Source organism: Streptomyces sp. NPDC029138, assembly GCF_055564375.1.
In genome coordinates this window covers 1-57671 of the sequence record NZ_JBVHWM010000018.1, presented here as the reverse complement: position 1 = coordinate 57671, position 57671 = coordinate 1, and the positions used below count along the sequence as shown (strand labels likewise).

48 protein-coding genes and 1 pseudogene are annotated in these 57671 nt (G+C 71.0%); 32 read left to right on the top strand and 17 right to left on the bottom strand.

The genetic code is table 11. From position 1 onward, the window contains the following. Positions 1-124: 124 nt before the first annotated feature. The 3 genes from ACZ4WH_RS17390 (at position 125) to ACZ4WH_RS17380 (ending at position 3304) form a co-directional block, all read left to right on the top strand. The gene (locus ACZ4WH_RS17390) at positions 125-973 is read left to right on the top strand and encodes a GNAT family N-acetyltransferase (RefSeq protein WP_468181205.1); all 849 of its coding nucleotides are present in this window, start codon (positions 125-127) and stop codon (positions 971-973) included. A 20-nt stretch (positions 974-993) separates the two neighbouring features. Beyond that, positions 994-1524, top strand: coding sequence for a GNAT family N-acetyltransferase (locus ACZ4WH_RS17385; RefSeq protein WP_468181203.1), 531 nt, complete (start codon positions 994-996; stop codon positions 1522-1524). Positions 1525-1597: 73 nt separating this feature from the next. Further along, a complete protein-coding gene (locus tag ACZ4WH_RS17380) occupies positions 1598-3304 on the top strand; it encodes a proline--tRNA ligase (RefSeq protein ID WP_468181201.1) in 1707 nt (568 codons plus the stop codon). 154 nt (positions 3305-3458) lie between these two features. Here ACZ4WH_RS17380 and ACZ4WH_RS17375 read toward each other — a convergent pair whose 3' ends face one another. The 3 genes from ACZ4WH_RS17375 to ACZ4WH_RS17365 form a co-directional block, all read right to left on the bottom strand. Next, positions 3459-4364 carry an aminoglycoside phosphotransferase family protein gene (locus ACZ4WH_RS17375; protein ID WP_468181199.1) on the bottom strand — a complete coding sequence of 302 codons (906 nt, stop codon included), beginning with the start codon at positions 4362-4364 and terminating at the stop codon, positions 3459-3461. 161 nt (positions 4365-4525) lie between these two features. After that, entirely contained in the window at positions 4526-5026 is a 501-nt protein-coding gene (locus ACZ4WH_RS17370) for a ferritin-like domain-containing protein (protein ID WP_468181197.1), read from the bottom strand. After that, positions 5023-5523 carry a hypothetical protein gene (locus ACZ4WH_RS17365; protein ID WP_468181195.1) on the bottom strand — a complete coding sequence of 167 codons (501 nt, stop codon included), beginning with the start codon at positions 5521-5523 and terminating at the stop codon, positions 5023-5025. Before ACZ4WH_RS17365 ends, ACZ4WH_RS17370 begins: the two co-directional genes overlap by 4 nt. Positions 5524-5760: 237 nt before the next feature. Here ACZ4WH_RS17365 and rimP point away from each other — a divergent pair, with 237 nt between their 5' ends. The 9 genes from rimP (at position 5761) to ACZ4WH_RS17320 (ending at position 18703) form a co-directional block, all read left to right on the top strand. After that, complete coding sequence (gene rimP / locus ACZ4WH_RS17360) at positions 5761-6288, top strand: ribosome maturation factor RimP (protein ID WP_103811099.1); 528 nt, start codon at positions 5761-5763, stop codon at positions 6286-6288. Positions 6289-6290: 2 nt separating this feature from the next. Continuing rightward, complete coding sequence (nusA, locus tag ACZ4WH_RS17355; protein WP_468181193.1) at positions 6291-7277, top strand: transcription termination factor NusA; 987 nt, start codon at positions 6291-6293, stop codon at positions 7275-7277. Positions 7278-7387: 110 nt separating this feature from the next. Next, the gene (locus tag ACZ4WH_RS17350) at positions 7388-7684 is read left to right on the top strand and encodes a YlxR family protein (protein WP_468181191.1); all 297 of its coding nucleotides are present in this window, start codon (positions 7388-7390) and stop codon (positions 7682-7684) included. Between the two features lie 145 nt (positions 7685-7829). Next, entirely contained in the window at positions 7830-10913 is a 3084-nt protein-coding gene (gene infB / locus ACZ4WH_RS17345) for a translation initiation factor IF-2 (protein WP_468181189.1), read from the top strand. Between the two features lie 250 nt (positions 10914-11163). Next, on the top strand, positions 11164-11457 hold the full coding sequence (locus tag ACZ4WH_RS17340) for a DUF503 domain-containing protein (RefSeq protein ID WP_030656066.1): 294 nt from the start codon (positions 11164-11166) through the stop codon (positions 11455-11457). A gap of 40 nt (positions 11458-11497) precedes the next feature. Beyond that, complete coding sequence (gene rbfA, locus ACZ4WH_RS17335) at positions 11498-11956, top strand: 30S ribosome-binding factor RbfA (RefSeq protein WP_468181187.1); 459 nt, start codon at positions 11498-11500, stop codon at positions 11954-11956. Continuing rightward, positions 11953-12858, top strand: a complete 906-nt coding sequence (truB, locus tag ACZ4WH_RS17330) for a tRNA pseudouridine(55) synthase TruB (protein ID WP_468181185.1) — start codon at positions 11953-11955, stop codon at positions 12856-12858. The genes rbfA and truB overlap by 4 nt, the downstream gene beginning before the upstream one ends. Before the next feature lie 315 nt (positions 12859-13173). Next, positions 13174-17625: a trypsin-like peptidase domain-containing protein gene (locus ACZ4WH_RS17325; protein WP_468181183.1), complete on the top strand. Its 4452-nt coding sequence runs from the start codon at positions 13174-13176 to the stop codon at positions 17623-17625. 130 nt (positions 17626-17755) lie between these two features. After that, positions 17756-18703, top strand: a complete 948-nt coding sequence (locus ACZ4WH_RS17320) for a bifunctional riboflavin kinase/FAD synthetase (protein WP_468181181.1) — start codon at positions 17756-17758, stop codon at positions 18701-18703. Between the two features lie 78 nt (positions 18704-18781). Here ACZ4WH_RS17320 and ACZ4WH_RS17315 read toward each other — a convergent pair whose 3' ends face one another. The 3 genes from ACZ4WH_RS17315 to eccE all read right to left on the bottom strand — a co-directional run bounded on the left by ACZ4WH_RS17315 (position 18782) and on the right by eccE (position 25036). Further along, positions 18782-22603: an SCO5717 family growth-regulating ATPase gene (locus ACZ4WH_RS17315; RefSeq protein ID WP_468181309.1), complete on the bottom strand. Its 3822-nt coding sequence runs from the start codon at positions 22601-22603 to the stop codon at positions 18782-18784. A gap of 322 nt (positions 22604-22925) precedes the next feature. After that, positions 22926-23675, bottom strand: a complete 750-nt coding sequence (locus tag ACZ4WH_RS17310) for a hypothetical protein (RefSeq protein WP_468181179.1) — start codon at positions 23673-23675, stop codon at positions 22926-22928. Further along, positions 23675-25036, bottom strand: a complete 1362-nt coding sequence (eccE, locus tag ACZ4WH_RS17305) for a type VII secretion protein EccE (RefSeq protein WP_468181177.1) — start codon at positions 25034-25036, stop codon at positions 23675-23677. Before eccE ends, ACZ4WH_RS17310 begins: the two co-directional genes overlap by 1 nt. A 206-nt stretch (positions 25037-25242) precedes the next feature. On the opposite strand from eccE, the gene eccB reads away from it, so the two are divergent. Beyond that, positions 25243-26766, top strand: a complete 1524-nt coding sequence (eccB, locus tag ACZ4WH_RS17300) for a type VII secretion protein EccB (protein ID WP_468181175.1) — start codon at positions 25243-25245, stop codon at positions 26764-26766. A 24-nt stretch (positions 26767-26790) separates the two neighbouring features. Further along, positions 26791-28053: a type VII secretion-associated serine protease mycosin gene (mycP, locus tag ACZ4WH_RS17295; RefSeq protein ID WP_468181172.1), complete on the top strand. Its 1263-nt coding sequence runs from the start codon at positions 26791-26793 to the stop codon at positions 28051-28053. Positions 28054-28158: 105 nt separating this feature from the next. On the opposite strand, the gene ACZ4WH_RS17290 is transcribed toward mycP, so the two are convergent. Next, positions 28159-28512, bottom strand: coding sequence for a DUF4333 domain-containing protein (locus tag ACZ4WH_RS17290; protein WP_468181170.1), 354 nt, complete (start codon positions 28510-28512; stop codon positions 28159-28161). Between the two features lie 120 nt (positions 28513-28632). After that, a complete protein-coding gene (locus ACZ4WH_RS17285; protein WP_468181168.1) occupies positions 28633-29253 on the bottom strand; it encodes a hypothetical protein in 621 nt (206 codons plus the stop codon). Between the two features lie 113 nt (positions 29254-29366). Between ACZ4WH_RS17285 and ACZ4WH_RS17280 the strand changes: the two genes are divergently transcribed. The 3 genes from ACZ4WH_RS17280 to ACZ4WH_RS17270 are packed head-to-tail and all read left to right on the top strand — an operon-like array spanning position 29367 to position 31482. Further along, the gene (locus ACZ4WH_RS17280; protein WP_468181166.1) at positions 29367-29678 is read left to right on the top strand and encodes a hypothetical protein; all 312 of its coding nucleotides are present in this window, start codon (positions 29367-29369) and stop codon (positions 29676-29678) included. A 19-nt stretch (positions 29679-29697) separates the two neighbouring features. Then, complete coding sequence (locus ACZ4WH_RS17275) at positions 29698-30939, top strand: putative T7SS-secreted protein (RefSeq protein ID WP_468181164.1); 1242 nt, start codon at positions 29698-29700, stop codon at positions 30937-30939. Positions 30940-30975: 36 nt separating this feature from the next. Beyond that, positions 30976-31482 (top strand): hypothetical protein, encoded by a 507-nt coding sequence (locus ACZ4WH_RS17270; protein WP_468181162.1) that lies wholly within the window; start codon positions 30976-30978, stop codon positions 31480-31482. Positions 31483-31499: 17 nt separating this feature from the next. Here ACZ4WH_RS17270 and ACZ4WH_RS17265 read toward each other — a convergent pair whose 3' ends face one another. Continuing rightward, positions 31500-32204, bottom strand: coding sequence for a hypothetical protein (locus ACZ4WH_RS17265; RefSeq protein WP_468181160.1), 705 nt, complete (start codon positions 32202-32204; stop codon positions 31500-31502). A 349-nt stretch (positions 32205-32553) separates the two neighbouring features. On the opposite strand from ACZ4WH_RS17265, the gene ACZ4WH_RS17260 reads away from it, so the two are divergent. The 6 genes from ACZ4WH_RS17260 (at position 32554) to ACZ4WH_RS17235 (ending at position 38370) form a co-directional block, all read left to right on the top strand. After that, positions 32554-32973, top strand: coding sequence for a hypothetical protein (locus ACZ4WH_RS17260; protein ID WP_468181158.1), 420 nt, complete (start codon positions 32554-32556; stop codon positions 32971-32973). Positions 32974-32975: 2 nt separating this feature from the next. Next, positions 32976-34733 (top strand): DUF5585 domain-containing protein, encoded by a 1758-nt coding sequence (locus tag ACZ4WH_RS17255; protein ID WP_468181156.1) that lies wholly within the window; start codon positions 32976-32978, stop codon positions 34731-34733. Between the two features lie 90 nt (positions 34734-34823). Next, positions 34824-36074 (top strand): S8 family serine peptidase, encoded by a 1251-nt coding sequence (locus tag ACZ4WH_RS17250; RefSeq protein WP_468181154.1) that lies wholly within the window; start codon positions 34824-34826, stop codon positions 36072-36074. A gap of 126 nt (positions 36075-36200) precedes the next feature. Further along, positions 36201-36545: a WXG100 family type VII secretion target gene (locus ACZ4WH_RS17245; RefSeq protein ID WP_030657588.1), complete on the top strand. Its 345-nt coding sequence runs from the start codon at positions 36201-36203 to the stop codon at positions 36543-36545. A 77-nt stretch (positions 36546-36622) separates the two neighbouring features. Further along, on the top strand, positions 36623-36922 hold the full coding sequence (locus ACZ4WH_RS17240) for a WXG100 family type VII secretion target (RefSeq protein WP_468181151.1): 300 nt from the start codon (positions 36623-36625) through the stop codon (positions 36920-36922). A gap of 1127 nt (positions 36923-38049) precedes the next feature. Beyond that, a complete protein-coding gene (locus tag ACZ4WH_RS17235) occupies positions 38050-38370 on the top strand; it encodes a hypothetical protein (protein ID WP_468181149.1) in 321 nt (106 codons plus the stop codon). A gap of 51 nt (positions 38371-38421) precedes the next feature. Here the strand turns inward: ACZ4WH_RS17235 and ACZ4WH_RS17230 are convergent, their stop codons facing one another. The 5 genes and pseudogenes from ACZ4WH_RS17230 to eccCa form a co-directional block, all read right to left on the bottom strand. Beyond that, a complete protein-coding gene (locus ACZ4WH_RS17230) occupies positions 38422-38943 on the bottom strand; it encodes a hypothetical protein (protein ID WP_468181147.1) in 522 nt (173 codons plus the stop codon). 41 nt (positions 38944-38984) lie between these two features. Further along, positions 38985-39635: a hypothetical protein gene (locus tag ACZ4WH_RS17225; RefSeq protein WP_468181145.1), complete on the bottom strand. Its 651-nt coding sequence runs from the start codon at positions 39633-39635 to the stop codon at positions 38985-38987. A 44-nt stretch (positions 39636-39679) separates the two neighbouring features. Then, a pseudogene (locus ACZ4WH_RS17220) lies at positions 39680-39985 on the bottom strand (hypothetical protein); the annotation flags it as partial. A 28-nt stretch (positions 39986-40013) separates the two neighbouring features. After that, entirely contained in the window at positions 40014-40535 is a 522-nt protein-coding gene (locus ACZ4WH_RS17215) for a hypothetical protein (RefSeq protein ID WP_468181143.1), read from the bottom strand. Between the two features lie 154 nt (positions 40536-40689). Further along, positions 40690-44667: a type VII secretion protein EccCa gene (gene eccCa, locus ACZ4WH_RS17210; protein ID WP_468181141.1), complete on the bottom strand. Its 3978-nt coding sequence runs from the start codon at positions 44665-44667 to the stop codon at positions 40690-40692. Between the two features lie 336 nt (positions 44668-45003). Between eccCa and eccD the strand changes: the two genes are divergently transcribed. Next, a complete protein-coding gene (gene eccD / locus ACZ4WH_RS17205) occupies positions 45004-46512 on the top strand; it encodes a type VII secretion integral membrane protein EccD (protein ID WP_468181307.1) in 1509 nt (502 codons plus the stop codon). 101 nt (positions 46513-46613) lie between these two features. Here eccD and ACZ4WH_RS17200 read toward each other — a convergent pair whose 3' ends face one another. Further along, positions 46614-46904 carry a DUF397 domain-containing protein gene (locus tag ACZ4WH_RS17200; RefSeq protein WP_468181139.1) on the bottom strand — a complete coding sequence of 97 codons (291 nt, stop codon included), beginning with the start codon at positions 46902-46904 and terminating at the stop codon, positions 46614-46616. A 273-nt stretch (positions 46905-47177) separates the two neighbouring features. Between ACZ4WH_RS17200 and rpsO the strand changes: the two genes are divergently transcribed. From rpsO to ACZ4WH_RS17175, 5 genes are all read left to right on the top strand, one after another. After that, positions 47178-47465: a 30S ribosomal protein S15 gene (gene rpsO / locus ACZ4WH_RS17195; RefSeq protein ID WP_468181137.1), complete on the top strand. Its 288-nt coding sequence runs from the start codon at positions 47178-47180 to the stop codon at positions 47463-47465. Positions 47466-47865: 400 nt separating this feature from the next. Then, positions 47866-50085 carry a polyribonucleotide nucleotidyltransferase gene (locus tag ACZ4WH_RS17190; protein WP_365710880.1) on the top strand — a complete coding sequence of 740 codons (2220 nt, stop codon included), beginning with the start codon at positions 47866-47868 and terminating at the stop codon, positions 50083-50085. Beyond that, a complete protein-coding gene (locus tag ACZ4WH_RS17185; protein ID WP_468181134.1) occupies positions 50082-51461 on the top strand; it encodes a M16 family metallopeptidase in 1380 nt (459 codons plus the stop codon). The genes ACZ4WH_RS17190 and ACZ4WH_RS17185 overlap by 4 nt, the downstream gene beginning before the upstream one ends. Positions 51462-51487: 26 nt before the next feature. Beyond that, complete coding sequence (dapB, locus tag ACZ4WH_RS17180; protein ID WP_053210870.1) at positions 51488-52240, top strand: 4-hydroxy-tetrahydrodipicolinate reductase; 753 nt, start codon at positions 51488-51490, stop codon at positions 52238-52240. A gap of 28 nt (positions 52241-52268) precedes the next feature. Continuing rightward, positions 52269-52721 (top strand): hypothetical protein, encoded by a 453-nt coding sequence (locus ACZ4WH_RS17175; RefSeq protein WP_468181132.1) that lies wholly within the window; start codon positions 52269-52271, stop codon positions 52719-52721. Between the two features lie 40 nt (positions 52722-52761). Here the strand turns inward: ACZ4WH_RS17175 and ACZ4WH_RS17170 are convergent, their stop codons facing one another. Together ACZ4WH_RS17170 and ACZ4WH_RS17165 are read right to left on the bottom strand one after the other, a co-directional pair. Beyond that, the gene (locus tag ACZ4WH_RS17170) at positions 52762-53316 is read right to left on the bottom strand and encodes a hypothetical protein (RefSeq protein WP_468181131.1); all 555 of its coding nucleotides are present in this window, start codon (positions 53314-53316) and stop codon (positions 52762-52764) included. Positions 53317-53418: 102 nt separating this feature from the next. Continuing rightward, entirely contained in the window at positions 53419-53679 is a 261-nt protein-coding gene (locus ACZ4WH_RS17165) for a hypothetical protein (RefSeq protein WP_468181129.1), read from the bottom strand. 176 nt (positions 53680-53855) lie between these two features. On the opposite strand from ACZ4WH_RS17165, the gene thyX reads away from it, so the two are divergent. From thyX to ACZ4WH_RS17150, 3 genes are all read left to right on the top strand, one after another. Further along, the gene (gene thyX / locus ACZ4WH_RS17160) at positions 53856-54605 is read left to right on the top strand and encodes an FAD-dependent thymidylate synthase (protein ID WP_468181127.1); all 750 of its coding nucleotides are present in this window, start codon (positions 53856-53858) and stop codon (positions 54603-54605) included. Between the two features lie 211 nt (positions 54606-54816). After that, positions 54817-55716 carry a 4-hydroxy-tetrahydrodipicolinate synthase gene (dapA, locus tag ACZ4WH_RS17155; protein WP_468181125.1) on the top strand — a complete coding sequence of 300 codons (900 nt, stop codon included), beginning with the start codon at positions 54817-54819 and terminating at the stop codon, positions 55714-55716. Between the two features lie 155 nt (positions 55717-55871). Further along, positions 55872-57557, top strand: coding sequence for a ribonuclease J (locus ACZ4WH_RS17150; protein WP_468181123.1), 1686 nt, complete (start codon positions 55872-55874; stop codon positions 57555-57557). The last annotated feature ends 114 nt before the right edge of the window (positions 57558-57671 follow it).

Below are 57671 nucleotides of genomic sequence, written 5' to 3'. Positions count from 1 at the left end.
GCGAAAGGCCCCTGACCGGGCCGCACTCGCCAACGCCCCGAAGCCCCCCGGGCTGGCAGGCGCACGGCGAAGCAGCGCAGCTATAGTGCGGAGATCAGCAGACCCCCAGGGTGAGGCCCCGCACGTGTTGACCCAGACCACCTCACGAGTGCTCGAACCGAGCGACCTGGACGCCGCGCTCGCCGTCCTGGACCGCGAGCCGGTCGCGAACGCCTTCGTGACCTCGCGGGTCCAGGTCGCGGGCCTCGACCCCTGGCGGCTCGGCGGCGAGATGTGGGGCTGGTACGAGGACGGCATGCTCACGTCCCTGTGCTACGCGGGCGCCAACCTCGTCCCGATCTGCGCCACCCCGCGCGCCGTCCGCGCCTTCGCCGACCGCGCCCGGCGGGCCGGCCGCCGCTGCTCCTCCATCGTCGGCCCCGCCGAAGCCACCGCCGCGCTGTGGCGGCTGCTGGAGCCGCACTGGGGCCCGGCCCGCGAGGTCCGCGCCCACCAGCCGCTGATGGTCACCGACCGCATGCCGGCCGGCATCGCCCCGGACCCGTACGTCCGCCGCGTCCGCAAGGACGAGATGGAGACGATCATGCCGGCGTGCGTGGCGATGTTCACCGAGGAGGTCGGCGTCTCCCCGCTGGCCGGCGACGGCGGCCTGCTCTACCAGGCCCGGGTCGCCGAACTCGTCGGGTCCGGCCGCTCCTTCGCCCGCGTCGACGACCAGGGCCGGGTCGTGTTCAAGGCGGAGATCGGCGCGGCGACCCCCCATGCCTGCCAGATCCAGGGCGTGTGGGTGGCCCCCGAGTACCGGGGCAGGGGACTGGCGGCCCCCGGCATGGCGGCCGTACTGCGCTATGCCCTGGCCGACGTGGCCCCCGTGGTCAGCCTGTACGTGAACGACTTCAACACCGCTGCCCGCAGGACGTACCGCAGAGTGGGCTTCCACGAGGTGGGAGCCTTCATGAGCGTGCTCTTCTGACCGCCCTGTACGCTCCCGGCATGGACCTCGTGATCGGCCCCCTGGACCTCGCTGCCCACGTGGACGAGGCCCTGGCCGTCCAAGCCGTCGCCTTCGGGCTCGGCCCGGACGAAGTCGCCGTACGCCGCCAGATCGTCCAGCGGCACATGCAGTACCAGGGCGCGCGGGCCTTCGGTGCCACCGTCCGCGGCCGGCTCGTCGGGTTCGTCTACGGCATGCCCAACAGCCGTACCCACTGGTGGTCCACCGTCGTCGAGCCCTACCTGCGCGCGGGCGGCAACGACTTCTGGCTGGACGACTCCTTCGTCATCACCGAACTGCACGTCCACCCCGACCACCAGAACCGTGGCATCGGCCGGCGCCTGATCACCACCATCACCGACACCGCCGACGAACCCCGCTCGATCCTCTCCGCGATCGACACCGACAGCCCCGCCCGCGGCCTCTACCACTCCCTCGGCTATGTCGACCTCGCCCGCCGGGTCCACTTCCCGAGCGCACCACGGCCGTACGCCGTGATGGGCGCCCCCCTGCCGCTTGCTCGGCGATAACCGATTTCCACCAGCACAGGCGGCCCGGCTAACCTCCTTGCCATCAACCTTTTCCGGCAGGAGTACGAGAACCATGGCCAACGCACCGGTCCAGCGCATGTCCCAGTTGATGGCGAAGACGCTGCGCGACGACCCGGCGGACGCGGAGGTCCTCAGCCACAAGCTCCTCGTCCGCGCCGGTTACGTCCGCCGCACGGCCGCCGGCATCTGGAGCTGGCTGCCCCTGGGCAAGAAGGTCCTCGCCAACGTCGAGCGCGTCGTCCGCGAGGAGATGGACGCCATCGGCGCCCAGGAGGTCACGCTGCCCGCCCTGCTGCCGCGCGAGCCCTACGAGGCCACCGGCCGCTGGGACGAGTACGGCCAGGAGCTGTTCCGGCTCAAGGACCGCAAGGGCGGCGACTACCTCCTCGGCCCCACCCACGAGGAGATCTTCACCCTCCTGGTCAAGGACCAGTGCACGTCCTACAAGGACCTGCCGGTGGTCCTCTACCAGATCCAGACCAAGTTCCGTGACGAGGCACGCCCCCGCGCCGGCATCCTGCGCGGCCGCGAGTTCCTGATGAAGGACTCGTACTCCTTCGACCTGGACGACGAGGGTCTCGGCCGGTCCTACGCCCTGCACCGCGAGGCCTACCAGCGTGTCTTCGCGCGCCTCGGCCTCGACTACCGCATCGTCGCGGCCACCGCCGGCGCCATGGGCGGCTCCAGGTCCGAGGAGTTCCTCGCCCCGGCCGAGGCCGGCGAGGACACCTTCGCCGACTGCCCGAACTGCGACTTCGCCGCCAACACCGAGGCGATCACGTACGAGCTGAAGCCGGTGGACGCCTCCGACGTACCCGCCGCCGAGGACATCCCGACCCCCGACACCCCCACCATCGAGACGCTGGCCGCCTCGCTCGGCGTCCCGGCCTCCGCCACGCTGAAGAACCTGCTGGTCAAGGTGGACGGCGAGATCGTCGCCGTCGGCGTGCCCGGGGACCGCGAGGTGGACCTGGGCAAGGTCGAGGCCCACTTCGCCCCGGCCGCCGTCGAGATGGTCACCGAGGCGGACTTCGCCGAGCGCGCCGACCTGGTCCGTGGCTACGTCGGCCCGCAGGGCCTGGGCGAGAAGGTGAAGTACATCGCCGACCCGCGCGTGGCCCCCGGCACCGCCTGGATCACCGGCGCCAACAAGGAGCACACGCACGCCAAGAACGTCGTCGCCGGCCGGGACTTCGAGGTCGACGAGTACGTGGACGTCGTGGTCGTGCAGGAGGGCGACCCCTGCCCCAAGTGCGGCACCGGCCTGAAGCTGGACCGCGCCATCGAGATCGGCCACATCTTCCAGCTGGGCCGCAAGTACACCGACGCCCTCAAGCTGGACGTCCTCGGCCAGAACGGCAAGCCGGTCCGCGTCACCATGGGCTCCTACGGCATCGGCGTCTCCCGCGCGGTCGCGGCCATCGCCGAGCAGAGCGCCGACGAGCACGGCCTGGTCTGGCCCAAGGAGGTCGCCCCGGCCGACGTGCACGTCGTCGCCGCCGGCAAGGCGCTCCAGACCGAGGTGGCCCTCGACGTCGCCGAGAAGCTCGCCGCCGCGGGCGTCCGCGTCCTGGTCGACGACCGGGCCGGGGTCTCCCCGGGCGTGAAGTTCACCGACGCCGAGCTGATCGGCGTCCCGCAGATCCTGGTCGCCGGCCGCCGCGCCGGCGAGGGCGTCCTGGAGCTGAAGGACCGCAAGACCGGCGAGCGCGAGGAACTGACGGTCGAGGACGCGATCGCCCGCCTGACCGCGCGGTAAGCAGGCGGGACGGGACCTTCCGGGCTCCGCCCGGGGCGTCCGGGAGTCCGGGGGCGGACAGCCGCCCCCGGACGCGGCCGGCCACGGCGATGGTCACCGAGGAGTGCGCTCTGACGGCCACGCCCTACGGCCACTCCGCCGTGACCGCGCTCAGCTAGATCCAGCTCGCGAACTCCAGCAGGAGTTCCGCGTCCTTCTCGCGGCCGACCCGGCGCGCCCGTACGCCGGACTCCACCGCCCGGAACAGGGTCCAGCCCCGCAGCCGTTCCTGGTCGACCTCCAGTGACTCGGCGAGCCGCTTGATCCTGCGCCGGGTGGTGGACGGCCCGGACGGCGCCGCGATCAGGTCCTCCACCCGGTCCCGCACCAGCCGCGCCAGATCGAAGGCGCTCTCGCCGACCACCGGGTCCGGACCCACCGCGAGCCAGGGCATCCGCTCGCCGGAGAGCACCTTGCTCTGCCGGAACGTGCCGTGCAGCAGCAGCTGCTCGGGTGGCGCCGCCAGCAGCTCCTCGCGGGCGGCGAGCGCCGACTCCACCAGCGGGGCGGCCTCCGGATCGGTCCCTGCGCTCGCCCGCATCGCCGTCGCCTGGCGCCCGGTCCGCCCGGCGACGGTCTCGAAGACATGCCCGGCCGGCGGCTCGACCCACAGCCTGCGCAGCGTCCCCGCCGCCTCCAGCAGCGCCTTCGCCTCCGGCAGCGACCGCACCGACACATCCGGGTGCAGCCGCTCCAGCAGCAGCGCCCCGTCCTCCGCCTCTGTCTCGGTCTCCAGCAGCTGTACGGCGCCCAGCCCGCCCCAGTGCGCCAGCGCCGCCCGCTCGCTCTCCGGGCGCGCCCGGGGCGGGGCCAGCTTCAGCACGGCCGGGGTGCCGTCCGCCCGCCGTACCAGCACCACCAGGCTGCTGCGCCCGCCCGGCACCTGCACCCGCTCGACGGTCAACTCGCGCCGGGCGACGGCCCGCTCGGCCGCCCCGGGCAGCCGCGCCAGCCAGTCGTCCCCGGCCGGTGCCGTCTCACCGAGCGCCCGCACCAGGCGCTGCGGCGGTTCGAAAGCCATGCGCGAGTCGTTCCCTTCGTGTCGTGTGCCGCCGGTCCCGTCCAGGTCTCCGCCCGAGTCTCCCGTCCTGATCCCGCCGGGTGCCGTCCTACGGCCGTGTCTTCACGGACCTGTCCTGCCGCCCCGTGGAGCGGCCCGGTCCCGGCCCGCCCCGCCGGCGGTCAACGCGTCGCCGACCCGGACGGCGACGGTGCCGGGCCGGCCGCGCCCGTCCGTTCGGCGGACCGCTCGGCCAGACCAGGGAAGGCTACGCTCTCCCCGCTCCAGCGGACCGCCCGCACCGCGGCCTCCCGCAGCGCCCCGGCCGCGTCGGCCCGCCGCGCGCCGGTCGTGGCCCGCACCAGGTCCGAGTACACCCCGGCCACCCGCTCCTCCAGCCGTGCCGCCAGCCGCAGCGCGCCCGCCCCGTCCTCGACCGGGAACGGCAGCGCGTACGCGGCGCTCGCGGCCACCGGTGCGCCGCCCAGGTCACGCACGGCGCGCACCAGCACGTCCCGGCGCGCGCGGTGGGCGTCGTACGCCGCCCGCGCCTCCGTCCGGCGTCGCTCGCCGATCCGGCCGCCCACGACGCCGTACCCGTACACCGCCGCGTGCTCCGCCGCCAGCGCGGCCTGCAAGGCGGTCAGCTCGGCCTTCGCGGCCCGCTCGGTCCCGTCGCTCACCTGGCTCCCCCCGTCAGCAGGTAGGCGTGCGCGGCTCCGGCCGCAGCGGCCGACGCCAGCAGCCGGGCCAGCTCGCCCGGTACCTCCAGCAGATCCTCGGCGCGCCGGTCGGCGAGGGCGCGCTCGGCGGCGGCCAGCCCGGCGACGGCGTCCTTCCCGGCGGCCGGGACGAGAGCGGCGGAGGCCGTGGCCGTGGCGGAAGCCGTGGCCGCCGCACCGTCCTCGAAGGCCGCCGCGTGGGCGGCGACCTGGGCCCGCAGCGGACTCAGCCGCCCCGCCAGCCCGGGATGCGCGGCGAGCACGGCGTCGTACCGCGCCAGCAGTCCCCGGCTGTCCCGCGCGGCTCGCGCGCGTGCCCGCTCCGTGGCCGACGGACCGTCGTCGCCGGACTCCGGCCCGGGCGAGCAGCCCACCAGCAGGGCGCCGCCGGCGGCCGAGGCGAGCAGGGTTCTTCTGCGCGGCCCCGAAGGCACGCGCGAGGGTGGGGGGTACGGCACGGCTGACGTCCTCGGGGCTCGTACGAACACACGGGCGGGAACGCCGGCCCGCCGTTGATCACGGTACCCGCGCACCAGTGTCACCGGCTCGTGGACCCACCCAAGGGGCGCGAGGCCGCATCGACGGACGGCTGCGCCGCGTGGCCGCGTGCGAACCGGCCCCCGTCGGAGGCAGTACCCTTTGATCAGACACGCGACCCATCCCACAACAGCACACGCGGCCGAGGAGTCACCCGGATGAGCACCACCCAGAGCGAGAGGCTGCGAGAGCTGCTCGAACCGCTCGTCACCTCCCAGGGGCTGGATCTCGAAGAGATCGCCGTGGACTCGGTCGGACGCAAGCGGGTGCTGCGTGTGGTGGTCGACTCCGACACCGGGGCGGATCTGGACGCCATCGCCGATGTGAGCCGTGCGCTCTCGGCGAAGCTGGACGAGACGAACGCGATGGGTGACGCGGCGTACGACCTGGAGGTCGGAACCCCCGGCGCGGAGCGCCTCCTCACCGAGCACCGGCACTTCGTGCGCGCCACCGACCGGCTCGTGAGGTTCCAGCTCACGGAGGGCGGCGAGCTGGTCGCGCGGATTCTGAAGGTCGACGACGAGGGCATCGACGTCGAGGTGCCCGGGGTGAAGGGCCGAAAGGCCACCGCCCGCAGGCTCGGCTTCCCGGAGATCGCCAAGGCGCGCGTGCAGGTCGAGTTCAACCGCAAGGACAGTGCCGGCCCGGCCGGCGAGAAGGACATGAAGGAAGAGGAGGAGGCGTAGCCGTGGACATCGACATGAGCGCCCTGCGGGGCTTGGTTCGGGAGAAGGAGATCTCCTTCGACCTGCTGGTCGAGGCGATCGAGTCGGCCCTCCTCATCGCCTACCACCGCACCGAGGGAAGCCGCCGACACGCGCGCGTGGAGCTCAACCGGGATACCGGGCATGTGACCGTGTGGGCGAAGGAGGACCCCGAGGACCTCGCCGAGGGGCAGGAGCCCCGCGAGTTCGACGACACCCCGTCCGGTTTCGGCCGCATCGCCGCCACCACCGCCAAGCAGGTGATCCTCCAGCGGCTGCGCGACGCCGAGGACGACGCGACGCTCGGCGAGTACGCCGGCCGCGAGGGCGACATCGTCACCGGTGTGGTGCAGCAGGGCCGCGACCCGAAGAACGTGCTCGTGGACATCGGCAGGCTGGAGGCCATCCTGCCGGTGCAGGAGCAGGTGCCCGGCGAGACGTACCCGCACGGCATGCGCCTGAGGTCGTACGTCGTCCGGGTGGCCAAGGGCGTGCGCGGGCCGTCCGTCACCCTCTCCCGTACGCACCCGAACCTGGTGAAGAAACTCTTCGCCCTGGAGGTGCCGGAGATCGCCGACGGTTCGGTGGAGATCGCCGCGATCGCCCGTGAGGCCGGTCACCGCACGAAGATCGCCGTACGGTCCACCCGGTCGGGCCTGAACGCCAAGGGTGCCTGCATCGGCCCCATGGGCGGTCGGGTGCGCAACGTGATGGGCGAGCTGAACGGCGAGAAGATCGACATCGTCGACTGGTCGGACGACCCGGCGGAGATGGTCGCGAACGCGCTGTCACCCGCTCGGGTGAGCAAGGTGGAGGTCGTGGACATGGCCGCGCGCTCCGCCCGGGTGACCGTGCCGGACTACCAGCTGTCGCTGGCGATCGGCAAGGAGGGCCAGAACGCCCGCCTCGCGGCCCGGCTGACCGGCTGGCGGATCGACATCCGGCCCGACACCGAGCAGGCCGGGGAGTAGATCCCGGGGCCGGGGAATAGATCCAAGCCGCCCGGCGCTGAGATCACGACAACAGCCGTTCGATTCTTGCCCCAAAGGGGTGAGGTCGGTACGGGGAGGTAGACTTAGCTGTGTCTGGCCGGACGCACGCCCGAGTATGCCCTGAACGCACCTGTGTGGGGTGCCGGGAGCGGGCGGCCAAGAACGATCTCCTGCGGATCGTGAAGATCGAGGACGCCTGCGTCCCCGATCCTCGCGGTACGCTGCCCGGCCGGGGTGCGTATGTGCACCCCGCCCTGGTCTGTCTCGACCAGGCGGTACGCCGCCGGGCGTTCCCGCGGGCACTGCGCGTCCCGGGACCGCTCGACACAAAGGCGTTGCGTCGATACGTCGAGCAGACAACAGTTGCCGAGCAGGCAACGCCGTAAGACAAGCCGCACGGAACCCCGTGCGGTCTGGTACCTCGCGAGTCGAAAGCAGGTCGAGATTGCGATGAGCACTCGATGAGTACGCGATGAGTACGCCCATGAACTAGCGACGGTCCGGCTTCAACCCGGACCTCAAAGGAGCGAAGTGGCTAAGGTCCGGGTCTACGAACTCGCCAAGGAGTTCGGTGTCGAGAGCAAGGTCGTCATGGCCAAGCTCCAGGAACTCGGTGAATTCGTCCGTTCGGCGTCTTCGACCATCGAAGCGCCGGTTGTACGCAAGCTGACCGACGCCTTCCAGGGCGGTGGCAACGGCAAGTCCGCCGGCAAGTCCGCCCCGCGCAAGGCTTCCCCCAAGCCCGCCGCGCCCTCCCCGGCGCAGGCGGCACGTCCGGCTGCCCCGGCCCCGAGGCCGGCTGCCCCCAAGCCGCCGACGGCGCCCGCTGCCCAGCAGCCGGCCGCCCCGTCGGCTCCCTCGGCGCCCGCACAGGCACCGGCCCCGGGCCCGCGCCCGGTGCCGGGTCCCAAGCCCGCGCCGCGCCCGGCCCCGGCCGCCCCGGAGTTCACCGCTCCGCCGGCCGCCCCGGCCGCGCAGACCCCGCAGGCTCCGGCCGCCCAGGGTCCGCGTCCCGGCGCCCGTCCCGGTGCCCCGAAGCCCGGTGGCGCTCGTCCGGCCTCCGGTCAGGGTCAGTCGGCCCGTCCGGGCCAGGGCGGTTCCCGCGCCGGTGGCCAGGGCGCGCGTCCCGGTTCCCGTCCGGCCGGTCCGCGTCCGGGCAACAACCCCTTCACCTCCGGCGGCAACGCCGGAATGGCCCGTCCGCAGGCCCCGCGCCCGCAGGGCGGTCCGCGTCCCGGCCCCGGCGGTGCCCCCGGCGCCGGTCCCCGTCCGCAGGCGCCCGGCGCCCAGGGCGGCGGTCCGCGTCCGCAGGCTCCCGGCGGTTCCCGGCCGTCGCCGGCCGGCATGCCCCGCCCGCAGGGCGGTCCGCGTCCCGGCCCGGCCGGTCCGCGCCCGAACCCCGGCATGATGCCGCAGCGTCCCGCTGCCGGCCCGCGTCCCGGCGGCGGTGGCCCCGGCGGCCGCGGTCCCGGTGCCGGCGGTCGTCCCGGTGGCGGCGGCGGTCGTCCGGGCGGCGGCGGCTTCGCCGGTCGTCCCGGTGGCGGTGGCGGCGGCGGTGGCTTCGCCGGTCGCCCCGGTGGCGGCGGCGGTGGCGGTGGCTTCGCCGGTCGTCCGGGTGGTCCCGGCGGTGGCGGCGGTGGCCGTCCCGGCTTCGGTGGCCGTCCCGGCGGTCCCGGTGGCCGCGGTGGCACGCAGGGCGCCTTCGGCCGTCCCGGCGGTCCCGCGCGTCGAGGCCGCAAGTCGAAGCGGCAGAGGCGCCAGGAGTACGAGGCCATGCAGGCCCCGAGCGTCGGCGGCGTGATGCTGCCGCGTGGCAACGGCGAGACCATCCGTCTCTCCCGCGGCGCGTCGCTCACCGACTTCGCGGAGAAGATCAACGCCAACCCGGCGTCCCTCGTCGCGGTCATGATGAACCTCGGCGAGATGGTCACGGCGACGCAGTCCGTCTCCGACGAGACCCTCCAGCTCCTCGCCGACGAGATGAACTACACGGTTCAGATCGTCAGCCCGGAGGAGGAGGACCGCGAGCTGCTCGAGTCCTTCGACATCGAGTTCGGCGAGGACGAGGGCGACGAGGAGGACCTGGTGGTCCGCCCGCCGGTCGTCACCGTCATGGGTCACGTCGACCACGGTAAGACCCGACTGCTCGACGCCATCCGCAAGACGAACGTCATCGCGGGCGAGGCCGGTGGCATCACCCAGCACATCGGTGCCTACCAGGTCGCGACCCAGGTCAACGACGAAGAGCGCAAGATCACCTTCATCGACACCCCGGGTCACGAGGCGTTCACCGCCATGCGTGCCCGTGGTGCGAAGTCGACCGACATCGCGATCCTGGTCGTCGCGGCCAACGACGGCGTCATGCCGCAGACGGTCGAGGCGCTCAACCACGCCAAGGCGGCCGACGTGCCGATCGTGGTCGCGGTCAACAAGATCGACGTCGAGGGTGCCGACCCGACCAAGGTGCGCGGTCAGCTGACCGAGTACGGCCTGGTGGCCGAGGAGTACGGCGGCGACACCATGTTCGTCGACATCTCCGCCAAGCAGGGTCTGCACATCGACTCGCTGCTGGAGGCCGTGATCCTCACGGCCGACGCCTCGCTCGACCTGCGGGCCAACCCGAACCAGGACGCGCAGGGCATCTCGATCGAGTCCCGTCTCGACCGCGGCCGTGGTGCCGTGGCGACGGTCCTCGTCCAGCGAGGCACGCTGCGGGTCGGCGACACGATGGTCGTGGGCGACGCCTACGGTCGCGTGCGCGCCATGCTCGACGACAACGGCAACAACGTCGCCGAGGCCGGCCCGTCGACGCCGGTCCAGGTCCTGGGCCTGACCAACGTCCCGGGTGCGGGCGACAACTTCCTGGTGGTCGACGAGGACCGTACGGCCCGTCAGATCGCCGAGAAGCGCGCCGCCCGCGAGCGCAACGCGGCCTTCGCCAAGCGCACGCGTCGCGTGTCCCTGGAGGACCTGGACAAGGTGCTGAAGGCCGGCGAGGTCCAGCAGCTGAACCTGATCATCAAGGGTGACGCTTCTGGTTCGGTCGAGGCCCTGGAGTCCTCGCTGCTCCAGCTGGACGTCGGCGAAGAGGTCGACATCCGCGTCCTGCACCGCGGCGTCGGTGCGGTCACGGAGTCCGACATCGACCTGGCGATGGGCTCCGACGCCATCGTGATCGGCTTCAACGTCCGTGCGGCCGGCCGCGCGGCGCAGATGGCCGAGCGCGAGGGTGTGGACGTCCGGTACTACTCGGTCATCTACCAGGCGATCGAGGAGATCGAGGCAGCCCTCAAGGGCATGCTCAAGCCGGAGTTCGAAGAGGTCGAGCTGGGCACGGCGGAGATCCGCGAGGTCTTCAAGTCGTCCAAGCTGGGCAACATCGCCGGTGTCCTCATCCGCTCCGGCGAGGTGCGCCGCAACACCAAGGCCCGCCTCATCCGAGACGGCAAGGTGGTCGCGGAGAACCTCACCATCGAGGGCCTGCGTCGCTTCAAGGACGACGTCACCGAGATCCGCGAAGGCTACGAGGGCGGTATCAACCTCGGAAACTTCAACGACATCAAGGTCGACGACGTCATCGCGACGTACGAGATGCGGGAGAAGCCGCGGGCGTAACGCCTGTGGTTCGTGCTGGCCGGCGGGACTGCGGTTCCGCCGGCCAGCGCGCCGTTTTTTGCCCACCCACCCGCCCGAATCGGTCGGCTGAATCGCTGGGGTCTGAGGGCGGAACCCCCAGGCGGTCCGCGGCGCACGGCGCCGAAACCCTGTCGAGCCACCGGCAGGCACGCGGTACGGTTCTTGATGTCCCCGGCCACACGGACCCGGGGCCATCGATCCCGTACCGGCGGGTGAACCGGTTGCACACATGTACGTGGGGACTCTGTCCTTCGACCTCCTCCTCGGCGACGTCCACTCGCTGAAGGAGAAGCGCTCCGTCGTCCGCCCGATCGTCGCCGAACTCCAGCGGAAGTACGCCGTGAGCGCGGCCGAGGTGGACCATATGAACCTCCATCGGCGGGCGATCATCGGCCTCGCCGCGGTCTCCGGCGACGCGGCGCACCTCACCGACGTACTGGACCGGTGTGAGCGGCTGGTCGCCGGCCGCCCCGAGGTGGAGCTGCTGTCCGTGCGACGGCGCTTCCACGGCGACGACGACTGACCACGAAACGCAAGCAAGAGAAAGAACGGGAGACGGACCAGTGGCCGACAACGCGCGGGCTAAAAGGCTGGCGGACCTCATCCGGGAGGTGGTGGCCCAGAAGCTACAGCGCGGGATCAAGGACCCGCGGCTCGGCTCACACGTCACCATCACGGACACCCGGGTCACGGGCGACCTCCGGGAGGCGACCGTCTTCTACACGGTCTACGGCGACGAGGAGGAGCGGCAGGCCGCCGCCGCGGGCCTGGAGAGCGCCAAGGGCATCCTGCGCTCCGAGGTGGGCCGCGCCGCCGGGGTGAAGTTCACGCCCACCCTGACCTTCGTGGCGGACGCCCTGCCGGACACCGCCCGGAACATCGAGGACCTCCTCGACAAGGCCCGGCAGTCCGACGAGAAGGTGCGCGAGGCGGCCACGGGCGCCACGTACGCCGGCGGCGCCGACCCGTACCGCAAGCCGGCGGACGAGGACACCGACACGGACGGCGACGCCACCGAATGACCCAGAAGCACACCACGCCCGACGGCCTCGTCATCGTCGACAAGCCGTCGGGCTTCACTTCGCACGACGTGGTCGCCAAGATGCGCGGAATCGCCAGGACCCGCCGCGTCGGCCACGCCGGCACCCTCGACCCGATGGCGACCGGCGTCCTGATCCTCGGGGTCGAGCGCGCCACCAAGCTCCTCGGGCACCTCGCGCTCACCGAGAAGGAGTACCTGGGCACCGTCCGCCTGGGCCAGAGCACCCTCACCGACGACGCCGAGGGCGAGATCACCTCGTCCACCGACGCCTCCAAGGTGACCCGGGACGCCATCGACGCCGGCATCGCCAAGCTGACCGGCGACATCATGCAGGTGCCGTCCAAGGTCAGCGCCATCAAGATCGACGGCGTACGGTCGTACAAGCGGGCCCGCGAGGGCGAGGACTTCGAGATCCCCGCCCGGCCGGTGACCATCTCCTCCTTCGCGGTGTACGACGTCCGGGACGCGGTCGCCGAGGACGGTACGCCCGTGCTCGACCTGGTGGTGTCGGTGGTCTGCTCCTCCGGCACCTACATCCGCGCCCTCGCCCGTGACCTGGGCGCCGACCTCGGAGTCGGCGGCCACCTCACCGCGCTGCGCCGCACGCGCGTCGGGCCGTACAAGCTGGACGCGGCGAAGACGCTGGACCAGCTCCAGCAGGAGCTGACCGTGATGCCGGTCGCCGAGGCCGCCGCCGCGGCGTTCCCGCGCTGGGAGGTCGACGACAAGCGGTCCCGGCTGCTGCTGAACGGCGTCCGGCTGGAGATCCCCGACGTGTACGCGGGCGCCGGTCCTGTGGCCGTCTTCGACCCCGAGGGCCGTTTCCTCGCGCTGGTCGAGGAACACCGGGGCAAGGCGAAGAGCCTGGCGGTCTTCGGCTGAGGCCCTGAGCCCTTCAGGCCTTGAGCCCTGGAGCCATTGAGCCCTTGAGCTGTGACGCCGGGCCCGCACGGATCGGCTGTCTGCCGTGGAGCGGCGGCCGGCCACGGGTCGGCCCTGCCGCCACTCCACGGTCCCCCCTCGGTTCCCCCACCCCTAGGGTTATCCAGCAACCTCCGCCAATTCACCCGTCCGGGCAGGCGCTCGGAGTGAAGCGGGGGAGCGGAAGGGGGCGCGTTCACCACGCGATCTGTCCCGCCGATCATCCCGCGCCTACCGTCGGAACCAGGGCACGGGGACGGGCGGGGAGGTACGACCATGACGGAACGGGGCCCGCGGGACGGAAGCGGGCACCGGGGGTACGGGTGCGGGGAGCGTGGCGAGGGGGATCGCGCGGGCGGGGATCGCGCGTATGAGGAACGGCCGTCCGGAAGGTGCGCGTACGAGGAGCCTGCGGGCGATGGGCCTGGTACGGGCGGGGGAGCGGGTCCGGAGGAGAGGGCCCGTGCCGCCACCCGGTCCGACGAGGCGGGCGTAGGCGCCGACACCGCTCGCTTCGACGCCGCCCTCGTCCGCATCCGGGACCTGGCCGGCCGCCCGCGCGGACTCGGCTTCCTCGCCGATCACGAGGGCACCCTGCTCACCAGCCACGAGGCCGTCGACGGCCTGCCCCGGCTGGTGCTGCACGCCTCCGGCGACCGCACCTGCGTGGTCGACGCCGACGCGGTCACCGCACTGCCCGGCCTGGACCTCGCCCTGGTGCGCACCGAGGGCCTCGGCGCGGAGCCGCTGCCGGTGACCGCGCGGGAGCGGATCGACGCCGGCACCTACGTACGGGTCGCCGCCGGCTGCTGGCGCGAGGCGCGGGTGCTGGCCGCCACGCAGGTGACGTACACCGCCACGGACCGCTTCCACCTCCTGGACGACGTGCTGGAGCTGGCCATCGGCACGGCCGGCCGGGACGCGCTCCGGCTGGGCGGCGGCGCGGCCGGTGGACCGGTGCTCGACGCGCGCACCGGAGCGGTCGTCGGCGTCCTCGGCACCGCCCTGCACAGCGGCGAGCGCGACGCGGGCTTCGCGGTGCCTCTGCGGCCCGCCGACGGCGCCCTCGCCGGCCTGCTTGCCCGCAACGCGGCCACCGTGCCCGCGTACGGCGCCGACCTCAACCTCGCCGGCGTCCTCCAGCTGACCACGACCTCGGTGGGCCAGGACGGCCCCCCGTGCGCCGTCGAACCGGTCGAACGCGCCGACATCGCCCGGGAGTTGGCGGCCTTCACCGTCGGCGACCGGCCCGTGCTCGGCCTCGTCGGCGCGCCGGGCAGCGGTCGTACGACGGAACTCGCGGCGCTCGCCGCCCGCCGCGCCCGGGGTGAGCGGCCGGCCCCGACGCTGTGGCTGCGCGGTGCCGACCTGAAGGCCACCGACGACTCGGTGGCCGACGCGGCCCGCCGCGCCCTGGCGCGTGCCGCCCGGATCATCGCCGCGTCCCGCTCCGCCCGACCCGAAGACCTCGGCGACGTCACACCCGACCACGTGGCCCGCCTCGCCGCGCGGGCCGGCCGTCCGCTGCTGCTCCTCCTGGACGGCCCCGAGGAGATGCCCCCCGCCCTCGCCCACCGCCTGCCCACCTGGACCGAGGGCACGGCCGCCTGGCTGCGCGAAACAGGGGCACGTCTGGTGCTGGCCTGCCGAGAGGAACACTGGGAACACACCGGCAAGGCCTTCCCACAGGCCCTCCTCCACGTGCCGGGCACCCCAGGAAACCCATCATCCATGCCGCCCGGCCTCGAGGTCCCGGCGGAGGGTGGCGAGCCGCTGGGAACTGCTTCCGGGGCTCCGGTGGGCGGTGGCGAGCCGCTGGGAACTGCTTCCGGGGCTCCGGTGGGCGGTGGCGAGTGTCCGCGCGCGCAGGCTGATCCTGGGGCTCCGGTGGGCGGTGGCGGGTTTGTGCGCACGCAGGCCGATGCCGGGGCCTCGCTGGGCGGTGGCGAGTTTCTGTTCACCCAGGCCGATTCCAGGGCCTCGGCGGGTGGTGGCGGGTGTCCGCGCGCGCAGGCCGATCCCGGGACCCCGGCGGGCGGCGGTGAGCCACTGCACAGCACCCCGGCCGACCCTCCGCCTTCGCCCCCAGCGTCAGCCGGGCCGGCCGAGCCGCTGCACGCTGTCGCCGACCGCGCGCCCTCGCCCGGTGCGTCGGCCGACGGCGCCGAACCGCAGGTTCCCCTGCCCAGCCCCGCCTCCCCGGCGGACAGCCCCCAGCGGCACCGCCCTCCGGCCGGCGTTGTCTTCCCGGCGGGCAGCCCTGAGCCGCACCACTCTCCGGCCGGCGTTGTCTTCCCGGCGGGCAGCCCCGAGCCGCACCACTCTCCGGCCGCCGTTGTCTTCCCGGCGGGCAGCCCCGAGCCGCACCACTCTCCGGCCGCCGTTGTCTTCCCGGCGGGCAGCCCCGAGCCGCACCACTCTCCGGCCGGCCTTGCCTCCCCGGCGGACAGCCCTGTACCGGACCGCACCCCCGCCACCGCCGCCACCCCACCCCACGCCTCCTCTGCCCCCGGCGAGTCCCTCTCCGGCGCAGCCCCCCGCACCCCCGCCACCGACCCGCTTCCCCCCTGTCTGCGGATCGGGGAGCTCACGGTCGGTGAGGCGCGGTGGGCTCGGGCGCGGTATGGGATTCCTGAGGGTGTGCTCGGTGAGCGGGACGCGCGGCATCCGCTGGTGCTTCGGCTGCTGTCCAAGGTGTGGGCCGCCGTACCCGACCCGCTGGTCGCCGGGCCCGTCGACCGGCACGACGTGTTCGCCGCCCACCTCGACCTGATGTGCCTGCGCATCGCGGTCCGCCTCGCCGCCGCCGGCGGTCTGCGCGGTACGGCCGTGCGGCGGCTCGCGGCGCGGGTGGCCCGGCAGGTGCACGAGGCCGCCCGGCGCAGCCTCGGGCCGGGGCAGGGAGAGCTGGACCGGGAGTCGTTCGAGGCGGTGTTCCCCTGGGGCCCGGCCCCCGCCCGGCTCGGCGGCGGCACCGGCTGGGCCTCCGCCGTGCTCACCGAGGGCCTCCTCGTGCCGGCCGGCACCGGTTACCGCTTCGCCCACGAGGAGCTGGCCGACTGGATCCAGGGCACCCACCTCGACCTGGACGCGGCGCTGCGGGCCCTGGTGCACCGCGCCGGCGAGCCGAGCACGTCCCGTCCCGTGCCGGTGCCGTACCACCGCGTCGGACCCGTCGTGCAGGCCCTGCTGCTCCTGGGCCGCCAGCAAGGTCCCAGGCAACTCGCTCTCCGTCTGCGAGAGTTGGTCGACGCGCTGGACCGTGACACCGGCTCCTGGTGGGCCGCCCGGCTGCTCGCCCGGACCCTGCTCCAGGTCCCGGACGCGACGCCGTACATCGAGGTGCTGCGCCTGCTCGCCGACCGGGTCGTCGTCTGGCGCGGCGCCCAGCGGCCCGTACCGGCCGACTTCCGCCCCGCCTTCTGGACCGCCCTTCCCGTCCCCGACCCCGAGCGCCTGGACCTGTTGCGCCGCCTCGTCCTGGCGGACCCGGCGCCGCCCGCGGCAGGCGACCGGTACCTGGACGCCGTCGCCGGACTGCTCGCCGCCGCCCCCACCGTCGTACAACCCCTGCTCACCCACTGGTTCGCCGACGAGCAGCCGCTGCCCGCGACCCCGCACGCCACCGTGGCCACCGCCGCGCAGGCGCTGCTGCACACCCACCGGCACGGCGCCCTGGACGATCTCACCGAGGTGCTGGTTGCCTGCGCGCACCGGCGTGCCGACGAACTGCTCGCCGTCCTCGCCGAGGAGGAGCCGTCGGCCCTCTGCCGGGCGGTCGACCGCTGGGCGCACGACGAGCGCCCCGCCCGCAGGATCGCGGCCGTGGCCTTCGCCCTGCGCGCGGCCCCCCACGCCCGCTCCGACGCCGACCGCGAGCTACTGCGCTACGCCGCCCTCACCCTGCTCGCCCGCCCCGCCGACCGCACCCTGCACGGCGCCGCGCTGGCCCTCCTGGTCCGCGACCCGCGCACCCGCGACCGGCACCTGCCCGCGGCCCTCCGCCATTTCGCCGACGGCGACCCGCAGTTCCCGCCCAGCGCCCTCGTCACGGCCCTGACCACGCACCCGGAACCGGTCCTGGAGGCCTTCCGTGCCCGCCTGCGCGCCCCGGGCGCCGGTGGCCCGGACACCGGAGCGGTCCTGCGCGGCCTCACCGAGGTCACCACCCCGGCCCTGGCCCGCCGGGTCGCCGCCCTCGTCCGGGAGTCGGTGCGCCCGCACCCGGAGACCGCCGGACAGGTCGCCGGCCATGTCGACCGCCGCCTCGAACAGGGCCCCACCGCCCGCCCGGTCCTGCTGCCCCTCGTCACCGGCCTGCTCGACGGCGGCCCCGAACCGCTCCGGGCGGCCCTCGCCACCGTCCTCGCCGCCCCCGGCACGCCCGCCTCCCGTCCGCTCCGCCGCGAGCTGCTGGAGTTCCTGCTCGCCCGGGAAGAGGACCCGTCCGTCCTGATCGCCGTCCTGCACGCGGCCGCGGACCACGGCGGCGGCCGGGAGGAGGAGGCCCGCGGCCTGGTGCACCGCACCGGACTGCTCCTGGTCCGCACACCCGAGGGCGCCACCCGGTTCGACCGCGCCCTGGTCGACCTCGGCCGGCACACGCCCGGCTTCGCCGCCCGCATGGCCCGCTGGCTGACCGAGGCCCCGGACGACTGGGCGGCGGTGGTCGGTCCCAGCACCCGCCGCATGATCGAGAACCTGGCGGGCGCCCGCGTACCGGCCTGAGCTGCGGCGGGAACGTGCGCCCCGTCACAGCCCCCATGCCGATGCTGGCGCGAGGCACCCGGCATGGCACCCTTAGACCTGCACGACGAGGTCAAGGTAGACACGGACAAGGGTTCGAGGAGCGGTCACAGTGCAGCGCTGGCGTGGCTTGGAGGACATCCCCCAGGACTGGGGGCGCAGCGTCGTCACCATCGGTTCCTACGACGGCGTCCACCGCGGCCACCAGCTGATCATCAAGCACGCCGTCGACCGGGCCCGCGAGCTGGGCGTCCCGGCCGTCGTGGTCACGTTCGACCCGCACCCCAGCGAGGTCGTCCGCCCGGGCAGCCACCCGCCGCTGCTCGCCCCGCACCACCGCCGTGCCGAACTCATGGCCGAGCTGGGCGTCGACGCGGTCCTCATCCTTCCCTTCACCACCGAGTTCTCGAAGCTCTCGCCCGCCGAGTTCGTGGTGAAGGTCCTGGTGGACAAGCTGCGCGCCAAGGCGGTCGTGGAGGGCCCCAACTTCCGCTTCGGTCACAAGGCGGCCGGGAACGTCGAGTTCCTCACCGAGCAGGGCAAGATCTACGACTTCGAGGTCGAGGTCGTCGACCTGTACGTCACCGGTGAGGCGGGCGGCGGCGAGCCGTTCTCCTCCACGCTGACCCGCCGCCTGGTCGCCGAGGGCGATGTCGCGGGCGCCCGCGAGATCCTGGGCCGCCCGCACCGGGTGGAGGGCGTCGTCGTCCGCGGTGCCCAGCGCGGCCGGGAACTGGGCTTTCCGACGGCCAACGTCGAGACGCTCCCGCACACCGCCATCCCCGCCGACGGCGTGTACGCCGGTTATCTGCACGCCCAGGGCGAGGTCATGCCGGCCGCGATCTCCGTCGGCACGAACCCGCAGTTCGACGGCACCGAGCGCACGGTGGAGGCGTACGCGATCGACCGCGTCGGCCTCGACCTGTACGGCCTGCACGTCGCCGTCGACTTCCTCGCGTACGTGCGCGGGCAGGCGAAGTTCGAGTCACTGGAGGCCCTGCTGGAGCAGATGGCCGCGGATGTGAAGCGGTGCCGGGAGATCGTGGCGGCGGAGGAGTAACCGCTCGGTCCAGCGGGACTCGTTGCAGAGAGAAGGGCGGCCGGTGCGGGGAGCACCGGCCGCCCTTTGTCGTGGCCTCTACTGCTGGGGCGGGGCGGAGGGAGCCTGCGGGGGCTGCTGCGGCTGCTGTCCCGGCTGCGGCTGCGGCTGCGGCTGAGGCTGAGCCTGGGGCTGTGACGTGGGCTGGGGCTGGGGCTGTCCGTGCTGCGGGTAGCCCGGTTGCTGCGGTGCCCCCGGATACGGCTGCTGCTGGCCCTGCTGAGGCGGGTACGGCTGCTGCGCCGGGGCGTACGGCTGACCGGGGACCTGCGGATACGGCTGCTCGGCGCCGTACAGCTGTCCCGGCATGGGCTGCCCGGGCATGGGCTGTCCCGGCATGGGCTGGCCCGGCATCGGCCCTCCCGGCATGGGCGGGGCGGCCACCGGGGGCGGGTTGCCGTCGCTCGTCCACAGCCCGTGCGCCTGCTGGTGACGGGTGAAGTCCTCGGCGACCATCGCGGCGAGGTTGAAGTACGCCTCGCGCGTCTTCGGCCGCATCATGTCGAGGTCGACCTCGGCACCGGCGGCCAGATGCTCGTCGAAGGGCACGACGATGACCCCGCGGGTCCGGGTCTCGAAGTGCGCCACGATGTCCTCGACCTTGATCATCTTGCCGGTCTCGCGGACCCCGGAGATCACGGTGAGGGACCGGGAGACCAGGTCGGCGTACCCGTGCGCGGACAGCCAGTCCAGCGTCGTACTGGCGCTGCTCGCTCCGTCCACGGACGGCGTGGAGATGATGATGAGCTGGTCGGCGAGGTCGAGCACCCCGCGCATGGCGCTGTACAGCAGACCGGTGCCCGAGTCGGTCAGGATGACCGGGTACTGGCGGCCGAGCACGTCGATGGCGCGCCGGTAGTCCTCGTCGTTGAACGTGGTCGAGACGGCCGGGTCCACGTCGTTGGCGATGATCTCCAGACCGGAGGGCGCCTGGGAGGTGAACCGCCGGATGTCCATGTACGAGTTGAGGTACGGGATGGCCTGGACGAGGTCACGGATGGTGGCCCCGGTCTCCCGGCGCACCCGCCGCCCGAGCGTACCGGCGTCCGGGTTGGCGTCGATGGCGAGGATCTTGTCCTGCCGCTCGGTGGCGAGGGTCGAGCCGAGCGCGGTCGTCGTGGTCGTCTTGCCGACGCCGCCCTTGAGGCTGATGACCGCGATCCGGTAGCAGGACAGCACCGGCGTACGGATCAGCTCCAGCTTGCGCTGCCGCTCGGCCTCCTCCTTCTTGCCGCCCAGCTTGAACCGGCCGCCGGCCGCAGCGGGCCGCCCGCTCTTCGCCTTCTGCTTCTTGTTGTTGAGCAGCCGGTCCGAGGACAGCTCCACGGCGGCGGTGTAACCGAGCGGCGCGGCACCGGGGTTGGTCGGCTGTCGCTGATCATGCTGCACGGGCTGCGGCCACGCGGCACCGGAACGGGGGTCGACCGGGGCGTGCGGGGCGCCGGGGGTGCCGTCCGGGTTCTGAGGCGGCTGCGGGAAGCCGTAACCACCCGGCTGGACGGGGGCGTTGGGCTGCCCCGGCTGAGGGAAGCCGTAACCGCCGGGCTGCGCGGAAGGGTTGGGCGCGCCTGACTGCGGGAAGCCGTAACCGCTCGGCGGGGTGGGGCCGTTGGGGTGCGGCTGGGACGCCGGGGGTTGCGGGAAGCCGTAACCGGTGGGCGGGGCCGAGGGGTTGGGGGTGCCGGGTGTCGGGGCGCCGGGCTGGGCTGACGGGTTGGGAGCGTTGGCCACCGGGGCACCGGGCTGGCCTGACGGGTTCGGGGTACCGGGCGTCGGGGCGCCGGGGTGGGGGAAGCCGTAGCCGCTCGGGGTCGGGGGAGTGGGGCCGGGAGCGGGGCCGTTGCGGACCGCCTGCGGGCCGGGTGCCGGTGCGCTGGGCGCACCCGGCTGGCCCGCCTGGTTGGCTTGGTTCGGCTGGTTCCACGCGGCGGGCGCGGGCTGGGGGGCCTGCGGCTGGAACGGCGGCTGCTGACCGGGCGTGCCGGCGGGTCCCTGGCCGCTCGCCGGTTGCGGCTGCTGACCGGGTGCACCGGCAGGACCCTGGTAGCCGGTCGGCTGCGGCTGCTGACCGGGCACCGGCCCGGGCTGCTGTGGGGCGGCCGGCTGCTGCCCGGGCTGTGCGGGCCACTGCCCTGCGGGGGCCGGGGCGGCGGGCTGGTACGAGGGCGGCAGCGGAGGCAGCCCGTGCTGCGGAGCGGGCGGCGGCGTCCAGCCAGGCGGCGCGCCCTGCGGGGCCGGGGGAGCGGACGGTACGGCGGCGTGCGGGGCGCCGGGGGCGGGCTGGGCCGCGTTGGGCTGGGCGCCGGGGTGGGCGGCAGCGGTGGGCTGCGGGAAGCCGTATCCGCCGGGCTGTTCGGGGGTGGGCTGGGGTGCGCCTGGCTGCGCAGCGGCGGCGTCTGGTGTGCCGGGTTGGGGGAAGCCGTATCCGCCGGGCTGTCCGGGGGCGGGCTCGGCGGCGTCGGCCTGCTGGGCGCCGGACTCCGGCGTACCGGGGTGGGCGGCACCGGTCTGCTGGGCCACGTTGTCCGACGGACCGTTGCCCGTGGCACGGTCACCCGATGCGCTGTCTTCCCGTGCACCCGGCTGAGGCGCGCTGCCCTGGGCCGCCGCGCGTGCCGTCTCGGCGTCCGAGGGCTCCGACGCGTCGGCGTGCGCAGAGTCGGAGGGGCCCTCCGAGACGTCGGCGCGCATGGCGTCGGCCGCGCCCTCGTCGGCGCCACTCTTGTCGGCGCCACCCTCGTCGGCGGCGGCCTGCTCCGGGACGCTCTCCTCCGCCGCAGCCTTCTCATCGGCGATCCCGTCGGACGCGGAACCCTCCGAAACGGTGGCCTCCGCCATCGAGCCGTCCTGCGCGACAGCCTCTCCACCGGATTCCTCGGCGCGGTCCTCGCCGCCCTCGGCATCGCCGGATCCTTCGGCACCGGACGCACCTGAGGCACCGGCAGAACCTTCCGAACCGCCGGAGCCTTCCGAACCGCCGGAGCTGTCCGCATCGGCCGTGCCCTCGGCACCGGAGGAGCCCTCCGAACCGGAGGCGACCCCCGTGCCGTCATCCTCCGTCAGAGCCGCGCCCGCGGTAGCCGAGGCCGTCGAAGCAGAACCATCCCCGGGGCCGTCACCCCCGGACTCGGCCGACTCCGCGCCGGCAGCCGCGCGCTCGGCGATCTCCGCCATCTGCCGCTTAAGAGCGACGGCGGAGAACCGCATGGTCGCCCCGCTCTCCAGATCCCCGTTGTCCGTCTCCGGCTGGGCAGGCGGGGCAGGCTGGGAGTGCTGCGGCTCGAAGCCCTCGGGCAGCCGCGGCATCGGGACGGGCTCACCGGTCGGCGGCGCGGGCTGCGCAGGCCCGGCCGGGGGAACGTACGCGGCCCCCTGCGGCGGAGTGAACGACGCGCCCTGCGCCGACTCATACGGAACCCCCTGCGCGGGACCGTACGGAGTCCCCTCCGCCGGACCGTACGAAGCCCCTTGCCCGGCCCCATACGAATCCCCCTGCGCCGGAATGAACGGAGTCCCCTGTGGCGGCGTGCCCACCGGCGGGACGACCGGCGGGACGACCGGCGGGGCGACCGGCGGTGGCGGCGTCGGACCCGGAACCGGCGTGCCCGTGGGGAACGGCAGCCCGGGAGTCGCCGGACCGCCCGAGTCACCGGCAGCCGCGGACCCGCCGGCCCCGGCGAAACCGCCGGCACCACCAGTACCGCCTGTACCGCCGGCGCCACCGGCACCCGTACCGCCGGCTCCCGACGCGTTCTGCGTGTACCAGGCGGGGGGAGCGTAGTCGATGGTGAACTCGCCGGTGGTCTCGACGGCCTCCGCGTCGGGCTGGTCATCGCCGGGTGTGTCCCAGCCCCCGCGCATCCCGTCCCGATCGCTGCTCACAGTTCCTCCTGGTGTGGTCGAGCACCCTCATGCCGTGCCGGGGCGACCATGTCGTGTCGTACCGAGTCGTCCGTAGTCGTTCGGGGCAGTCCGATGCACCGGCTCTCCCCCCGGGACACCGACGCCGGTTCACGGGTCCTGCCATCGCGCCCGCTCCCAGCCTAATCACCAGGAGCCACACCTCGGCAGGCCCGCCCACCTCTCCGCGCCCGCACACGAGGCCACGGCACGGGCGCAGACACCTGTCCGCCCCGCGCGGCCGCGTACGACACCCTGAACAAAAGGGACGGGTAAGGGCAGTTCAGTCCATGCGTCGCGGTGTGCCCAACAATCCGATCTCGGCGTCGGTGGGTTGCGTCAGCACGTACTGCCGGTCACGGTCGGTACACCAGAGGGTGACGCCGTCGGGCAGCCCCGGCAGCGACTCCACCTCGGTCCGGGACAGCCCCATCGTGCGCCCCAGTTCGGCCGCCTCGTCCGGCGAGACCCGCTGGATACCGGCGAGCCGCGCCTGCCGCAGCAGCCGGGGCGCGACGGGGCTGAGATACGGCAGCAGGGTCAGCACCGACTGCCAGGGCCCGGACACCACCCGGCCGCGCGGGGGCCGCATACCGCAGTCCCGCACCACCAGCACGGGCGTACCGGCGGAGGCGCCCTGCGGCGGCACCCGCCCGACGTCGTACACGGACAACCCGTTCTGCCCGCCGCCCATGGCGTGCACCATCTGCATCCAGGCCTGCGGCCGCCCGGTCTCCACAGCGACCCGCGCGCCGGTGGCGGCGGAGCGCAGCGCCATGACCTGCGCGGTCCACAGGCCGCCGATGAGCACGATGTCGTACGGCGTGGGACGGTTCACCCCGAGGATGGCAGGCTGCCCCTCGTTGTTGACGCCGACCACCACGCCGTCGTCGCCGATGGGCAGGGTCAGCGCGTCCAGCTGCTCCGCGGGCAGAGTGTGCCGCGGGTGACGGGGGCCCAGCAGGCCGAAGCCGGTGCGCAGCCGCTCACCGAGGCCCGGACCGGACGGGGCGGGTGAGGTCGTCATGGTCATCAGCGGGCACCTCCGAGCGGCAGGGTGGCCAGAACGCCGGGGAGTTGTTCACGGTCCAGGCGCGCGAGCCCGGTGCGTGCCTGCTGCGCCGCACGCTCCAGATCGCGCCGCGCGTCGGTCAGTTCCTGCTTGCTGCGGCCGGTGATCCGCACATGGCCGGTGACGGTCACGTCCTGTTGCGCGCCCTTGGCCAGCGTCAGGCTGAAGGTCGTCGCGAGCGCGGGCACCGCGGTCAGCTGTGCCACCAGCTGGGCCAGCGAGCCGCCGGAGCCGCCGAGTTGGGGCCAGCGCCGCACCCAGTAGGTGGTGTGCCGGCGGTTGTCGCAGCGCCAGCTGCGGCTGGACTCCTCGGTCCGCCGCTGCGGCGCCTCCCCCCGCCCGGCCTGGGCCGTCACCATCGGGTTGGCGCACGCGGAGGTGGCGATGGCGGCCGTCAGCTCCTCCTCGGTGAGCACGTTCGCCCGGAACCCGGCACCGGTCAGCCGGCTCGACAGGTGTTCGGCCGAGCGCGCCAGGCACTTCTGCGCCCCCAGCAGCCCACCGCCGCGCGCGGCCACCGCCTCGGGGCACAGCTCGGGGTCGAGTTTCAGCGCGATCCAGGTGATGCGGACCGCAGGGGAGCCGGTCTGGGCCTGCAACGGCGCGTAGTTGCTGACGACGACCGACTGCTGGGGCAGGTGCAGCGCGGGCGCGGGCTGGGTGTGCACCACGATCTGCGCCGACTCCAGCCGGATGCCGTCGACTTCCAGGACGTCCCGGACGAGGGCTATAGGCAGCGGTCGCCTCCCGCGCTCCGCACGCAGCGCGTCGACGTCCGACTCCACCTGGAGCACCGCGGTCAGGAAGCCGCCGTCGCCGACCATGCCGATCGGCCGCTGGTCGCGGTCGTCACCGCGGTTGAAGCTGAACGTGCGCAGGGTCGGGTCGCACTCCACGGCGGGCGCGAGACCGGAGTCGGTCCCCGGCGGCACCGGTGTGCTCGCGGCCCGCCGTATGCGGGCCCGCATGGCCAGCAGGGTGCCGAGCCATTCCGGCAGGGAGCGCCCCCGGCGCCGTACGACGGCGAGCACCACGAGCACCAGGGAGACGGGGGCGGCGGCGATCAGCGCGACCGTGCCGATGAGCCAGCCGCACAGCGCGAGCGCGCCCGCGATCTCCAGCAGCACCAGCCGCTGCACCGCGAACGAACCGCCGCGACCCGAGCGGGACTCCAGACGCGGCGCGAAAGCGCCCTGGTAGGGCGTGGGCGCCTGCTGGGCGCCGCTCCGCCCGGAGGAAGAGCCGCGGGCACCCGACCGGCGCGCGCCACCCCATCGTGACCCCGATTGCGATCGCGACCGGGCCCGCGTTGCGGAAGCCATCACTTCAAAACCCCCGAACTCTCCCGAAACCCTTGCGCTCCGGTCCCTTCAAGCCCTGAGCACCCTACCCGTGCCACCAGCACGTCCACGCAACAGGCATAGTAGGGGCCGGGTCTGACAGTCGAGGCACCAGAGGCAAACCGAGGACGGGGGACGGATCTTCACAGGTCCCCCACGGCTCCGCAACGGGGAGAGAGCGGACACAGATGGCATCACGGCGGGACGAACTCAACGCCTACACCTTCGCGAAGCGCCGCACGCTCGCGTCCTTCCTACAGCCTTCCCCCTCCGGCTCGGAGGAGGGCGCTCCCAAGCCGCTGGGCGCACTGGTCCCCGGCGTCGTCGTCGGTGTGGTGATCCTCGCGGTGTTCGGCGCGATCGGCATGTTCAGCCCCACGGCACCCAAGGGGTGGGACACCCCCGAGGAACACGTCATCGTCGCCAGCAAGTCGACCACCCGGTACGTCGTCCTGAAGACGGGCAGGCAGAAGCAGCTCCACCCCGTCCTCAACATGGCCTCGGCCAAGCTGCTCCTGGACCCCAGCAAGGCCAGCGTCATCACCGTCGACGAGAAGATCCTGGACAGCGGCAAGCCTCCGCACGGCGCCACCATCGGCATTCCGTACGCTCCCGACCGCCTGCCCTCCCCGGACGAGGCCGAGGCCGCCAAGCGCTGGGCGGTCTGCGAGCGTCCCGCCGACGGCGGGCGGGCCATCCAGAAGGCGGCGTTCGTCCTCGCGAAGAAGGAGTGGTCCAAGACGGAGGGGCCCGACAGGCTCACCCGTGGCGACCTGATGTACGTCGTCGGTCCGGACGGCAAGACCCAGTACGTCGTCGACGCGCGGGGCACGGCGTACAAGCTCGCGGACTCGGGCGACAAGGAACTCCTCAAGGCGCTCGACACCCGGGGCCGCGCCCCGCAGCGTGTCTCCCAGGACTGGCTCGACACCCTGGACACGGGCGACCCGATCGCCATCCCGACGATCGAGGGCACGCCCGGCGCGAAGGCCGACGCCGGGATCATGCCGGCGCAGTACGACAAGGTCGGCGAGGTCATCAAGGCCTACGACGGACAGATGCTGCGGTACTACGTCGTCCTGCGGGGCAAGGTGGCCCGTATCTCGGAGTTCACCGCCACGCTCCTGCTCAACAGCGGTCAGCTCGTCGGCGTCGGCCAGGCCGGTGAGGCGCAGCAGGTCAGCCCCGGCGCGGTCGCCGACAGCACGGCCTTCGACGAGGGCAAGGACTGGCCGACGTACAAGCCGAGGACGGTCAACGACGGCTCCAGCGCGACCAGCGGCCGCAACACGGTCTGCAACGTGCTGCGGTCGGTCGGCGCCAAGGGCAGGACGACCCTGTCCACCTGGGTCGGCAAGGACTTCCCCGCCCAGCTGCCCACCGGTTCCTCCAGCGCCTACGTCACCGCCGGGTCCGGCCAGCTCTACCGTCAGTTCCAGGGCACGGAGACCACGGCCGGCGGCGTCTTCCTGGTCACCGACACGGGCCTGCGCTACGCCCTTCAGTCCAACAGCGACAGCGCCACCGACGACAAGGGCATCGGCACCTCCGCCAAGAAGCGCAAGGAGGAGCTGGCCGAGGCGAAGATCGCCCAGACCCGCCTCGGGTACGAGAAGCTGACGCCCACGCCCATCCCTCTGGAGTGGTCGACCTTCCTGCCGACGGGCCCGCGCCTGTCCGAGGCGGCGGCGCGGCAGCCGCAGGGCTCGTAGCGGCGGGCGGAGGAGAACGGACTCATGCTGAAGGCAAGGACATCGGGAGCCGCGGCCCGAGCGGTGGTCGTGGCCGCCGCGGTGGCCCTCACCGCTACGACCACCGTGGTCGCCCTCCCCGCTTCCCCGGCCCGGGCGGACGACGGCCAGTGCACCTTCCCGTCCAAGCCGTACACGGGCCGGCCGTGGGCGCTACAGCGCGTCAACCTGGACGAGTTGTGGGCGCAGTCCACCGGCAAGGGCGTCCAGGTGGCCGTGATCGACACCGGTGTGGACGTCAAGAACCCGCAACTCACCAAGGCCGTGGACGCGTCCAAGGGCACGAACCTGCTGCCCGAGAAGAACCGCAAGGGCGAGAAGATAGACCGCGGCAACAAGTCGGGCACCACGGACACGGTCGGCCACGGCACGCGCGTGGCGGGCATCATCGCGGCCCGCCCGGCGAAGGGCACGGGCTTCGTGGGCCTGGCCCCGGACGCCACGATCATCCCCGTCAAGCAGAACGACGCCGAGGGCGACGGTACGGCGGACTCGCTGGCCGTTGCCATCAAGTACGCCGTCCAGGCGGGTGCCGAGGTCATCAACATCTCCCAGGACACGGCCGAGGCGCTCGATCCGAAGGACTCGAAGCTGAAGGACGCCGTGGACTACGCCCTGAACCGCAAGGTCGTCGTCGTGGCCTCCGCCGGCAACGACGGCCTGGGCGGCAACGTCAAGGTCACGTACCCGGCGTCGTACGAGGGCGTCCTGGCGGTGGCGGCCTCCGACCGCAACAACGAACGCGCGGCCTTCTCACAGTCGGGAGACTTCGTGGGGGTCGCGGCCCCCGGCGTCGACATGATCTCCACGGTTCCGGGCAACGGCCACTGCTCGGACAACGGTACGAGCTTCTCCGCGCCGTATGTCGCGGGTGTGGCCGCCCTGTTGAAAGCGAAGTACCCCGGCTGGACGGCCCAGCAGGTCGTCGCCCAGATCGAACAGACCGCGGAACGCTCGATCCCGGGGCGCGACCGGCTGGTGGGATGGGGTGTGGTGGACCCCGTGAAGGCACTCACGGAGGTGGACCCGGAGCACCCCGTCGAGTCCCCGGAACCCGAGAACGGCGTGGCCAGAGGCGAGGCCCCGTCGGTCACCCCCCTGCACTTCGGCGAGACGGCCGAGGAACGCAACAGCCGCCTGGCGACGTACACGGTCGTGGGCGGCCTGGTCCTGGTGGCGGGCCTGGCAGGCACAGCGGTGGCGGTCCGGGACGCGAGGCGCAGACGGGACGGCCCGCGCACCTCCTGACGACGGGTCACCGCGACATGGGAAGACACGGAGCGGCGGCGGTACCCACCGAGGCACCGCCGCCGTACGTCCTACCGCGCCGCCCGCGTCGCTTGCCTTCGCGGGTCAGTTCGCGGGCGGGGAGGCCTTGTCGTCGGCCTTGATGTCGAAGTTGATCTGGCTGTCCTTCACCGAGGACACGGTCACGGTCACGCCCAGCGTGCTGCCGTCGTCCGCGGTGAGCGTGCAACGGGTGGTGGTGCCGACCTTGCCCGCGAGGTCCTCCGGACAGGTGATGTCCGGCTTCGGCCGACCCGTCTGGGCGGCGAGCTTCTCGGAGACCGCGTCGGCCAGTTTGCCGGCGGAGATCTTCGGCTCGGACTTCTCCACGGTGACCGAGCCCGAACAACCGACGAGCAGCACACCGGCGGCCACGGCCGAAACGCTCCACGCTGCTACGGACGGGCGGGCTATCGCCATGAGGGGGCTCCATTCCGGGTTATCAGGACGAGAGAACGCCCGAAGCATACTGGCACCCAGGAAGCTTCATGAATCCTCCATCCGGCGCGGGCGGCCCTTCACTTGACCCCCAGGAAATCCTCACCGGAAATCAAACGCGCGGTCGAGGACGTCACAAAGGTAATTGAGCTTCGGCAGGACGTCTTGTGCCCGGAGCCGGCCCTTGGTCCAGGTGATGAGTTCCCCCCTGACGAATCGCAGCGGGGTACCGGCGTCCGCTTCGTGGAGCACGGAACGCGGGACGGTGTCCGGAGCGGTGACCGAGAAGACGGCGAAGTACGACGTCTTCGTGAGGGAGCGCCCGGGTCCCGCCGACTGGACGGTCCGCACGTCGCGGTACTCGAAACAGCGGACTGTACGCCCCCGGTAGCGGCCCTCGACACGGTCCCGGACGCCCAGTCCCGACGACACGTCAGGGAACGGCGCAGCGCCCTCGTAGCGATCGGCGCCACCTGCGACCCGCGCCCGGTACGTCCATCCCCGCCGGTGCGCGAGGTCGACGAGGGCGGACACCTCCTCGTCGCCGCGGGAGTCCTCCCGAGCCTCGGACCAGCTCGCCCAGACGATCCCGCCGAAAGCGCCGCCGAAGAGAACGAAGACACCGGCGGCGGCCATGAGAAAGTAACGACGAGGTATTTCCCGGTCGTTGACGATGACCACGTTGCGCCGTTTCGTCGGATGCGGCAGGTCTTCAAAGTTCATCGCTGCGTTCGCCTTCTGATGCGCGTAGGGGCCGATGCTACACTTCGCGCGCCGATCATTAAGTGCGTCAATGAGCGCTGATTCGGCTGGAGTTGACGAAGGGGTGGACAGCCGTGGCTGATCCTGATCTGGGTGCGGATTCACAGACTCTCAAAAAGGGCGCCAAAGACGTCGTCGAGGCTCTGCGCCCGACCGAGGGTTTCGATCTGGAGGAGTCGGCGGGGCGGAGTTCCTCGTTCGGGCACTCGTCGGCGTCCTCGGCGTTCGTGGCGTTCTGCGCGACCTGGCAGGCGGGTGCGCAGATCCTCAGTGGCAGTACGGCCCAGCGCGCGGCGGGTCTGATCTCGGCATCGGGCACGTTGACGGACACGGACGGACGGGTCCGCGACGCGGCCAACTCCGTCAAGACGAACCACGGCAAGTAAGGCAAGAGCGGGGAAAGCAGTGGCAGCCGCACTCGGGTCGACGAAGGACCCCAAGGAGCTCATTCCCGGTGATGTACACGCGCTGACCGAGCTCGCAGACACCATGCAGCACTGGTCGGACAAGTTCGACAAGGTCGGATCCAATCTGCGGGACGTGAAGGTCCCCGGCTGGCACGGAGAGGCCAGCGACGCGTTCTGGAAGAGCCTGAACGGCGAGAAGGGCAACTGGTACATCGCCTCGGACCACATGTCGGGTGCGGCCAGTGCCATCAAGTCGTACACCAGCGTGCTGCACTGGGCGCAGGGGCAGGCGGCCGACGCGATAGAGAAGTGGGACAAGGGCGACCATGCGGGAGCCCAGGAGGTGCTCAGCACCGCACGCACCCAGCTGGAGCACGAGGCCGGAACGCTGTCGTCCAAGCTGGAGAAGCTGTCCGGCGGCGCCAAGGACAGCCCGAGCTGGCTGACCCAGGCGCGGCAGCTCGCCAAGGACCTCGGGCTCGGCCAGACCACCATCAAAGAAGACGAGCTGTGGCAGTACGGGAACAACCCTGCCGACAAGAGGAAGCGGCAATGGGGCTACCAGGATCCCAACGCCACCTCGGAAGACCCCAACGCGCCGAAGAAGGTCAGCTGGTCGGTGAAGATCGCCGAGGTCAGCGGCGGTGCCAATGTCTGGTCCGCGGATGCCAAGGGCGAGACCACGGTGGGCGGCGTCAAGCTGTCCGGCAACGCGGGTGTCTCGCTGCTCGGCTATGACGCGTCCGCGGTCGCCGGCATCACCGACGGGAACCTGGAGCTGAAGGGGACGGCCAGCGTCTATCTCGCGAAAGCCGAGGTCAGCGGCAAAGCCGAGTACGGCATCCTCGGCCTCCAGGCTCAGGGCAGCGCCCTGGCGGGCGCCAACGCCGAAGCGAAGGCCACGATCGGCAAGGACGGCCTGCACGGGGGCGCGGAGGCCTTCGCCGGCGCGAAGGCCGAGGGGTCGGCCGCCGCGGACGTGGGTGGTATCGGCGCTGGTGTGACCGGCGAGGCGTGGGCCGGCGCGGGGGCCTCGGCCAGCGCCGATGTCGGCAAGGGCGACGACGGCAAGTACCACGTGGGCGGCGAGGTCGGTGTCGGCCTTGGGCTCGGTGGGAAGGTGGGCTTCCAGGTCACCGTCGATCCGGGCGAGGTCGTCGACACGGTCGGTGACGCCGCGGACGCGATCGGCGATGCCGCGGGCTCGGCGTACGACCACACGCTCGGCAAGTGGTTCTAGGCTTGCGATGAGGCTCAGCAAGGAAGTGGGTTCACGATGACGGGCACGTTGCCGGTCAAGATCTCGTTCTCGTTGCCGGACGGCTGGCGGTCGGCGCCGCCGGACGAGGTGGGGGCGCCCAACGCGGCCTTCGTCGCGCTCCACCCCGCCTCCATCGACGGCTTCACGGCGAACATCACCATCGCCGGCGGGATGCGCAACGACAGCGCCACCATGCGGCAGATCGCCGACGAATCGGTACGGCGGCTCGGGTCGGCCGGCACCGTGGAGGTCACCAAGCAGGAAGAGGTGGGCACCCCCGACATCCCGGGGTTGACCGATTCACCGGGCGTCGTCCAGAACCTGCGCCTGTCGACGACCCTGCACGGAGAACCGCTCGAACTGGTGCAGAGCCAGGTCTACCTCGGCCTGGAGGACATGGACCGTCCGTCGCAGCGGGCCGTGATCGAGCTGGTGCTCACGGCGAAGCCGGAACAGCTGGCAGCGGTGCTGGACGACTTCAAGCAGTTCGTCCGCTCGGTACGCGCGGACGAGGCGGCCTGACGCCGGGGTCGGCGGTCTCAGACCGCCGACCATACCTGCGGCGGCATCCGGTCCAGCACGTCGCACAGGTAGTCGAGCCGCTCGTCGAAGTCCTGCGGGCTCAGCCGGCCGCGACGCCAGGTGAGCAGCTCCGCGTCGTGCAGCCGGATCGGGGCGTCCTGCACGGCCTGCGGTTGCGTGGCCAGGAAGGACGCGACCTCACCCGTCAGGGCGTCGCGGGCGAACGCCTCGTCGTCCGTGATCACCCGGAACGCCTCGTCGAAGTCCGGCACGCCGAGCTGCACGACACGGCCACGCTGCGTCATCCCGTCGAGCGCCTGCGGCCGTCGCACCACCAGCTCCGGCCCGGGGCCCGGCGCGGCCACCGCGAACACCGTCCAGAAGACGGGCTGGTTCCGCCCCGGGCCGTCGTGGACATTGAGGGTGCCGGTCACATACTCGAAGCAGCGGAAGCCGCGACCCCGGAACTCGCCGGTGACGTAGTGCTCCGCCCGCAGGTTGTGCCCCCTGACGGGCAGCGGCGCCATGCCGCAGAGCCCGTCGATCAGCCCGTACGTGGCCTGCTGGTAGCCGTATCCGCGCTCCCGCGCCATCTCGATCGCCGCGGCTCGCTCCTGCACGCCGCGAGCCCTGTTCCGCTGGGCGCGCACCATCATGGTGATGACGAGGGCGAACATCCCTCCCACGACCAGGATCATGAGCACAGGCATCAGTACGGTCATGGAACGCGATTATGTCCGATGACGCGCGCCGCCGGCCGGGCGCCGGGCCCCTGCTGTTCCGGTGATCGAGGGGTGTGGAAATTCGATGAAGATCGACTCGGGGGCAGCCGCTGCCGCACGATGGCAAATCGGGCAAAGTGTGCCACCCGGTCCGGTGTCGTAACTGAGTCAATACGTAGACCGGTTGGACCGGTTGGACGGGTTGACTAGAGTGGTAAACGCGTTGTGAGACGCGGCTTGCTTTGCGATCGTACGGCGAGCAGTTGGTCGGCCCCCGGTTCGGGCGGGCCGATGGATGTACGGGGAAACGGGGAGGAGCGTCGTGCTTCCGTCAGACATGGTGGGGGGCGTGTCGGCGACCAGGGCGGCGAACCTGGAGGCCAGTGGCGAGGCGTTGGGCAAGTTCGTGGGTCAAGTGGACGAGGTGCTGAGCGCTCTCGAAGGGTCCGCGGGCAACCCGGCGAAGGTCGGAGCCCAGACGATCAGAGCCACGTCGCTGACGTCGGGTGGAGAGAGCGAGTTCCCTGAGGCGCACGGTCTGTACAAGCAGTACACCAGGGTCCATCACGAACTGACGACCCTGTCCAAGTCCTTGCACCTGCAGATCGAGGCGATCGGTATCGCGGTCAATGGTGCGCGCAACGGCTTCGACAATCTCGAAGAAGAGCAGCGTCAACGGTTCTGGGCGATCCAAGCGGAGATCAAGAAGCTTGAGCCCAACGCGGGCGGTAAGCAGCACGCCAGCAGCGGTACCGAGACGAAGGCGTGACGATGACGGACAAGCAGCACAAGGACGATCTGCATCGCGTCTCTCAGCAGAACTCCGCGACGGACATCGTCCGCGGTATCGAGGACGGTCCGCTGGGTGGCTTCCTCAACGGCATGATGCGCTCGGTGGTCGAAGCGACTCCTTTCGGGCGGGCTGTCGCCGCCAGGACGGACTTCGACAAGCGCGACCTCGATCTGAACAAGATGATCGATCTGGTCGAGGAGACCGACCCGGAGGACCTTGAGTCTTCCGGCAAGGCCCTGTGGGATGCTCGCGATGCCATCAAGAAGGCTGCTGACGACCTCAAGGCCCACATCGACAAGGTGCATTGGGTCGGAGTGTCGGGCCAGCAGTTCCGTGATTGGGGGGACAACCTCGTCACGAACACCCATCACCTGAGCGAGTTCGCCGGAGCGGCGGGCGACCAGATCACCGCCGCCGCCGTGGGCCTCGCGGCCGTGCGTGGTGGCATGCCGGCTCGTGACACCAGGGCAAACCCGAAGCGGCCCGACAAGTTCACCGATGCCGAGAAGGCGGCCAACAAAGCGGAGTACGACCACGCCGTCCAGGTGGAGAAGGACCGTCAAGAGGCGATCAACCAGATGAACCGGTTGGCGTCGTACTACGCGGTCTCGGAAGAGGTTCTGGCGGCCCTGCCCGCAAAGGACAAGACGCCGAACTTCACGTCGATGCCCGACGTGGGCGTGCCTCATCCGCGGCCCGACAGCTCGTATGGGGCTGACCGTCCGAAAGCCAGTACGGGCTCGAATACGGGTACTGGCTCGGCACCCGCCGTCGGTCATCACACAACTACGGTAGGGGCGGACAATGTCGCCCACCACGTCACCGGCGACACCACCCCGCCCCAAGTTCCGACGACGCACAACAACCACACGGTCCCGCTCCCTGAGGAGCCGCCCGTCGGTACGAACATCGACAGCACCGGCACGCTGCCTCCGCCTACGACTACGCATACCACCGGCCCCACCCCGCCCGTCACGGGCACGCCCCCGACAAGCGGCGGTCAGCCCGACCCGCTGGGTGGCGCCGGCTACCGGGTTCCGCTGCCCAATCCGACGTCGGGCCGAAGCCTGAGTGGTTCGGCTGGGTACCGTACCCCGCCCTTCGCTCAGGGGCGTGCGGGCACGGCCGGGCTGACCAACCCCCAGGGCCCTGGACGTGCCACGGCACAAGGACCCATGAACCAGATGGGGCGTGCCACGTCGACGGGACAACCCGCCGGCAGGAGTACTGCGTCTCCGATGGGCCGTGCGGTCACCGGTGGTACGCCGCGGCCCGGTGGCACGGCGGCACCCCGGGGGAACGCCACGCCGACCACCGGCGCCGGCCGTTCCAACGGAGTCGTCGGGGGGCGCCCCACGGCCACCGGTGGTCCGGCGAAGGGCGGGGCGCGGATTCCCCGTGGCACGGTCATCGGGGCTGAGGCACAGGCCAACTCGCAGTCCACGACCGGTCGGCTCGGTCAGCGCGGCGTCTTCGGAGCCCCCGAGTCTGCGGCGCGGCCCGGCGCGAAGTCGGCCGGCTCGACCAGCTCTCGCACTGGCGCGGGCACGTCCGAGGCTGTGACGGGCAGGCCGACCGGACGGAACTCGGCTGCGGGTGCCGAGCGGAACGGCTTGACGCGGGGTGGTGCCGGTCTCGTGCGCGGTGCCGGCCGTAAGGAGAACGCCGAGGACGCGGACGAAGAGACACAGCTGCCCGAGAAACCCCGGCGCGATGTGCCGCCGGTGGCGAACTGACCGCGAGCGAGGATACGGAAGACGATGAAGTCAGGGATCAGCCGACGAGCCGAGCGGACTACGCTCCACGGGACGCGCAGCGGTAGACGAGTGCGTGTTGTGGGCGCGGCCGTCGGTGCCCTGGTGGCCGTGACCGTGGGCTTTGCTCCGGGTGCTGTCGCGGACGATGTCCAGGCGAAGCAGTGGTACCTGGGTCCGATGCAGGCCGAGCGGATGTGGAAGGTCAGCACCGGTAAGGGTGTCAAGATCGCTGTCATTGACACGGGCGTGAACGCGGACACGCCGTCGCTCAAGGGGCAGGTTCTGACCGGTGAGACCCCGAAGTCGGTGGCGTACCGTTCGACGGTCGACTACAGCGGTCACGGGACGACCATGGCGGAGTTGATCGCGGGTACGGGGGCCGGTGGCAGTCTGAAGGGCCTGGCCCCGGATGCGAAGATTGTTCCGTATCGGATAGAACTCGATGATCTGAAGGGTGGGGCGGAAGAGAAGAAAAAGACTCCCGAACCCGAGGACGCGATCAGAGCGGCAGCTGACACCGACGCGAAGATCATCAGCATGTCGTTCGGTAATACGGCGCCCTTCCCCGAGGTGGAAGAAGCCATCAAGTACGCGGCCTCGAAGGGCAAACTGCTGATCGCAGCGGTCGGCAATGAGGGTCGGACGTCGGGAGACAACATCGGCTACCCAGCCGCCTTCCCATACGTGATCGGCATTGCATCGGTCGACAAGTCCCTCACGGTGTCGAAGTTCTCGTCGTCCGGTAACTACGTGGACCTCTCGGCCCCGGGCCAAGGCTTTCCGGGATGGTGCGACACCAACTTCCGTTCTTACTGCGACGATGTGAACGGTACGAGTTCGGCAGCCGCGATCGCCTCGGGCGCCGCCGCGCTGATCTGGTCCGCACACCCTGACTGGACGGTCAACCAGGTCACCCGTGCTCTGATCGACACCGCCGGCCGTACCTGGGCGAAGAACGACCCGAGCAAGTACGCCGGCTATGGGCTCATTCGGCCCCGTCTCGTTCTGGCGAACCGGAACTACGACGCGGGCCCGGCCAATGCGGACCCGCTTGCGGCGGAGAACGGCGGCGATCTGCTGGCCAAGTCCGCGGCGTCCTCCACGTCTTCCGCCCCGTCCCCGTCTGCCCCTTCCTCCTCCGCATCAACCCCGTCACAAGCCCCCGAAAAGGGTTCTACCGGCGGGACTTCGGCGGCAGGATCAAGCGCGGAGTCCTCGAACGACAACACCGCCCTCTGGGTCGTGCTCGGCGCCGTAGCCGCCGTCGTCGTGATCGGCGGTGGGGGCGTGGCCGTCGCGCGGGCGCGGCGCGCCAGGTGAAGTCGTCAGCCGTCTGTAGCCCTGTGCTCTTCGGATAGGGCGTGCAGTACGCGCCCGCCGCCGCGCCGCACTGTGCGGTAGTGGGCCGAGACAGTTGGACCAACGAGACAGAGAGAAAGGGCTGAGATGGCCGAGAACAAGCAGAAGCTCGAAGATGCCGCAGTAATCCACCTGCAGAAGCAGATGCTGGAGAAGTACGACGGCATCCGGAAGCGGGTGCACGGGCTGCAGGGCGTGATCGACGGCCTGGAGGGCCAGTGGCACGGTATCGGTCGTGCCGCCTTCGACTCGAAGCAGTACGAGATCAACCAGTCGCTCCAGGCCATCGGCGGCATCCTCGGTGACGTCATCGAGGCGATGACCGCGACGCGCAACATCAAGGACAGCAAGGAAGACGAGGTCCGCGCGGCCGTCAACAAGATCGACGTGCGGGACGGCGCTCCCACCGTGTCTCCGCTCAGCTCCTACTGACCCGAGCGGCACCCAGGACTTCAGCCGGGCACCCGGCGCATCCACCCGATACACATCAGCGAGACGAGGTAACAGGTATGGCCAACAACGCTGACGGCCTGTCAGTCACTTATGACGGGCTCGACGTCGCGGCGACCAAGATCGGCAACGAGGCGAGCCAGCTCGAGCAGGACCTGCAGGAGCTGCGCCGGCTGGTCGTGAGCAGCCTCCAGTACTGGGAGGGTCAGGCCCAGGACACCTTCCACGAGAAGCTGAACCGCTGGGACAAGGAAGCGAACGACATCCACCAGGCGCTGACCGGCATCGGCCACGTCGTCGCCCAGTCCGGCGGTACGTACATGGAAGGCGACAAGAAGGCGGCCAGCTACTTCCGCTAGGCCGACGCTCGCAGAAGCGACGAAGCAACTCCAGGGTGGGCGCGCGCGGGAGGCGTCCACCCTGTTGTTGTCCCCGAGCCGTCGAGCCGATCCAGATGGAGAAGCCAGAGGGACGTGCGGGAACCATGCATCGCGCGCGCCAGGCACCAGGACCGGGGAACCACCTGGGGAGTCGGCAGATCGGCCGGTACACGGTCGTCACCCGGCTCGACTTCGGCGGCGCCGCCGACACGCGCGTCCCTGCACCTCGCTTCATCCCCCGCAGCGCTGACGGCGACCGGACCGTACTGCTCAGCAGCCACGTGGCGCGGATCAGTTCGCAGCACTTTATGGCTGAGGCCGACGCGTCCCGGTATCTCATCGGGCCCTGGGTGCTCCCGGCCGTAGAGCCTGCCGGGCCCGGCGAGCAGGCGTGGCACGCGCGTCCCTGCCTGCCCGCCCTTCCAGTGCCCGTCGCCCTTCCGTGCAGCAGCCCGCTGCCCGAGCGGGCGGTCCGGGCGATCGCCGTGGCGCTGGCCGAGAACCTCGCCGTGCTGCCCGGGCAGAACCTGACCCATGTGGGGCTCCGTCCATCGGCCGTGCTGATTGCCGCGGGCGGCCCCCAGATCATTTACCTCTGCGCGGTACGGGCCGCAAGCGTCCGACGGCGTCGCACGCCAGGAACTGCCCTGGATCGACCCCGGCAGCCTGGCGCCCGAACAGGCTGAGGGCGGATAACCACGCCCGCTGGGTGACGTGCGAGCGCTCGCGACACTCGCCTACGCGACAACCGGGTTCATCTTGCCGGAGCGGGAGGAACTGCCGCCCGCGCTGCGCTCGCTGGTCCTGCGATACCTGTACCGTGACCCGGCCCATCGACCCCAACTTGAACCCAGAGGCGATTCAGTGGGGAGTGGCCGACCGGCCGTCACCGCGGGGTTCGCTCGGCCCACGCGCGCCGACCCCTTGCTCGACCCCGGCCGGCTCCCCTCCCCGGCTGCCACCAGTCGGCGTCCATACTGGCAGAAGAGGCACCGGCGTATCCGTCGTGGCCCGCGGCGGCATCTCCGCCTTGCCGCCGTAGCCCAGTCACTGACGTGCGAGAACCAAATGCCGACTTCCCTCACCCACGACGACCTAGGTTGCTCATGGCGACGGGCGACGGGAGCGTTCTCGCCGTGCGGACGAGCGGCGGTCGCACCGCGTGGACGCGGGGGGCCTACCTCGAACGCGACGACATCGGGGTTTCCCCAACCGCCGACGCAGAGACCGTCTACCTGAACGGCAGGACACTCAAGGCCCGTCGGCTCACCGACGGAGAGACGGTCGGAACCGTGGAGGCCGGCAGGACTTGGGCGGGCCGGCGGTCCCTGCAGACTCGGTCCATGTCACCGATGGTGGGTGCCCTCGCCGGTAATCGGCTCTTTCTCATGCACGACAGCTCGGTGGACGCCCTGACGGTCTTCTGAAAGTGGCGCCTCCCGCTCGTGGGCAGGAGGCATACAGTACGTCCGCCTTGCTCAAGCGTGGGATGCGGTGCACTGCCGGGACGTGGACACCGCATCGATGAACTCGGTGATGGCCTTCTCCATGGCGGTCGCGCCGACTGTGCCATGCTCCTTCCGGATCACGGTGAAGAGCTCGTGGCCTTCCTTCTGTAGTTTGCTGCATGAGACGTGCCCGACTGCCAGCGAGTCAGATATGACGTAATTCTGCTCTTTCTTCTTGATTTTATCGGATCGCATGCCATAGGTGCTGTAGGCGACATTCATGAGCCTGGTCCCTGACTGCCGTTGATCGATGATGCTGGTGACGGCAACCTGCCTGTCGACCACAAGTCGGCAACGGGTGAAGCCGGAAGGGCCGCTCTTTACGGATGTGATCTTGCTCCCTGCCGGGAGAAGCGGTTCGAGAGCTACTGGAGACATGGCAGTTCCGCACAGTGACGAGGGGATGGCGTAATCCCGCTTCTCCTGCGAACTTCCGGACGAGCAGGCCGCCAGAGCCGTACCGGCGGCCAAGACGACGGCGATTCTGGCCATGGAGGAATGGGGTCGTGTACGCGGCATTGTTGAATTCCTGGCTAGGGGATTTCCGTTTGAAGGTCGTCGGCCATATGACGCCCGTTCGTGGATGCGTCATCGAAGCCGTCCTTGGTTGCATCCAGCGCCCATCCGCCGACCTGGTCGGCGTACGGGGAGTGATGCGCCTTGGCCGCCTCGACGGCGGCCCGCTGGGCCAGGGCAGTGTTCCGCTCGAGACTATCCTCCCAGAGCCGACCGGAGTCGAGACCACTGTCCTCCAGATCGCTCCCCTCTACACCGTCGAACAATTCACCGAGTACGACGCCGCTGATGGTGCTGGCGGTGCCACCAACCGCAGCGCCCACTGGTGGCGATGCGAAGAAACTGGTCCCCACGCCGATACCAGTGCCCACAACACCGTTTGCGACGTTCTGCCACTGAGAGACAGCGTGGTTGTAAGCGTCATCCCTCTCCTTTGCGGGCCCCAAGATGGCCTCCTGGCGCCCGATGGCCAGAGAACCGCCGATCTCCGCCGACGTCCGGGAGATCTGCTTGACGGTGTTCTCCACGCTTGCGTGGTACCGGTGGTCCGCCGGCAGGTCCGGATTCAGGTGGTAGTCCATGAGATTCGCCATGTAGGCCTTCTGACCGACCTCCACTGCGGAGTAGCCCTCAGGATTCTGTCCGACGGCGATCAGGAAGCGGGACACGTCTGCGTGATCCATCTGTGCCGATTCACCGGAGGCGGGGACAGCCCTCGCTCGATCGCCGCGCTGAGCTGCTTCTGGTAACCCTTCAGCTCTCCGGCGGTGTCACTCAGGATGTAGTGGATGGTCTGCGCCTGGCTGTGGGCGTCCTGGAACTCACCGGCCGTCTTTCCGATGAATTCCTTGGTGACCTGGCTGTTCTCGCCGGCCCAATCGGCCTTGTTCGCGGCCTGGTGCAGACCCTTCTCGGCGTCCTCCGCCAGATCCTTCAGATTCCGGACGATATGTCCCCAGTCCTCGACGGCGTCGTCGAGCAACTTGAAGTTGGCGAAGCGCAGAGCGTCAAGATCCATGAGTCGGCGTCCCCGTTATGCGTCGAGATCATTTCTTCTTCGGCGAACCTGACGAGCCGTAGACCGGGTTGTGGTCCCCCGGACGCCCGACATGCTCGTCGAAGCCGGCGTCCAGGGTGTCGATGCTGCTCATCTGCCGCTGGATGTAGGCATCGTCGCCTGTGTGGATCTTCTTTGTGACCTGCATGTGGTTGGAGATCTGGGCGCACGCGTCCAACAGCGAGTTCAGCTGTGTTTCCCACTTGTTCGACACGTGCTGGAGCCCCGCGCCGAGGGCGAAGCCCTGCTTCGTCAGGTCGCTCGCCGCCGAGTCCACGCTGGTGTTCGACAGCCGGGCCTTGTCCCAGAGCTGGTTGTACAGAGCGTGGGCCTGGCTGCCGATCTTCGTCAGGTCGTGCTGAGTGACCTTGAGGTCACCGGTCTGGCTGGGGATCCTTGCCGAGCCGCCAACAAGATCGGACGGCAGCTGGTTGAGCTGCATGTGCGTCGTCTCATCCTGCTGGCGCGTCAGCGCCTCCGCCTTGAGCTGGTCCCATTCATCCCATGCCATGGATGATCCATTTCCCCGTGCAGCGTCTGCGCAATGATCGCTGTCCGATACGGATTGTCTACGTCCGGTCAAGGTAGCAATACGTAGGAACGGATGGAGTGGCAATCCCGACTACATACAGGAATTGCGTCCCAATCGGCGGTGCCGATCATTGTCAGTTCGTTGCGTCCGACACCAGCCCGATCTGCACCATCGGCTTCCCCCGCTTCCGAGACACGAAGACCCCCCGCCCCGCCGGCATCGGCCGTGGTCGGACGCCGCCCAGCAGGTCGCCTTCGGCCGGGTCGCCCGCGAGGACCACGCCCTGAGCGCCGAGTTCCTTGATGCGCTGCATGAAGGACTCGTAGCCGGCGCGGCCGGCGCCCGCCGTGGAGCGCGCGATGATGAAGCGGACGCCGACGTCCCGGGCGAACGGCAGCAGTTCCGTCAGGCCCGCCAGCGGGTTGCCGCTCGACGTGGACACGAGGTCGTAGTCGTCGATGATGACGTACACCGTGGGGCCCCGCCACCAGCTGCGGTTGCGCAGCTGCTCCGGGGTCACGTCGGCGGTCGGGGTGCGGCGCTGCATCAGGTCGGCCAGTGCGTCCATGTGGTGCTGCATCTGGTTCGACATGGGGATGTACTCGGCCAGGTGCGACTTCGGGGTCACCCCGAGCAGTGAGCGGCGGTTGTCGACGACGAAGAGCTTGCAGGTGTTGCCGTCGTAGCGCTCGGTCAGGCGCTTGATCAGCAGCTTGAGCAGGTTCGACTTGCCGGACTCGCTCTCCCCGAACACCAGGAAGAACGGGTCCTGTTCGAAGTCCACGAACACCGGCTCCAGGTTGTCCTCGTCGAGGGCGAAGGAGATGCCGCGGTTCGGGAAACGGTCGCCCGGCGGAAGCTGCGTCGCCGGGAACTCGCGGGGCAGCAGGCGCACTTCCGGCGCTCCCGGCTCCTGCCAGTGGCGAGTGACCTCGGCCGCGAGGGCGGTCGTCGCCTCCGCGAGGTCCGTGTCGGACGAGAGCCCGTCGATGCGCGGAACCGCCGCCATGAAGTGCTGCTTCTGCGGGGTCTGACCGCGTCCCGGCACGCCGGTGGGGACGTTCGCCGCGACCTTGCGGTCGATCTCGGAGTCCATGGGGTCGCCCAGCCGCAGCTCGAGGCGGTTCATCAGGTGGTCCTTGAGGTTCGCGCGGACCTCCATCGAGCGCGAGGCGGTGAGGACGAGGTGGATGCCGTAGCCCAGGCCGCGCGCGGCGATGTCCAGCACCAGCGGCTCCAGCGCCTCGTAGTCCGTGCGGAAGTTGCCCCAGCCGTCGATGACCAGGAACACATCACCCCAGGGCTGGTCGGTCACCGAGATGTCCCCGCGCGCGCGGCGGGTGCGGAACTCCGCGATGGAGGAGATGCCCGCCGAACGGAAGTACTCCTCGCGCCGGGTCATGACGCCGTACACCTCGGCCGCCGTGCGCCGGACCTTCTCCGGGTCCAGACGGGACGCGACACCACCCACATGCGGCAGGCCGGCCACCGAGGCCATACCGCCACCGCCGAAGTCCAGGCCGTAGAACTGAACTTCCCACGGGGTGTGGGTCAGCGCGAACGACGCGATGATCGAGCGCAGCAGCGTCGACTTGCCGGACTGGGGGCCGCCGATGATCTGCATATGGCCGGCCGCGCCACCGAAGTCCAGCCACAGCGGGTCGCGCCGCTGCTCGTACGGCTTGTCGATCAGGCCGGCCGGGATGACGAGCCGGCCCGCGCCCTCGTAACCCGGCTGGGTCATGCCGCGACCCGGCACCGGTGCGAGCCCCGGCAGCAGCGCGTCGAGCGACGGCGGGCTGTCCAGCGGGGGCAGCCACACCTGGTGGGCGGCCGGGCCCTGCGCCTCCAGGCGCCGCACGATCACGTCGAGGACGGTGTCGGCGAGCGCGTCGTCCTGCCGCTTGTCGGTCGTCTCCTCCTGCCGCTGCTGCGGGATCGGCGCGTACTGCACCGGGACCTCGGCCGCCGTGAAGAGGACCGGCCTGCGGTCGACGGGCAGCGGGCCGCCGAGCGCCGCGGCCTGCTGGGAGCTGGTGCGGTACACCCCGGAGACGTACGCGGCCTTGAAGCGCACCATCTCGTCCGTGCCGAACTTCAGGAAACCGGAACCCGGCACGTTCGGCAGCTCGTAGGCGTCCGGTACGCCGAGCGCGGCGCGGGACTCGGCCGCCGAGAACGTCCGCAGACCGATCCGGTAGGAGAGATACGTCTCCAGGCCCCTCAGGCGGCCCTCCTCCAGACGCTGCGAGGCCAGCAGCAGGTGCACGCCCAGCGAACGGCCGATGCGGCCGATCTGCACGAACATCTCGATGAAGTCCGGCTTGGCGGTCAGCAGTTCGCTGAACTCGTCGATCACCAGGACGAGGGACGGGATCGGCTGCAACGGGGCGCCCGCCGCGCGCGCCTTCTCGTAGTCGTGGATGTTGGCGTAGTTGCCCGCGTCGCGGAGCATCTCCTGGCGGCGGTTCAGCTCACCGCGGATCGAGTCGCCCATACGGTCGACGAGGGTGAGGTCGTCCGCCAGGTTGGTGATCACGGCCGCCACGTGGGGCAGCTGGGCCATGCCCGCGAACGTGGCACCGCCCTTGAAGTCGGCGAGGACGAAGTTCAGCGTCTCGGAGGAGTGGGTCACGGCGAGGCCGAGGACCAGGGTGCGCAGCAGCTCGGACTTGCCGGAACCGGTCGCACCGACGCACAGGCCGTGCGGACCCATGCCCTCCTGCGCGGCTTCCTTGAGGTCGAGCATCACGGGCCGGCCGTCCTCGCCGACGCCGATCGGCACGCGCAGCCGCTCCGACTGCGAACGGGGCCGCCAGGTCCGCTTGGGGTCGACCGAGGCGGCGTCGCCCAGGTTCAGCAGGTCCGTGAACTCCAGGTTCGCCAGCAGCGGTTCGTCGTCGTCGCCGCCCGATGCCACACGCAGCGGCGCCAGTTGACGGGCCAGGGCCTCCGCCGCCTCGTACGAAAGGACGTCCGGCGTCCCCTCGTAGACCATGCCGTGGGCGGACTCCAGGCGCAGTTCCTTCGGCTGTACGACGACCGAGAGGTCGCCACGCCCGATGGTGAGGTCGCCCGGTACGACCTCCAGGACCGTCACACCCTGGAGGCCCTCGGGGTTGGCCAGCAAGGAGGTGGGCGGCAAGGAGATGCCGTCGAGCACCACCACCAGCTGCGGCTGTTCGGGAACCGGCGGCCCGGAGGGGTGGAAGCGCGGGCGCCCTTCGAGGCGGGAAGCGAGCCGGTCCTCCAGCTCCACCGGGTCGGTGCTGATCAGGCGCAGGCTGCCGGCGCCGTCGGTGATGCCCGGGGCCTGCACGTGCGGCAGCCACTTGGCCCACTCCCACTCGGGCGCCGACTCACGGGCGGTGAAGACGGCGATGACCAGGTCCTCGGGGGAGTGCAGCGAGGCGAGGGAGGCGGTGACGGCACGGGCGGTGCCGCGCACGGTGCCCGGCTCGCCGCTGATCGTCACGTGGTAGAAGGCGCGCAGCGAGACCGCCATCGGCAGGTCGTCGAGGGTGCTGTGCGTCGCCAGGAAGCGCTGCATGGCGCCGGCGGTCAGCGGCTCCAGCTCGTCGACCGGGGCGGTCTGGGGCGGGATCAGGGGCGTGGCCAGGGCCTGCGGGCCGAGGCCCACGCGGACCTGCCCGAAGTCCTCGTCGGCGGTGCGCCGCTCCCACACCCGGCTGCCCTCGGCGACAAGAGCCCACAGTTGCTCCGGCGAAGGGTGCAGGTAGTACTGGGTGTCGCGCTGGGCCTTCGCGGTCTCCATGGCGGCGCGCCGGGTCTGCGACAGATAACGGAGGTAGTCACGGCGCAGATCGGCCATCTGACCCTGATTGCCGCGGCGGTAGCGGACGAGCATCGAGATGCCCATGGCGATCGTCGAGGCCACCATCACCAGGCCCATGATCTTCATGAAGGGCTGGGCCTGCGGGTTGAAGAAGAACACCACGGATCCGCCCATGCCCAGCATGGGCAGGAGCTGCATCAGTGCGCCTTCCTGCTGGCCGCGCGGCAGTTCCGGCGGAGCTTGCAGCACGACCTCGTCCGTGGGCACTTCCTTCGGCAGTGCCCGCGGTGGGCGCTTGACGACGATGTGGCTCACTACGCACCAATTCCCTTGCCGGACCGAGATGTTTCATCCGCCGCCCCGTGTCAGGCGGACGTCGATCGCGAACCGCGATCCTACTGACAACCACTGACAACGGCGGGCGGTAGGGTGCCGGTGAAGCGCGTGAGCAGTTGCGAATCGTTCCGGGAAAACCCGGGCATTCCGCACCTGTTCGAAGCAAGCGCCGCCCGCACATCCCGGCCGTAACCGCTCGGTCGGCCGGTGGAGCGGGAGGGCGTCGCACAACCTACACAGCATCTTTACGGGCGGAAGGTGCGCGGTGGCACCGTAGGCCGCCCCACCACCGACGAGGGGGAACAGCAGGTGAGCATGACGGCCTCCGCGCCGGCCGGCGCGACCGGTGGACCGGGCACCGGAGCCCCTTCCGGGGCGGGCATGGGATTCGGCTTCTGCCGCGTCACCATCGTGGCGCCCGACAGCCGCATCGACGTCGCGCTGCCCGACGACGTACCGGTCGCCGACCTCTACCCGGAGATCCTGCGCCTGTCCCAGCAGAGCCCCGCCGAGGGCGCACCGGTCGGATACCACCTCGTACGGCGTGACGGCACCGTCCTGGACGGCGCCCGGTCCTTCACGGCCCAGCGCATCCTCGACGGCGAACTGCTCACCTTGCGGCCGTTCGCCGAGTCGCTGCCGCCGGCCGTCCTCGACGACGTCTCCGAGGCGGTCGCCGCCGCCGTCACGCAGGACCGCACCCTGTGGAGCGGCGACCTCACCCGTGCCGCTGGTCTCGTCGCGGGCGGCATCCTGCCCGCGCTGCTCGCGTTCGTGGCCTGGAGCTCCCAGGTCCGGCACGACATGCACAGCCTGCAAGGCATCATCGCGGGCGTCTGCGGCATCCTGCTCGTCACGATCGCGTGCGTACGCGCGCGTGTGTACGACGACCGGGGCTCCGCCGTCGCGCTGGGACTCGGTGCCCTGCCGAACGTCGCCGTGGCCGGTTCGGGGCTGCTGTCCCTCTCCGCCGGTGAGGGCATCGGGCGACTTCAGTTCCTGCTCGCCTGCACGACCGTCCTGGTCGCCTCCCTGGTGCTCACCCTGGTGTCGCCGGGCGGCGACGGACCCTTCGTCGCCTTCGTCTTCGCCTCCGCCATCGGCCTGGTCACGACCTTCATCGCGATCCTCACCGAGCTGAAGCCCATCGAGACGGCCGCCGTCTGCGCCCCGCTGTCCGTCGTGGCGCTGGCCTTCCTCCCCGGCCTGTCCATGCGGTTCGCGCGGCTGCCCATCGGCTTCGAACCGCCCAACCCCTCGCGTGGCGGCTACGACACCGGCGAGCCCGCCCCCCAGGAGCCCGTGGACGCCGAGCGCGTGGCCGCCCAGGCCCGGCGCGGCCACGAACTCCTCGTCGGCCTCGTCGGCGGCTGCGCTCTCGTCGCGGTGGGCGCGTCGATCGTGCTCGGTTTCTCCAGCGACATCTGGGCCCAGCTGCTGGCCCTCGCGACCGGCGTGGCGATGCTCATGCGGGCGCACCTGTTCCGTTACACCGCGCAGGTCGGCGCCACCCTGGCCGCGGGCCTCGCCGCCATCGTCTTCCTCGGCCTGGGGCTGGCCCTGAACCCGCCGCGGGACTACCTGATCGACGCCTTCCGGGGCGACACCGCGGCCCTCGACATCCGCAGCGTCTGGCTCGCCGCCGCCGTTGCCGCCGCCACCGCCCTGGTCACCGCGATCGCCCTGATCACCCCCCGGCGCGGTGTCACCCCCTTCTGGGGGCGTTTCCTGGAGATCGCCGAGAGCTTCGTCCTGCTCACGCTGATCCCGCTGGCACTGGCCGTGTTCGACGTGTACGCGCGGGCGCGGGCGATGACCAGCTAGGAGCCCGACGGCAGGTCATGAACAGTGAGGAGCCAGGACGGCAAAAAGGGCGGCACGCGTGCGTGCCGCCCTTTCTCATGCGCGTGCTCATACGCGGCTCACTACACGTCCAACCCCCCGTTATGAGCCATCGGCTTAAGATCGAACTCCCCGTCCCGAGCCCCCAGCACGAACGCCCGCCACTCCGCCTCGGTGTAGCGCAGTACCGTGTCCGGGTCCAGGGAGGACCGCATCGCCACCGCCCCACCGGGCAGGTACGCGATCTCGACCCGCTCCTCGTGCTCCTCCGTGCCCGGCGCGCTGTGCCACTCGACGCCCGAGATGTCGAGGGCGTACAGCTCGTCCCGCTCCCGCTCCTTGCGCGCCTTGATCTCCGCTTCCGTTTCCGCCATCGTGCAGCGACCCCTTCCCGAGGTAGGTACGGTCCCGGCGCTCACCCTAGTGGCCGACGCCGCCCCACCAGGACGGTTCGCCGACCGGGCGTAAGGTGCCCGCCATCGCCTGGTACCCTGAGTGACGGCCGTTTGTGTACGCACCCCCGGAACCGCTCCGTGCTCGTTCTGGAGGCCGCGCCCAGCGGATCCCCGCCTCCCGAGTAACGGAAGCTCCCCCGAGACGTAGACCGGGGGCACTCGGTGGCACTCAACAGACTATGAGGAGTACGCGTGTCGCTCGACGCCGCTACGAAGAAGCAGATCATCGGCGAGTTCGGTACCAAGGAGGGTGACACCGGCTCCCCCGAGGTCCAGGTCGCTCTGCTCTCCCGTCGGATCTCCGACCTGACGGAGCACCTCAAGACCCACAAGCACGACCACCACTCCCGTCGTGGCCTGCTGATCCTCGTCGGTCAGCGTCGCCGCCTTCTCCAGTACCTGGCGAAGAAGGACATCCAGCGCTTCCGTACGCTGGTCGACCGCCTCGGCATCCGCCGCGGTGCGGCGGGCGCCAGGTAAGACGCCGTGAGGGGAGCGGTTCCCGAAAGGACTCGGGGGCCGCTCCCTTTGCCGTATGCGGGGCCCCGCCGCGCACACGGAACCCTCCGTCGTACGTGCGGAGGCGTGTGAAGGAGTGCGGAGACGTGCGGAGTGTCACTCACGCTTTGTAGTGTGGTAGCACAACGCAATACGCACGACACGGAACGACGTACGACACAGCACCACGACGTACGGCACAGAACGAGGAGGAGCGCACCTAGCCGCCGCCGGTCCTCGGTAGTGGCCCCCGGGGGGAAGCGAGCCCCGGGTGCTTCGATCGAAGACCGGCCCGCACCGCACGGAGCGCTTCTCCGCCACCGTCCCCCTGCCACACGGGCAGCCAAGGGACGAAAGACGATAAGTAACGGAGAAAACGCTAGTGGAGAACGAGACCCACTACGCCGAGGCCGTCATCGACAACGGTCCCTTCGGCACCCGCACCATCCGCTTCGAGACCGGCCGCCTGGCCAAGCAGGCCGCCGGGTCCGCCGTGGCGTACCTGGACGACGACACCATGGTGCTGTCGGCCACCACCGCCTCCAAGAACCCCAAGGACCAGCTCGACTTCTTCCCGCTGACGGTGGACGTCGAGGAGCGGATGTACGCCGCCGGCAAGATCCCCGGCAGCTTCTTCCGCCGTGAGGGCCGGCCGTCCGAGGACGCCATCCTCACCTGCCGCCTCATCGACCGTCCGCTGCGCCCGTCCTTCAAGAAGGGCCTGCGCAACGAGATCCAGGTCGTCGCCACGATCATGGCCCTCAACCCCGACCACCTGTACGACGTCGTGGCGATCAACGCCGCGTCCGCGTCCACGCAGCTGGCCGGTCTGCCCTTCTCCGGCCCGATCGGCGGCGTCCGCGTCGCGCTGATCCGCGGCCAGTGGGTCGCGTTCCCGACGCACACCGAGCTCGAGGACGCCGTCTTCGACATGGTGGTCGCCGGTCGCGTCCTGGAGGACGGCGACGTCGCGATCATGATGGTCGAGGCCGAGGCCACCGAGAAGACCATCAAGCTGGTCGAGGGTGGCGCCGAGGCGCCGACCGAGGAGGTCGTCGCCGCCGGTCTGGAGGCCGCCAAGCCCTTCATCAAGGTCCTGTGCCGCGCGCAGGCCGACCTCGCCGCCAAGGCCGCCAAGCCGACCGCCGAGTTCCCGATCTTCCTGGACTACCAGGACGACGTGTTCGAGGCCCTGACCGCGGCCGTCCGCCCCGAGCTGGCCCAGGCGCTCACCATCGCCGGCAAGCAGGAGCGCGAGGCCGAGCTGGACCGCGTCAAAGGTCTGGCCGCCGAGAAGCTCCTGCCGGAGTTCGAGGGCCGCGAGAAGGAGATCTCCGCCGCGTACCGCTCGCTCACCAAGCAGCTGGTCCGCGAGCGCGTGATCAAGGAGAAGAAGCGCATCGACGGCCGCGGTGTCACCGACATCCGCACCCTGGCCGCCGAGGTCGAGGCCATCCCGCGGGTGCACGGCTCCGCGGTGTTCGAGCGTGGCGAGACCCAGATCCTGGGCGTCACCACCCTCAACATGCTCCGCATGGAGCAGCAGCTGGACACCCTCTCCCCGGTGACCCGCAAGCGCTACATGCACAACTACAACTTCCCGCCGTACTCCACAGGTGAGACCGGCCGCGTCGGCTCCCCCAAGCGCCGCGAGATCGGCCACGGCGCCCTCGCCGAGCGCGCGCTCGTGCCGGTGCTGCCGACGCGCGAGGAGTTCCCCTACGCGATCCGCCAGGTCTCCGAGGCGCTGAGCTCCAACGGCTCGACGTCCATGGGCTCGGTCTGCGCCTCCACCATGTCGCTGCTGAACGCCGGTGTGCCGCTGAAGGCCCCGGTCGCCGGTATCGCCATGGGCCTGATCTCCCAGGAGATCGACGGCGAGACGCACTACGTCACCCTCACCGACATCCTCGGTGCGGAGGACGCCTTCGGTGACATGGACTTCAAGGTCGCCGGCACCAAGGAGTTCGTGACCGCCCTCCAGCTCGACACCAAGCTGGACGGCATCCCGGCCTCCGTCCTGGCCGCGGCCCTCAAGCAGGCCCGCGACGCGCGTCTCCACATCCTCGACGTGATGATGGAGGCCATCGACCGGCCCGACGAGATGAGCCCGCACGCTCCGCGGATCATCACCGTCAAGATCCCGGTCGACAAGATCGGCGAGGTCATCGGCCCCAAGGGCAAGATGATCAACCAGATCCAGGAGGACACGGGCGCCGAGATCACCATCGAGGACGACGGCACGATCTACATCGGTGCCGCCGACGGCCCCTCCGCCGAGGCCGCCCGCGCCACGATCAACGGCATCGCCAACCCGACGATGCCCGAGGTCGGCGAGCGGTACCTGGGTACGGTCGTCAAGACGACCACCTTCGGTGCGTTCGTCTCCCTGCTGCCCGGCAAGGACGGTCTGCTGCACATCTCGCAGATCCGCAAGCTCGCCGGCGGCAAGCGCGTGGAGAACGTCGAGGACGTGCTCGGCGTGGGCCAGAAGGTCCAGGTCGAGATCGCCGAGATCGACTCCCGCGGCAAGCTCTCCCTCGTTCCGGTGATCGAGGGCGAAGAAGGCGACGAGACCGCGAAGGACGACGCCGAGCAGTGACGTCCCGTAGCTCCAAGGTGACGGCCCGCTCCTCTTCGGAGGCGCGGGCCGTCGCCCGTACCCAAACCCTGATCAAGGGGCAGAACGGCATCCGTACGGTCCGCAGGACCACCCTCCCGGGAGGCCTGCGCGTCGTCACCGAGACCCTGCCCTCGGTCCGCTCCGCGACCTTCGGCATCTGGGCGCACGTCGGCTCCCGCGACGAGACCCCGTCCCTCAACGGCGCCACGCACTACCTGGAGCACCTGCTCTTCAAGGGCACGACCCGCCGCAGCGCGCTCGACATCTCCTCCGCGCTCGACGCGGTCGGCGGCGAGATGAACGCGTTCACGGCCAAGGAGTACACGTGCTACTACGCGCGCGTGCTCGACACCGACCTGCCCCTCGCCATCGACGTCGTCTGCGACATGCTGACCGGCTCGCTGATTCGCGAGGAGGACGTCGACGTCGAGCGCGGCGCGATCCTCGAAGAGATCGCCATGACCGAGGACGACCCGGGCGACTGTGTGCACGACCTGTTCGCGCACACCATGTTCGGCGACAACGCGCTCGGCCGCCCGGTCCTCGGCACCGTGGACACGGTCAACGCCCTCACCGCCGACCGCATCCGCCGTTTCTACCGGAAGCACTACGACCCGACCCACCTCGTGGTCGCGTGCGCCGGCAACATCGACCACAACAAGGTCGTACGACAGGTCCGCGCGGCCTTCGAGAAGGCGGGCGCCCTGCGCGACCCGGACGCGCAGCCCATCGCCCCGCGCGAGGGCCGCCGTACGATCCGCACCTCTGGCCAGGTCGAACTGCTCGCCCGCAAGACCGAGCAGGCCCATGTCGTCCTCGGCATGCCCGGCATCGCCCGCGCCGACGAGCGTCGCTGGGCCATGGGCGTGCTCAACACCGCCCTCGGCGGCGGCATGTCGTCCCGTCTCTTCCAGGAGGTCCGGGAGAAGCGCGGTCTGGCCTACAGCGTGTACTCGTACACCTCCGCCTTCGCGGACTGCGGCCTGTTCGGCGTCTACGCCGGCTGCCGGCCCAGCCAGGTGCACGACGTCCTGCGGATCTGCCGCGACGAACTCGACCACGTCGCGCAGAACGGCCTCTCCGACGACGAGATCGCCCGCGCCATCGGCCAGCTGAGGGGCTCCACGGTCCTGGGCCTGGAGGACACCGGCGCGCTGATGAACCGTATCGGCAAGAGTGAGCTGTGCTGGGGCGAGCAGATGTCCGTGGACGACATGCTCGCGAAGATGGCGGCGGTCACCCCGGACGAGGTCCGCTCGGTCGCCCGCGACATCCTGGGACAGCGCCCGTCGCTGTCGGTCATCGGCCCCCTCAAGGACAAGCAGGCCTCCCGGCTGCACGACGCGGTCGCCTGAAACACCACCGGTTAGGAAGCAGGAACATGAGCAAGCTGCGCGTGGCGGTCCTCGGTGCGAAGGGCCGGATCGGGTCCGAGGCGGTCAAGGCGGTCGAGGCCGCCGAGGACATGGAGCTGGTCGCCGCCCTCGGCCGCGGCGACAAGCTGGAGACGCTGGCGGAGACCGGCGCCCAGGTCGCCGTCGAGCTGACCACTCCCGCCTCGGTCATGGGCAACCTGGACTTCTGCGTCCGCCACGGCATCCACGCCGTCGTCGGCACGACGGGCTGGACCGAGGACCGCCTCGCGCAGCTGAAGGGCTGGCTCGCCCAGTCGCCGGAGACCGGCGTGCTCATCGCGCCTAACTTCTCCATCGGGGCCGTGCTGACGATGAAGTTCGCGCAGATCGCCGCGCCGTACTTCGAGTCGGTCGAGGTGGTCGAGCTGCACCACCCGAACAAGGTGGACGCGCCGAGCGGTACGGCCACGCGCACGGCCCAGCTCATCGCCGAGGCCCGCCGGGCGGCCGGCACGGCACCGGCACCGGACGCCACCGTCACGGCCCTGGACGGCGCGCGGGGCGCCAGCGTCGACGGTGTCCCCGTGCACGCCGTCCGCCTGCGCGGCCTGCTGGCCCACCAGGAGGTACTGCTCGGCGGCGAGGGCGAGACCCTCACCGTCCGCCACGACTCCCTGCACCACAGCAGCTTCATGCCGGGCATCCTGCTCGGCGCGCGCCGCGTGGTGACCACTCCCGGCCTCACGTTCGGCCTGGAGCACTTCCTGGACCTGAGCTGAGACGACCGAGCCGAGACAGACGCCTCCGATGCGCGCGAAGATCACCTACCTAGTCACGGCCGCCGTCCTGGTCTTCTATTTCGTCCTGGTCGGCAGCCGTGGCGTGATGCTCATCCAGTCCGGCACGGTCCTCACCGTCACCTTCGGCGTGGCGGTGCTGGTCCTGCCGGTCATCGGCCTGTGGTTCCTGTGGAAGAACACCCAGTTCGTCCGCAGGGCCAACCAGCTCGCCGCCGAACTCGACGCCGAGGGCGGCCTGCCGGTGGACGAGCTGAAGCGCCTGCCGAGCGGCCGGATCGACCGTGACTCGGCCGACGAGGTGTTCGCCAAGCGCAAGGCCGAGACGGAGGCGTCCCCCGACGACTGGCGCTGCTGGTTCCGTCTGGCCGTCGCCTATCACGACGCCCGCGACACCCCGCGCGCCCGCAAGGCGATGCAACGCGCCATCGCCCTGCACGAAGGCCGCCCCGTGCAGCCCTGACCACGCAGGGGGCGCGCCCCCCCGGCAGGGACCGTCCCGGTCAGCCGCGGCGGTTTTCCGCGGCCCACGCCTCCACCGCGTCCGCCGCCCGGTCGAAGGCCATCGGCCGGCCCAGGAAGTCCAGACCGTGCGTGGTGAGCAGCGGCGGGGTGTCCTCCGGACGCCGGTCCTTGCGGACGAGCGCCAGCGCCTGCCCCTGCACCGCGCGCGGCAGCCCGAGCCAGCGCACCGGCTGCTGGACGGTCCGCACCGAGACCACGCGCGCCCACGGCACCGTCCGCGTCACCAGGAAGCCGGTCCGGCGCAGTCCGCGCCCGCTGACCCACACCCCCATGCGCAGCAGCCGCAGGGCGCTGACGACGATCGCCAGGCCCACGCCGAGGACCACCCCGGCGTCGGCCGGCGAGCCGGTGAGGGCGGTGAGCACGGCGGCGAACAGGACGAACGAGGCGAGCAGCAGCACGAGTGCTGCCACGCCCACACGCCAGGGACCGGGCCGATAGGGGCGCCGCCAGCGGTCCGGGTCGTCGTACGGCAGCGCACTCTCGGCCGTCGTCTCGAAGGTGCGGTCGGCCGTCAGGAAGGGCAGGGGCACGGCTGGTCCTCACTCGGTCCTCACGGGGGCTGTGCCGGTGAGGCTATCCGGCCCCGTTCCCGCTCACCAGCCTTGAGCGTCCGGAAGGGGCAGTGCCCGCGCTCAGTGCCCCTGGGACGCCTGGGACTGCTGAGCCGGCGTATCGGACGGCGTGGAGAGCGCCGGCATGCCCAGGACCAGGGCACCTACGAGCCCGGCGACGATCGTGAGGCCCAGCAGCCAGCGCCCGGCCAGCTCGCCGAAGGACGCCCGCCGACGGGGCGGGGGAGTGACATTGCTGCGGAACCTGTCCGCCTCGGCCACGAAGGCGAAGGGCACGGGCTCGCTGGGGGTACCTCCCGGCGGAAGCTGGGGGAGGAACATCGTGGGTGCCGCTCCTTTCAGGGTTGGTGATCGAATGTGCAGACCTCACCGATACAGACGATCGAGTGACACAAAAGGTGCCCATGTCCGCAAAAATCGCGGGTGCGTCTTTTGGGGCGAGGTGGTGTCAGGCCCCGGCGGGTGCCCCCGTAAGGTGGTCGCCAACCACCGAAGTGATGGGAAGGACCCCGACCCCCGTGACCACCCCCGAGTCGCTCATGTTCCGCAGTGACGTCACCGTCGAGCTGGTGAAGTCCAGCGCTTCGGACGCCGACGTGCTCTTCGCCGCCCGTGTCTCCACCGCCGGCGAGCAGTCCCTGGACGAGCTGAAGAAGGACCCCGAGCGCTCCAAGGGCCTGATCAACTACCTGATGCGCGACCGGCACGGCAGCCCGTTCGAGCACAACTCGATGACCTTCTTCATCAGCGCCCCGATCTTCGTCTTCCGCGAGTTCATGCGGCACCGGGTCGGCTGGTCGTACAACGAGGAGTCCGGCCGCTACCGCGAGCTCCAGCCGGTCTTCTACGTCCCCGGCCCCGACCGCAAGCTCGTCCAGCAGGGCCGCCCCGGCAAGTACGTCTTCGTCGAGGGCACCCCGGCCCAGCACGAGGCCGTGAGCAGCGCCCTGCGGGACTCGTACGAGCAGGCGTACGCGGCCTACCAGAAGCTGCTCGCCGAGGGCGTCGCCCGCGAGGTGGCCCGCGCGGCCCTCCCCGTCGGCCTCTACTCCTCGATGTACGCCACCTGCAACGCGCGCTCCCTGATGCACTTCCTCGGGCTGCGCACCCAGCACGAGCTGGCCAAGGTGCCGTCCTTCCCGCAGCGGGAGATCGAGATGGTGGGCGAGAAGATGGAGGCGGAGTGGGCGAAGCTCATGCCGCTGACGTACGCCGCCTTCAACGCGAACGGGCGTGTGGCCCCGTAACGAAGCCTTGTTCCCCTGTCGGGAACGGATGTACGGGTCAGCCTCGCGAAGTGTCCGTATTGCGGCATTTAGAGAAGTTCATCTAGCCTGATCAAACGGACCCGGCACTGCTTGAACCCCCGAGCAGGCAGTGCCGGGCTCCGTGTTTGTCCTGACTTTCCCGGCACCCCAAGGGCACAGCCCGCATCGAGCACCGAGTAGCGTGTTACCCATGGCTCCGACCTCGACTCCGCAGACCCCCTTCGGGCGGGTCCTCACCGCCATGGTCACGCCCTTCACGGCGGACGGCGCACTCGACCTCGACGGCGCGCAGCGGCTCGCCGCCCACCTGGTGGACGCAGGCAACGACGGCCTGATCATCAACGGCACCACCGGCGAGTCCCCCACCACCAGTGACGCGGAGAAATCGGACCTCGTACGAGCCGTCCTGGAGGCTGTCGGCGACCGCGCCCACGTCGTCGCCGGAGTCGGCACCAACGACACCCACCACAGCGTCGAGCTGGCCCGCGAGGCCGAGCGCATCGGCGCCCACGGCCTCCTGGTCGTCACGCCGTACTACAACAAGCCCCCGCAGGAGGGCCTGTACCGGCACTTCACGACCGTCGCCGACGCCACCGGCCTGCCGGTCATGCTCTACGACATCCCCGGCCGCAGCGGCGTCCCGATCAACACCGAGACCCTCGTCCGGCTCGCCGAACACCCCCGGATCGTCGCCAACAAGGACGCCAAGGGCGACCTCGGCCGCGCCAGCTGGGCCATCGCCCGATCCGGCCTCGCCTGGTACTCCGGCGACGACATGCTCAACCTCCCGCTGCTCTCCGTGGGCGCGGTCGGCTTCGTCTCCGTCGTCGGCCACGTGGTCACCCCCGACCTGCGCGCCCTGGTGGACGCGTACACCTCCGGTGACGTCGTCAAGGCCACGGAGATCCACCAGAAGCTGCTCCCGGTCTACACCGGCATGTTCCGCACCCAGGGCGTCATGACGACCAAGGCCGCCCTCGCCCTCCAGGGCCTGCCCGCCGGACCGCTGCGTTCGCCCATGGTCGAGTGTTCGCCCGAGGAGATCGCCCAGCTCAAGATCGATCTTGCCGCCGGCGGGGTACAGCTCTGACAACAGACTTGGCACCACAGGGGCTTCACAACTGAAGAACAACAGAAGACGCGGGCCACCGGTGCCTGCAATCCACAACGACAACTGCTTCCGCACGAACGTCATGCGCGCCACGTGCCGTACCGGTACGTGGCGCGCGTGGTGAGGAGAGTCTTTTGAGTCATCCGCATCCTGAACTAGGCTCGCCGCCGCCGCTCCCCGAGGGTGGCCTGCGGGTCACCCCGCTCGGCGGCCTCGGCGAGATCGGCCGAAACATGACGGTCTTCGAGTACGGCGGTCGCCTGTTGATCGTCGACTGCGGAGTGCTCTTCCCCGAGGAGGAGCAGCCCGGAATCGACCTGATCCTGCCGGACTTCTCGTCCATCCGGGACCGCCTCGACGACATCGAGGGCATCGTCCTCACGCACGGCCACGAGGACCACATCGGCGGTGTCCCCTTCCTGCTCCGCGAGAAGCCGGACATCCCGCTGATCGGCTCCAAGCTGACCCTCGCGCTGATCGAGGCCAAGCTCCAGGAGCACCGGATCCGCCCTTACACCCTGGAGGTGGCGGAGGGGAACCGCGAGCGCATCGGCCCCTTCGACTGCGAGTTCATCGCCGTCAACCACTCCATCCCGGACGCCCTGGCCGTCGCCATCCGCACCCCCGCCGGCATGGTGGTGCACACCGGCGACTTCAAGATGGACCAGCTCCCGCTCGACAACCGCCTCACCGACCTGCACGCCTTCGCGCGGCTGAGCGAGGAGGGCATCGACCTCCTCCTCGCCGACTCGACGAACGCTGAGGTCCCGGGCTTCGTCCCGCCCGAGCGCGACATCTCCAGCGTCCTGCGGCAGGTCTTCGCCGGCGCCCGCAAGCGGATCATCGTGGCGAGCTTCGCCAGCCATGTCCACCGCATCCAGCAGATTCTGGACGCGGCCCACGAGTACGGCCGCCGGGTCGCCTTCGTCGGCCGCTCCATGGTCCGCAACATGGGCATCGCCCGCGACCTCGGCTATCTGAAGGTCCCGCCCGGCCTGGTGGTCGACGTCAAGACGCTGGACGACCTGCCCGACCACGAGGTGGTCCTCGTCTGCACGGGCTCCCAGGGCGAACCGATGGCGGCCCTGTCGCGCATGGCCAACCGGGACCACCAGATCCGCATCGTGGAGGGCGACACGGTCATCCTCGCGTCGTCGCTGATCCCCGGGAACGAGAACGCGGTGTACCGCGTGATCAACGGTCTGACCCGCTGGGGCGCCAACGTCGTCCACAAGGGCAACGCCAAGGTGCACGTTTCCGGCCACGCGTCCGCGGGCGAGCTGCTGTACTTCTACAACATCTGCCGCCCGAAGAACCTGATGCCGGTCCACGGCGAATGGCGCCACCTGAGGGCGAACGCGGAGCTGGGCGCCCTGACCGGCGTCCCGCACGACCGGATCGTCATCGCCGAGGACGGCGTGGCGGTCGACCTGGTCGAGGGCAAGGCCAAGATCTCCGGCAAGGTCCAGGCCGGTTACGTCTACGTCGACGGCCTGTCGGTCGGCGATGTCGGCGAGCCGGCGCTGAAGGACCGGAAGATCCTCGGCGACGAGGGCATCATCTCGGTCTTCGTGGTCGTGGACGCGTCCACCGGCAAGATCACCGGCGGTCCGCACGTCCAGGCCCGCGGTTCCGGTATCGAGGACTCGGCCTTCGGCGACGTCCTGCCGAAGATCACGGAGGTCCTGGAGCGGTCCGCCCAGGACGGCGTCGTGGAGCCCCACCAGCTCCAGCAGCTCATCCGCCGGACCCTCGGCAAGTGGGTCTCGGACACCTATCGCCGCAGGCCGATGATCCTGCCTGTGGTCGTGGAGGTCTGACGCCCCGTCGGTTCGAGCCAGGAGCGGGGGGGGGGGGGGGGGGGGGGGGGGGGGGGGGTGGAGGGGGGGGGGGGGGGGGGGGGGGGGGGGGGGGGGGGGGGGGGGGGGGGGGGG

Bases quoted from the DNA above. Each gene is read 5' to 3' on its own strand.
- ACZ4WH_RS17325 (WP_468181183.1), top strand. From the start codon at position 13,174: ATGACGGAACGGGGCCCGCGGGACGGAAGCGGGCACCGGGGGTACGGG.
- ACZ4WH_RS17265 (WP_468181160.1), bottom strand. From the start codon at position 32,204: ATGACCGTACTGATGCCTGTGCTCATGATCCTGGTCGTGGGAGGGATG.
- ACZ4WH_RS17200 (WP_468181139.1), bottom strand. From the start codon at position 46,904: ATGGCGGAAACGGAAGCGGAGATCAAGGCGCGCAAGGAGCGGGAGCGG.
- ACZ4WH_RS17245 (WP_030657588.1), top strand. From the start codon at position 36,201: ATGGCCGAGAACAAGCAGAAGCTCGAAGATGCCGCAGTAATCCACCTG.
- ACZ4WH_RS17310 (WP_468181179.1), bottom strand. From the start codon at position 23,675: ATGACCATGACGACCTCACCCGCCCCGTCCGGTCCGGGCCTCGGTGAG.
- ACZ4WH_RS17165 (WP_468181129.1), bottom strand. From the start codon at position 53,679: ATGTTCCTCCCCCAGCTTCCGCCGGGAGGTACCCCCAGCGAGCCCGTG.
- ACZ4WH_RS17175 (WP_468181132.1), top strand. From the start codon at position 52,269: ATGCGCGCGAAGATCACCTACCTAGTCACGGCCGCCGTCCTGGTCTTC.
- mycP (WP_468181172.1), top strand. From the start codon at position 26,791: ATGCTGAAGGCAAGGACATCGGGAGCCGCGGCCCGAGCGGTGGTCGTG.
- truB (WP_468181185.1), top strand. From the start codon at position 11,953: ATGACCCAGAAGCACACCACGCCCGACGGCCTCGTCATCGTCGACAAG.
- dapB (WP_053210870.1), top strand. From the start codon at position 51,488: ATGAGCAAGCTGCGCGTGGCGGTCCTCGGTGCGAAGGGCCGGATCGGG.
- rimP (WP_103811099.1), top strand. From the start codon at position 5,761: ATGAGCACCACCCAGAGCGAGAGGCTGCGAGAGCTGCTCGAACCGCTC.
- ACZ4WH_RS17340 (WP_030656066.1), top strand. From the start codon at position 11,164: ATGTACGTGGGGACTCTGTCCTTCGACCTCCTCCTCGGCGACGTCCAC.
- ACZ4WH_RS17285 (WP_468181168.1), bottom strand. From the start codon at position 29,253: ATGAACTTTGAAGACCTGCCGCATCCGACGAAACGGCGCAACGTGGTC.
- ACZ4WH_RS17255 (WP_468181156.1), top strand. From the start codon at position 32,976: ATGACGGACAAGCAGCACAAGGACGATCTGCATCGCGTCTCTCAGCAG.
- dapA (WP_468181125.1), top strand. From the start codon at position 54,817: ATGGCTCCGACCTCGACTCCGCAGACCCCCTTCGGGCGGGTCCTCACC.
- ACZ4WH_RS17385 (WP_468181203.1), top strand. From the start codon at position 994: ATGGACCTCGTGATCGGCCCCCTGGACCTCGCTGCCCACGTGGACGAG.
- ACZ4WH_RS17215 (WP_468181143.1), bottom strand. From the start codon at position 40,535: ATGGCATGGGATGAATGGGACCAGCTCAAGGCGGAGGCGCTGACGCGC.
- ACZ4WH_RS17230 (WP_468181147.1), bottom strand. From the start codon at position 38,943: ATGGCCAGAATCGCCGTCGTCTTGGCCGCCGGTACGGCTCTGGCGGCC.
- eccE (WP_468181177.1), bottom strand. From the start codon at position 25,036: ATGGCTTCCGCAACGCGGGCCCGGTCGCGATCGCAATCGGGGTCACGA.
- ACZ4WH_RS17380 (WP_468181201.1), top strand. From the start codon at position 1,598: ATGGCCAACGCACCGGTCCAGCGCATGTCCCAGTTGATGGCGAAGACG.
- thyX (WP_468181127.1), top strand. From the start codon at position 53,856: ATGGGAAGGACCCCGACCCCCGTGACCACCCCCGAGTCGCTCATGTTC.
- ACZ4WH_RS17315 (WP_468181309.1), bottom strand. From the start codon at position 22,603: ATGCGCGGGGGCTGGGACACACCCGGCGATGACCAGCCCGACGCGGAG.
- ACZ4WH_RS17270 (WP_468181162.1), top strand. From the start codon at position 30,976: ATGACGGGCACGTTGCCGGTCAAGATCTCGTTCTCGTTGCCGGACGGC.
- ACZ4WH_RS17235 (WP_468181149.1), top strand. From the start codon at position 38,050: ATGGCGACGGGCGACGGGAGCGTTCTCGCCGTGCGGACGAGCGGCGGT.
- ACZ4WH_RS17240 (WP_468181151.1), top strand. From the start codon at position 36,623: ATGGCCAACAACGCTGACGGCCTGTCAGTCACTTATGACGGGCTCGAC.
- eccD (WP_468181307.1), top strand. From the start codon at position 45,004: ATGACGGCCTCCGCGCCGGCCGGCGCGACCGGTGGACCGGGCACCGGA.
- ACZ4WH_RS17290 (WP_468181170.1), bottom strand. From the start codon at position 28,512: ATGGCGATAGCCCGCCCGTCCGTAGCAGCGTGGAGCGTTTCGGCCGTG.
- eccB (WP_468181175.1), top strand. From the start codon at position 25,243: ATGGCATCACGGCGGGACGAACTCAACGCCTACACCTTCGCGAAGCGC.
- ACZ4WH_RS17375 (WP_468181199.1), bottom strand. From the start codon at position 4,364: ATGGCTTTCGAACCGCCGCAGCGCCTGGTGCGGGCGCTCGGTGAGACG.